General features: G+C 68.6%; 48 protein-coding genes (2 of these 48 cut by a window edge). 28 read left to right on the top strand and 20 right to left on the bottom strand.

What is annotated here, in order from left to right; genetic code table 11:
- Nucleotides 1-204, bottom strand: partial view of a hypothetical protein gene (locus YM304_RS15010; protein WP_015442551.1) — the beginning only. 456 nt of this gene lie to the left of the window's left edge; 204 of the gene's 660 nt are visible here — the first part of the coding sequence; it begins with the start codon at nucleotides 202-204; its stop codon lies off the left edge, out of view.
- A 54-nt stretch (nucleotides 205-258) separates the two neighbouring features.
- Between YM304_RS15010 and YM304_RS15005 the strand changes: the two genes are divergently transcribed.
- Both YM304_RS15005 and YM304_RS15000 read left to right on the top strand, forming a co-directional pair.
- Nucleotides 259-1,734: a hypothetical protein gene (locus YM304_RS15005; RefSeq protein WP_015442550.1), complete on the top strand. Its 1,476-nt coding sequence runs from the start codon at nucleotides 259-261 to the stop codon at nucleotides 1,732-1,734.
- Nucleotides 1,734-3,308 carry a class I SAM-dependent methyltransferase gene (locus YM304_RS15000; RefSeq protein ID WP_015442549.1) on the top strand — a complete coding sequence of 525 codons (1,575 nt, stop codon included), beginning with the start codon at nucleotides 1,734-1,736 and terminating at the stop codon, nucleotides 3,306-3,308. Before YM304_RS15005 ends, YM304_RS15000 begins: the two co-directional genes overlap by 1 nt.
- 45 nt (nucleotides 3,309-3,353) lie before the next feature.
- On the opposite strand, the gene YM304_RS14995 is transcribed toward YM304_RS15000, so the two are convergent.
- Nucleotides 3,354-3,944 (bottom strand): HhH-GPD-type base excision DNA repair protein, encoded by a 591-nt coding sequence (locus YM304_RS14995; RefSeq protein ID WP_015442548.1) that lies wholly within the window; start codon nucleotides 3,942-3,944, stop codon nucleotides 3,354-3,356.
- A 118-nt stretch (nucleotides 3,945-4,062) separates the two neighbouring features.
- Entirely contained in the window at nucleotides 4,063-5,607 is a 1,545-nt protein-coding gene (locus tag YM304_RS14990; RefSeq protein WP_051071595.1) for an SDR family NAD(P)-dependent oxidoreductase, read from the bottom strand.
- Nucleotides 5,608-5,781: 174 nt separating this feature from the next.
- Here YM304_RS14990 and YM304_RS14985 point away from each other — a divergent pair, with 174 nt between their 5' ends.
- Nucleotides 5,782-6,666: a transposase gene (locus YM304_RS14985; protein ID WP_015442546.1), complete on the top strand. Its 885-nt coding sequence runs from the start codon at nucleotides 5,782-5,784 to the stop codon at nucleotides 6,664-6,666.
- A gap of 82 nt (nucleotides 6,667-6,748) precedes the next feature.
- Here YM304_RS14985 and aceE read toward each other — a convergent pair whose 3' ends face one another.
- The 5 genes from aceE to YM304_RS14960 form a co-directional block, all read right to left on the bottom strand.
- Nucleotides 6,749-9,478 carry a pyruvate dehydrogenase (acetyl-transferring), homodimeric type gene (gene aceE / locus YM304_RS14980; protein WP_015442545.1) on the bottom strand — a complete coding sequence of 910 codons (2,730 nt, stop codon included), beginning with the start codon at nucleotides 9,476-9,478 and terminating at the stop codon, nucleotides 6,749-6,751.
- An 86-nt stretch (nucleotides 9,479-9,564) separates the two neighbouring features.
- Nucleotides 9,565-11,373: an SGNH/GDSL hydrolase family protein gene (locus YM304_RS14975; protein ID WP_015442544.1), complete on the bottom strand. Its 1,809-nt coding sequence runs from the start codon at nucleotides 11,371-11,373 to the stop codon at nucleotides 9,565-9,567.
- A gap of 3 nt (nucleotides 11,374-11,376) precedes the next feature.
- Nucleotides 11,377-13,071, bottom strand: a complete 1,695-nt coding sequence (locus tag YM304_RS14970; RefSeq protein WP_041298343.1) for an SGNH/GDSL hydrolase family protein — start codon at nucleotides 13,069-13,071, stop codon at nucleotides 11,377-11,379.
- Entirely contained in the window at nucleotides 13,059-14,912 is a 1,854-nt protein-coding gene (locus YM304_RS14965) for an SGNH/GDSL hydrolase family protein (RefSeq protein ID WP_015442542.1), read from the bottom strand. The genes YM304_RS14970 and YM304_RS14965 overlap by 13 nt, the downstream gene beginning before the upstream one ends.
- 40 nt (nucleotides 14,913-14,952) lie before the next feature.
- Nucleotides 14,953-16,824, bottom strand: coding sequence for an SGNH/GDSL hydrolase family protein (locus tag YM304_RS14960; protein WP_041298342.1), 1,872 nt, complete (start codon nucleotides 16,822-16,824; stop codon nucleotides 14,953-14,955).
- 65 nt (nucleotides 16,825-16,889) lie between these two features.
- Here YM304_RS14960 and YM304_RS22740 point away from each other — a divergent pair, with 65 nt between their 5' ends.
- Complete coding sequence (locus tag YM304_RS22740; protein ID WP_015442540.1) at nucleotides 16,890-19,037, top strand: acyltransferase family protein; 2,148 nt, start codon at nucleotides 16,890-16,892, stop codon at nucleotides 19,035-19,037.
- 51 nt (nucleotides 19,038-19,088) lie between these two features.
- Here the strand turns inward: YM304_RS22740 and YM304_RS14950 are convergent, their stop codons facing one another.
- A complete protein-coding gene (locus tag YM304_RS14950) occupies nucleotides 19,089-19,634 on the bottom strand; it encodes a DUF1697 domain-containing protein (RefSeq protein ID WP_015442539.1) in 546 nt (181 codons plus the stop codon).
- A gap of 55 nt (nucleotides 19,635-19,689) precedes the next feature.
- Between YM304_RS14950 and YM304_RS14945 the strand changes: the two genes are divergently transcribed.
- The 4 genes from YM304_RS14945 to YM304_RS14930 all read left to right on the top strand — a co-directional run bounded on the left by YM304_RS14945 (nucleotide 19,690) and on the right by YM304_RS14930 (nucleotide 25,383).
- Nucleotides 19,690-20,124 (top strand): ribonuclease H family protein, encoded by a 435-nt coding sequence (locus YM304_RS14945; protein WP_015442538.1) that lies wholly within the window; start codon nucleotides 19,690-19,692, stop codon nucleotides 20,122-20,124.
- 147 nt (nucleotides 20,125-20,271) lie between these two features.
- Nucleotides 20,272-23,688, top strand: a complete 3,417-nt coding sequence (locus YM304_RS22735; protein WP_051071450.1) for a SpoIID/LytB domain-containing protein — start codon at nucleotides 20,272-20,274, stop codon at nucleotides 23,686-23,688.
- A 130-nt stretch (nucleotides 23,689-23,818) separates the two neighbouring features.
- Nucleotides 23,819-24,595 carry an SDR family NAD(P)-dependent oxidoreductase gene (locus YM304_RS14935; RefSeq protein WP_015442536.1) on the top strand — a complete coding sequence of 259 codons (777 nt, stop codon included), beginning with the start codon at nucleotides 23,819-23,821 and terminating at the stop codon, nucleotides 24,593-24,595.
- Between the two features lie 245 nt (nucleotides 24,596-24,840).
- Nucleotides 24,841-25,383, top strand: coding sequence for a hypothetical protein (locus YM304_RS14930; RefSeq protein ID WP_015442535.1), 543 nt, complete (start codon nucleotides 24,841-24,843; stop codon nucleotides 25,381-25,383).
- Nucleotides 25,384-25,567: 184 nt separating this feature from the next.
- Here YM304_RS14930 and argJ read toward each other — a convergent pair whose 3' ends face one another.
- The 7 genes from argJ to YM304_RS14895 all read right to left on the bottom strand — a co-directional run bounded on the left by argJ (nucleotide 25,568) and on the right by YM304_RS14895 (nucleotide 30,731).
- On the bottom strand, nucleotides 25,568-26,725 hold the full coding sequence (gene argJ, locus YM304_RS14925; protein WP_015442534.1) for a bifunctional glutamate N-acetyltransferase/amino-acid acetyltransferase ArgJ: 1,158 nt from the start codon (nucleotides 26,723-26,725) through the stop codon (nucleotides 25,568-25,570).
- Nucleotides 26,722-27,198 (bottom strand): MarR family winged helix-turn-helix transcriptional regulator, encoded by a 477-nt coding sequence (locus tag YM304_RS14920; protein ID WP_051071449.1) that lies wholly within the window; start codon nucleotides 27,196-27,198, stop codon nucleotides 26,722-26,724. The genes argJ and YM304_RS14920 overlap by 4 nt, the downstream gene beginning before the upstream one ends.
- 168 nt (nucleotides 27,199-27,366) lie before the next feature.
- Nucleotides 27,367-27,546: an SRPBCC family protein gene (locus YM304_RS25425; protein WP_051071448.1), complete on the bottom strand. Its 180-nt coding sequence runs from the start codon at nucleotides 27,544-27,546 to the stop codon at nucleotides 27,367-27,369.
- A 244-nt stretch (nucleotides 27,547-27,790) separates the two neighbouring features.
- Entirely contained in the window at nucleotides 27,791-29,050 is a 1,260-nt protein-coding gene (locus YM304_RS14910) for an NAD(P)/FAD-dependent oxidoreductase (RefSeq protein ID WP_015442531.1), read from the bottom strand.
- Nucleotides 29,047-29,940 carry a TIGR01777 family oxidoreductase gene (locus YM304_RS14905; RefSeq protein WP_015442530.1) on the bottom strand — a complete coding sequence of 298 codons (894 nt, stop codon included), beginning with the start codon at nucleotides 29,938-29,940 and terminating at the stop codon, nucleotides 29,047-29,049. The genes YM304_RS14910 and YM304_RS14905 overlap by 4 nt, the downstream gene beginning before the upstream one ends.
- A 128-nt stretch (nucleotides 29,941-30,068) precedes the next feature.
- The gene (locus tag YM304_RS24070) at nucleotides 30,069-30,359 is read right to left on the bottom strand and encodes a TlpA family protein disulfide reductase (RefSeq protein ID WP_083908394.1); all 291 of its coding nucleotides are present in this window, start codon (nucleotides 30,357-30,359) and stop codon (nucleotides 30,069-30,071) included.
- A 3-nt stretch (nucleotides 30,360-30,362) separates the two neighbouring features.
- Entirely contained in the window at nucleotides 30,363-30,731 is a 369-nt protein-coding gene (locus tag YM304_RS14895; RefSeq protein WP_015442529.1) for a hypothetical protein, read from the bottom strand.
- Nucleotides 30,732-30,942: 211 nt separating this feature from the next.
- Between YM304_RS14895 and YM304_RS14890 the strand changes: the two genes are divergently transcribed.
- From YM304_RS14890 to YM304_RS14865, 5 genes are all read left to right on the top strand, one after another.
- Nucleotides 30,943-31,368 carry a hypothetical protein gene (locus tag YM304_RS14890; protein ID WP_015442528.1) on the top strand — a complete coding sequence of 142 codons (426 nt, stop codon included), beginning with the start codon at nucleotides 30,943-30,945 and terminating at the stop codon, nucleotides 31,366-31,368.
- Nucleotides 31,369-31,854: 486 nt separating this feature from the next.
- The gene (gene lpdA / locus YM304_RS14880) at nucleotides 31,855-33,258 is read left to right on the top strand and encodes a dihydrolipoyl dehydrogenase (protein ID WP_015442527.1); all 1,404 of its coding nucleotides are present in this window, start codon (nucleotides 31,855-31,857) and stop codon (nucleotides 33,256-33,258) included.
- Nucleotides 33,259-33,308: 50 nt separating this feature from the next.
- Nucleotides 33,309-34,685, top strand: coding sequence for a 2-oxoglutarate dehydrogenase, E2 component, dihydrolipoamide succinyltransferase (gene sucB, locus YM304_RS14875; protein ID WP_015442526.1), 1,377 nt, complete (start codon nucleotides 33,309-33,311; stop codon nucleotides 34,683-34,685).
- 21 nt (nucleotides 34,686-34,706) lie between these two features.
- Nucleotides 34,707-36,377: a lipoyl synthase gene (gene lipA / locus YM304_RS22720; protein WP_015442525.1), complete on the top strand. Its 1,671-nt coding sequence runs from the start codon at nucleotides 34,707-34,709 to the stop codon at nucleotides 36,375-36,377.
- Between the two features lie 263 nt (nucleotides 36,378-36,640).
- Nucleotides 36,641-37,564, top strand: coding sequence for a mechanosensitive ion channel family protein (locus YM304_RS14865; protein ID WP_015442523.1), 924 nt, complete (start codon nucleotides 36,641-36,643; stop codon nucleotides 37,562-37,564).
- A 275-nt stretch (nucleotides 37,565-37,839) separates the two neighbouring features.
- On the opposite strand, the gene YM304_RS14860 is transcribed toward YM304_RS14865, so the two are convergent.
- Together YM304_RS14860 and YM304_RS14855 are read right to left on the bottom strand one after the other, a co-directional pair.
- Nucleotides 37,840-38,676, bottom strand: a complete 837-nt coding sequence (locus YM304_RS14860) for a class I SAM-dependent methyltransferase (RefSeq protein ID WP_015442522.1) — start codon at nucleotides 38,674-38,676, stop codon at nucleotides 37,840-37,842.
- 241 nt (nucleotides 38,677-38,917) lie between these two features.
- Complete coding sequence (locus tag YM304_RS14855; RefSeq protein WP_015442521.1) at nucleotides 38,918-39,481, bottom strand: helix-turn-helix domain-containing protein; 564 nt, start codon at nucleotides 39,479-39,481, stop codon at nucleotides 38,918-38,920.
- A gap of 77 nt (nucleotides 39,482-39,558) precedes the next feature.
- Here YM304_RS14855 and YM304_RS14850 point away from each other — a divergent pair, with 77 nt between their 5' ends.
- From YM304_RS14850 to YM304_RS14835, 4 genes are all read left to right on the top strand, one after another.
- Nucleotides 39,559-41,145 carry a bifunctional NAD(P)/FAD-dependent oxidoreductase/class I SAM-dependent methyltransferase gene (locus tag YM304_RS14850; RefSeq protein WP_015442520.1) on the top strand — a complete coding sequence of 529 codons (1,587 nt, stop codon included), beginning with the start codon at nucleotides 39,559-39,561 and terminating at the stop codon, nucleotides 41,143-41,145.
- A gap of 141 nt (nucleotides 41,146-41,286) precedes the next feature.
- A complete protein-coding gene (locus YM304_RS14845) occupies nucleotides 41,287-41,862 on the top strand; it encodes an RNA polymerase sigma factor (protein ID WP_041300088.1) in 576 nt (191 codons plus the stop codon).
- Nucleotides 41,852-42,535, top strand: a complete 684-nt coding sequence (locus tag YM304_RS14840; protein WP_015442518.1) for a hypothetical protein — start codon at nucleotides 41,852-41,854, stop codon at nucleotides 42,533-42,535. Before YM304_RS14845 ends, YM304_RS14840 begins: the two co-directional genes overlap by 11 nt.
- A gap of 20 nt (nucleotides 42,536-42,555) precedes the next feature.
- Nucleotides 42,556-43,929, top strand: a complete 1,374-nt coding sequence (locus YM304_RS14835) for a hypothetical protein (protein WP_015442517.1) — start codon at nucleotides 42,556-42,558, stop codon at nucleotides 43,927-43,929.
- Between the two features lie 96 nt (nucleotides 43,930-44,025).
- Here the strand turns inward: YM304_RS14835 and YM304_RS14830 are convergent, their stop codons facing one another.
- Nucleotides 44,026-44,826 (bottom strand): endonuclease/exonuclease/phosphatase family protein, encoded by an 801-nt coding sequence (locus YM304_RS14830; RefSeq protein WP_015442516.1) that lies wholly within the window; start codon nucleotides 44,824-44,826, stop codon nucleotides 44,026-44,028.
- Nucleotides 44,827-44,993: 167 nt separating this feature from the next.
- On the opposite strand from YM304_RS14830, the gene YM304_RS14825 reads away from it, so the two are divergent.
- From YM304_RS14825 to YM304_RS14770, 11 genes are all read left to right on the top strand, one after another.
- Complete coding sequence (locus YM304_RS14825; protein WP_015442515.1) at nucleotides 44,994-45,176, top strand: hypothetical protein; 183 nt, start codon at nucleotides 44,994-44,996, stop codon at nucleotides 45,174-45,176.
- A 79-nt stretch (nucleotides 45,177-45,255) separates the two neighbouring features.
- Nucleotides 45,256-46,701: an SWIM zinc finger family protein gene (locus tag YM304_RS14820; protein WP_162142080.1), complete on the top strand. Its 1,446-nt coding sequence runs from the start codon at nucleotides 45,256-45,258 to the stop codon at nucleotides 46,699-46,701.
- Nucleotides 46,701-47,531 carry a DUF5691 domain-containing protein gene (locus YM304_RS14815; RefSeq protein ID WP_015442513.1) on the top strand — a complete coding sequence of 277 codons (831 nt, stop codon included), beginning with the start codon at nucleotides 46,701-46,703 and terminating at the stop codon, nucleotides 47,529-47,531. The genes YM304_RS14820 and YM304_RS14815 overlap by 1 nt, the downstream gene beginning before the upstream one ends.
- Nucleotides 47,532-47,589: 58 nt before the next feature.
- Nucleotides 47,590-48,684 carry an ATP-binding protein gene (locus tag YM304_RS14810; RefSeq protein WP_015442512.1) on the top strand — a complete coding sequence of 365 codons (1,095 nt, stop codon included), beginning with the start codon at nucleotides 47,590-47,592 and terminating at the stop codon, nucleotides 48,682-48,684.
- The gene (locus YM304_RS14805) at nucleotides 48,677-51,010 is read left to right on the top strand and encodes a DUF5682 family protein (RefSeq protein ID WP_015442511.1); all 2,334 of its coding nucleotides are present in this window, start codon (nucleotides 48,677-48,679) and stop codon (nucleotides 51,008-51,010) included. Before YM304_RS14810 ends, YM304_RS14805 begins: the two co-directional genes overlap by 8 nt.
- On the top strand, nucleotides 51,007-52,317 hold the full coding sequence (locus YM304_RS14800; RefSeq protein WP_015442510.1) for a VWA domain-containing protein: 1,311 nt from the start codon (nucleotides 51,007-51,009) through the stop codon (nucleotides 52,315-52,317). The genes YM304_RS14805 and YM304_RS14800 overlap by 4 nt, the downstream gene beginning before the upstream one ends.
- Before the next feature lie 54 nt (nucleotides 52,318-52,371).
- Complete coding sequence (locus YM304_RS14795; RefSeq protein ID WP_162142079.1) at nucleotides 52,372-53,142, top strand: hypothetical protein; 771 nt, start codon at nucleotides 52,372-52,374, stop codon at nucleotides 53,140-53,142.
- Between the two features lie 33 nt (nucleotides 53,143-53,175).
- Nucleotides 53,176-53,631: a hypothetical protein gene (locus tag YM304_RS14790; protein ID WP_015442508.1), complete on the top strand. Its 456-nt coding sequence runs from the start codon at nucleotides 53,176-53,178 to the stop codon at nucleotides 53,629-53,631.
- 71 nt (nucleotides 53,632-53,702) lie between these two features.
- Nucleotides 53,703-54,527, top strand: a complete 825-nt coding sequence (locus tag YM304_RS14785; protein ID WP_015442507.1) for a cobalamin-dependent protein — start codon at nucleotides 53,703-53,705, stop codon at nucleotides 54,525-54,527.
- Nucleotides 54,528-54,665: 138 nt separating this feature from the next.
- The gene (locus tag YM304_RS14775) at nucleotides 54,666-55,553 is read left to right on the top strand and encodes a hypothetical protein (protein ID WP_015442506.1); all 888 of its coding nucleotides are present in this window, start codon (nucleotides 54,666-54,668) and stop codon (nucleotides 55,551-55,553) included.
- Nucleotides 55,550-57,280, top strand: coding sequence for a Y-family DNA polymerase (locus YM304_RS14770; RefSeq protein ID WP_015442505.1), 1,731 nt, complete (start codon nucleotides 55,550-55,552; stop codon nucleotides 57,278-57,280). Before YM304_RS14775 ends, YM304_RS14770 begins: the two co-directional genes overlap by 4 nt.
- Nucleotides 57,281-57,362: 82 nt before the next feature.
- Here YM304_RS14770 and YM304_RS14765 read toward each other — a convergent pair whose 3' ends face one another.
- On the bottom strand, nucleotides 57,363-57,671 hold the 3' end of the coding sequence (locus YM304_RS14765; protein ID WP_015442504.1) for a response regulator transcription factor. It continues 456 nt past the right edge of the window; the window shows 309 of its 765 coding nt (coding positions 457-765); its start codon lies beyond the right edge, outside the window; the stop codon is at nucleotides 57,363-57,365.

Genomic DNA, 57,671 nt, shown 5'->3' with positions numbered 1-57,671 from the left:
GGCGTCGTCGACGATGTCGTGCGACACCAGGTCGTTCAGGCTCGAATGCTTGAAGTCGACCGCGATCTGATCGCCGTCCCAGATGTGGTCGGCGGGGACCCATCGGCCACCCAACTGCTCGAGCAACGCATCGGACACCGACGTGCTCCCGGTCTTCTCGGTGCACAGGTACAGCAGGTTCAGGTCGTCGCAATGAATGGCCACTCGGACGGCGACGCTACCAGCGGCCTCGACGGCCCAGCCGCTACCCTCTGACCGATGCGAGCAGGCACCATCGTCGCCTCGAACTACCTCGAAATGGCGCGGCTCCTCGCCGAGTCGTTCCTCGATCAGCACCCCGGGCACACGTTTGCGATTCTCGTCGTCGACGACCTTCCGGTCGGTGATCTGGGAGGCGCAGGCGACACATCCGAGGGCGCATCGGCCGACGCCGACACCGGCACCGCCGAGGGCGACGGCGGGCGCGAGTTCGACATCGTTCGGCTCGGCGACCTCGACCTCACCGAGGCCGAACTCGACCGGATGAAGACGATCTACGACGTCATGGAGCTCAGCACGGCGGTCAAGCCGTCGTTCCTGAAGCTGCTGCTCGCCGACGATCCGATCGCCGCGTACCTCGACCCCGACATCTTCGTCTACGCGCCGTTCGCCGAACTGCTCGCACCGGTCGAGACGGCCGGCATCGTCCTCACGCCGCACGTGCTCGACCCGATCCCGCGTGACGGCACCCATCCGAACGAGCGCATGATCATGGGGTCGGGCATCTTCAATCTCGGCTTCATCGGTGTCGGCCGGTCGGCGATCGGTTTCCTCGACTGGTGGCAGGAACGCCTCCTCGTCGACGCGGTGAGCGACATCGAGGCCAACCTGTTCACCGATCAGCGGTGGATCGACTGGGTCCCGGCCATCTTCGGCTGCGTGGTGCTGCGCGATCCCGGCATGAACGTCGCTTGGTGGAACATCCACGAACGTGATCTGCGCGTCGCCGAACCGCGTGCCGAGCGGCCGTCACGGCACGGCGACATGACCGGTGGCGCCGTCCAGGCCAACGGCAGCGCGCTGCGGTTCGTCCACTTCAGCGGTTACGACCCTGCCACTCCCGAGTTGCTCTCGAAGCACCAGCAGAACCCGCGCACTGCGCATGCCGAGGGGTCGGTCATCCGCCGTCTCGCCGATCGCTACGGTGCCGCCCTCGAAGCCAACGGCCACCACGAGCGTCGCCGCACCCCGTATCAGTGGAACACGACGCCGTCGGGCCGTGACCTTCCCGGCTTCGTCCGGGCGCTGTGTCGCCGCGAACTCCTCAACGGCGAGCGGACCGGGACCGAGGCTGGAGCGTTGAACACCTCGACGCCGATGGCGTTCGGGCCCGACGAAGACCGATTCGAGGACTGGCTCAGCGAGCCGATCGCCGGTTCGGGTCCGATCCGCTTCACCCGCCTCGAAGTCGCACTGTACGACAGTCGCCCCGATCTCCAGGCGGCGTTTCCCCAGCGTGACGGCAACGACGCGGTGAAGTTCCGGGACTGGCTCGATCACGACCCCAGCGTTCCGGAGACGCTCGGCGACCGGTGGGTGGCGCCCGATCCCGACCAACCGGCGGACGACGACACGTCGCCGGCACCAGCGGGCTTGGCTGCTCCGGCGCGATCGTTCGCCCGGCGAGCGGCGGGCAAGGCGCGGCGCGAACTGACCCCCTACGTCGAGCGGGCCCGGGCCAAGGTCGGACGCTGATGGCCGACCTGCCGGCGCCCGACGACGTCCCCGCACGGCCGGTCTACAACGTCCCGTTCGCCTGGGACTCCTCGCACGGCCACATGGTCGAGTTGCTCGTCGAGCACGTCGAGCCAGGTCTCGTCGTCGACATCGGCTGCGGATACGCCCCGCACGCCGAGCGCCTGCAGCAACGCGGCTTCGACTACGTCGGTGTCGATGCCGACCCCGACTCCGTCGCCAATCTCCGCGAGCGCGACTTCGGCGCCGAACTCGCCGACGCCAACGACTCGTCCGCGCTCGTCGCCGCGCTCGACGCGGTGTCAGGCGACCGTGAGGTGGCCGCCGTCCTCGCGCTCGACGTCCTCGAACACCTGGTGTCACCGCACCTCACGCTCGACGCAGTGACCGACTGGATGCGCTCGAAGGGCGTGGCCACGTTCGGGGTGAGCCTGCCCAACGTCACCCACGACGGCGTCGTGCTCAAGCTGATGACCGGACGGTTCGACATGACCCCGTCGGGTCTCCTCGATCACACGCACTTGCGCTTCTTCACCGACGCGTCGGTCACCGCCATGATGACCTCGGTCGGTCTCGTCGAGTCGCAACGCCACGACGTCATCTCACCGAAGACCGATCAGGACTGGCCCGAGGTGCACCCCGCACTGTCCGACGGTGCCCTGCTCGGCACGTTCCTGCGTCGTGCGCGAGCGATGTCCGATCAGCACGGCGAGACCTTCCAGTTCGTCCGGCTGTACCAACTCGACGCACAAGGTGCGAGCGAGCCGACGCTGCTGTCGGCGCGGCCTCCGGCTCCACGACACGCCATCACCGTGCTCGCGGCGCCTGGCTGCTCCGACGGAGAGTTCGAAGCGCTCGATGCAGCCATGGCAGCGCAGCAGTCCGACGCCGTCGAGGTCGTTCGTCTGACGGCCGACGACGACGGCCGACGGATCATCGACGACATCGCCACCTCGTATGTCGTCATCGCGCAGGGCGGCGAAGCGTTCGGCGAGCACTGGGCGGCTCAGCTGTTGTCGGTCGCCGATCGCTATCCGGCGGCGGTGCTCCGCACCGGCCCGTTGGCACCCGACCTGGTCGATGTCGCCGCTCACGACGTCGAGTGGAGCCATGCGTTCGCGCTCTTCGAGCACTACCTCGCCGAGGGCACGCCGGGCGCCGCGCTCGCATTCCCCACGGCGTTCCTGCGCGAACTCAGCTCGGTGTGGACGAACGACGTCGCGACGATCGACACGCATGCGCTGCTGATCGAGGCGTCCGGCGTGTGTGGTGTGGTCGACACGGGCACCGGGGGAGTGGCCCCGGCGCTCGGATGGCGTCGGCCGCCCGAGGTGGTCGAGACGGCGCTCGCCCGACTCGCCGCTGCCCCGGTACTGATGCCGTTCGGCGCTGCGGCGGAGGTGGCGACGACGCTCGACCGGCTTCGAGCCGCCGAACAACGCCTCGCCGAACTCGACGCCGAGAACGACGCGTTGCGCTCGGACGTGGCGTGGCTCAACGGCGAACTCGCCCGCGGTCCGGTTCGGGCGACCCGCAAGGCACTCTCACTCGCCGACCGCGTTCGCAAACGCTGAGCACGACGAACCGGACTGCGGCGCCACGCAGCAGCGCGACGACAGTTACTTCGTCGGGCGGTCTTGCTTGTCTTTCTTCGCGGCCTTCTGGGCCTTCTTCCACTCGCGGACCTTGCCGAGTGAGAGTTCGTCGTGCACGTCGGCGACCGAACGCGGCACATCGTCGCCGAACTTGCCGGCGGCGTCACGCCATCCGTCGGGCTCGATGCCCTGTGTCTTGCCGAGGATCGCAACGAAGATCTTCGACTTCTCGTCGCCGTAGCCCGGCAGCGCCTTGAGGCGCTTGTAGAGCTCCTTGCCGTCGTCGACGTCTTTCCAGATGTTGGCGGCGTTGCCCTTGTAGTCGTCGACGAGGGCCGTACACACCTGGTGCACGCGCTTGCCCATCGACCCCGGGAAGCGGTGGATGGCCGGCTTCTCACAGCAGATCGAGACGAACTCGTCGACGTCCATCGCGGCGATCTTCTTCGGGTCGAGGTGACCGAGTCGTTGCTTGAGCGTTTGCGGCCCGGTGAACGCCCACTCCATCGGCACCTGTTGGTCGAGGAGCATGCCGAGCAACAGCGCGTTGGCGTTGGTGTTGAGCAGCTTGTCGGCTGCCTTGTCGCCCGTGATGTACAGAGTTCCTGCGGCCATACCTCAAACCTACCGTTCCCACTTTTCGTTGTTTCCCCCGGTCCCGGTCCGAGGGAAACAAGCGCTTGTTTCTTTTCGTCCCGGTCCGAGGGAAACAAGCGGGCGCACGGACAGCTGCCTACCAGTCGGTGGGCCGGTAGTCCTTCAGGAACAGGCCGGCGACGTGTTCGCCGGTGTTGAGGCCATCGATGATCGGGTCGACGATGCGGGCCGCGCCGTCGACGATGTCGAGCGGCGGATGGAAGCGATGCTCGGCGGTCTTGCGTTCGGCGATCTCGACCGGATCCTCGTCGCTGACCCAGCCGGTGTCGACGCTGTTCATGTTGATGCCCGACGCCAGATAGTCGGTCGCCGAGGTGCGCGTCATCATGTTGAGCGCCGCCTTGGCCATGTTGGTGTGCGGGTGTTTCGTGGTCTTGAGCGGTCGGTAGAACTGCCCTTCGACCGCGGAGACGTTGACGATGTGTTTGTGACTGCCCGGAGTGGCTTCCATCAACGGCTTGAGCCGAGCGTTGATGACGAACGGGGCAACAGCGTTGACCAGTTGGGTCTCGAGCAGCTCGACCGACGACACCTCGTGCAGCAGCAGGCGCCACGAGTTGCGGTCACGGAGGTCGACCTGTTGCAGATCCTTGTCGAGGCGGCCGCTCGGGAACAGGTCGCCCTGCCCGCCGATCTCGTCCGGCAGCAACGGCGTCTGCGACAGCTCAGCGGCGTGCGTCAGACCCGGCACCTCGGTGTCGGGATCGGTGCCGACGGCCGGAAGCGAGGCACCGGCGACCGGTTCGCCACCCAACATGTGGTAGCCGCGCAGCCCCTCGTAGTCGCCGACCAGATCGCGCACGTGGGTGGGGAGCGCATCGACCGCTGCCGACTCGGCGTCCATCATGTGGGCGTAGAAGTCGGGTGGGCGGCGGACGGTCTGACACGCGTTGTTGACGATCAGGTCGAGGCGATCGCGGGTCCGCAGCAGGTGCTGGCAGAACGCTTCGACGCTCGGCGTGTGGCGCAGGTCGAGGCCGAAGATCTCGAGCCGGTCGCTCCACTCGTCGAAATCGGGTTCGGCGGCGTATCGCTGCGCGGCGTCGCGGGCGAAGCGCGTCGCCACGATCAGGTCCGCACCGCATCGCAGCAGCTTGATACCGGCCTGGTAGCCGATCTTCACGCGGCCACCGGTGAGCAGCGCGACCATCCCGGTCATGTCGGCGAGCTCTCCACGCTTGGCGAAGTTCAGGTCACCGCACTCCACACATAGTTGGTCGTAGAAGTGGTGCACCCGGTGGTACTTGCGCTTGCAGACGTAGCAGTGCTGGGGCTCGACGGTCTCGCGGAACGCATCGTCGGCCGTTTCGCCGAAGGTGACGTCGCGCTGCTCGAAGTCGGCGGGGGCGAACACGTCGGGAGTCGTGAACACCGGCTTGGCGCGGAGCGTGCGGATACCTGTCTCGTCGAGGATCTTCTCGTCGGCCTTGGTGCGGTTCGCCTCACGTTGCTTGCGCAGGAGCTTGGTGCGTCGACGGCGTATCTCGGGATCGGGGCAGAACACGTCGCCCGCCGCGTTGAAGAAGGCCGCCTTTTCCTCGGGGTCCAGCGTGTTGACCAGTTCTGGCTCGGCAACGATCCGCTGGAGAAACGCCGTGGCTTCGAGCAGCCGCTCCCGCATCTCCGGATCTTCCACCCGCCGGACCCTACCCAGCCCCGGTTCGGCCTCCCTGTTGCGCTGCCCGCTTGTTTCCTTCCGTCCCGGTCCGAGGGAAGCAAGCGCTTGCTTCTTTTCGTCCCGGTCCGAGGGAAACAAGCGGGATCTTTGGGGCACCCTTCTGCGCAGGATCGGACGATGGGGCAGAAGCATCGATCACATCAGCAACACGGTTGGTTCCACATCATGAATCGAGGGGTCGACCGTCAAGACATCTTCGTGAGCGACCTCGACCGCCGAGTCTTCATCGACGAGATGGTGACTGCAGCGGAGGAGTTCGGCATCGAGATCCACGTCTACTGCTTGATGGCCACGCACTTCCACATCATCGTCAACTGCCCGAGCGGGCACCTCTCGGAGTTCGTCAGAGAGTTCGCGAGGGCGTATGCCGAAGGGTTCAACCGGCGCACCAAACGGGAGGGGCCGGTGTTCACCGGGCGGTTCGTCTCGGTGCCGCTCGGGCTCGATGACGACGATCCCGATCGCTCGTTCATGGTCGCTGCCCGATACGTACACCGCAATCCGCTCGACTTTCTCCCGGCCGACACGCTCGGGGCCTATGCGTACTCGAGCTATCCGGCCTACCTCGGGACCGCGCCGGCACCGGCGTGGTTGACCACCGATGTCCTGCAGTCGTTGTGCGGCTCGGACCCGGTTCGACTTCGTCGGTTCACGCTCACACCGCAACCGTCCGACAAGACGCCGGCATACGGCCGTGTGATCGCTGCAGCAGCTCCGACCGAGGTCATCGACGCGGTCGCTGCGTCAGCAGGCGTCACGATCGACGCGCTGCACCGCCGCAGAAGCGAGCGGAACGACGCTCGACTCGTTGCCGCCCACCTGTGTCGTTCGTTGCGAACAGCGTCGACGGCTGAACTGTCGCAGCTGTTCGCGGTCGCGACACAGCAAGGGTTTCGTCAACTCGCCGCTCGCGGCAAGAAGCTCGTCGCGGTCGACCCGTCGTGTGCGCGCCTGGCCGCGCGTGCGCTCGATCGACTCTGTGGAGTCGATCGAGCAGGGTGATCCCGGTTGTTTCCTTTGGACCGGGACGAAAGGAAACATCCGCTTGTTTCCTTTGGACCGGGACGAAAAGAAACAACCGGGGTCAGACGATGTAGGGGTTCACCGCGTCGGGGTCGATGTCGTAGCGCTGGATCGCGTCGGCGACGACCGACGGGTCGACGACACCGTCGATGGCGAGGCCGTGCAGCACGGCGACGACGACGTTGCCCGTGTCGATCTCGAAGTGGCGACGCAGCGCCTCACGCGTGTCGGAGCGGCCCATGCCGTCGGTACCCAACGTGGTGAACGTACGACCACCAAGGAACTGACGGATCTGGTCGGGAACGGCCGCCATGAAGTCGGACACCGCGGTGATCGGCCCCTGCGACCCGTCGAGGATCTGCGCCACCCGGGGGACCCGACGCTCGGTGCTCGGGTGCAGCCGGTTGTGACGCTCGGCCTCGAGCCCTTCCTCACGGAGCGCCTTGTACGACGTGGCCGACCACAGCTCGGCCGCGACGCCGTAGTGCTCGGCGAGCTCGCTCGCCGCTTCACGCGCCGCGAGGTTGGCCGATCCCGAGAACAGAATCGTCGCGGGCTTGGCGTCGGCGACCTCGGGGGCGTCGGCGAACTTGTAGAGCCCTTCGACGATCTGCTCCTTGATCCCCTCGACCTCGGGCAGCGGCGGCATGGCCTGGTTCTCGTTGTAGAGGGTGATGTAGTAGAAGACGTCGGTCCAGTTCGGGTCGTCGCTGCCGCCGTACATCCGCTCGATACCGGCTTCGACGATCGCTCCGACCTCGTAGGCGAAGGCGGGGTCGTAGGCCTGCACGCACGGCACGGTGGAGGCCAGCACGAGGCTGTGGCCGTCTTGGTGCTGCAATCCCTCGCCCATGAGCGTGGTGCGTCCGGCCGTGGCGGCCATCATGAAGCCGCGAGCGCGGATGTCGGCGGCCTGCCAGATGAGGTCGCCCACACGCTGGAAGCCGAACATCGAATAGAACGTGTAGAACGGCACCATCGGCACGCCACGGGTGGCGTACGACGAGCCTGCGGCGATGAAGCTCGACATCGAACCGGCCTCGGTGATGCCTTCTTCGAGGATCTGCCCCTTCGTCGACTCCGAGTACGACAGCAGCAGGTCGTGGTCGACCGGCTCGTACTTCTGGCCCTGCGCGGCGTAGATCTCGATCTCCTTGAACAGGCCGTCCATGCCGAACGTGCGCGCCTCGTCGGGGATGATCGGGACGATGCGCTGGCCGATCTTCTCGTCACGCGTGAGGTTGCGCAGCAGACGGGTGAAGCCCATCGTGGTCGACACCTCCTGCGTGCCCGAACCGCCCCACATCTCGTCGTAGGTCGCCGCCTCGGGCATCGAGAGCGCCTTGCGAACTCGCGTCGAACGCACCGGGACCGAACCGTCGAGCGCCTTGCGACGCTCCATCATGTACTGGTACTCGATCGAGTCTTCGGCGGGCTTGAAGTACGGCGGGTTCGACTCGTCGATCGAGTCCTCGGGGATCTCGTCGTGCAGGTAGAGACGGTCGCGCAAGTCGATGATCTGCTGCTTGGTCATCTTCTTGATCTGGTGCGTGGAGTTGCGGCCCTCGAAGCCGGGGCCGAGCGTCCAGCCCTTCACCGTCTTGCACAGGATGACGGTGGGGCGACCCGAACCGAGGTTCTCGGTCGCCGCCTTGTACGCCGCATAGAGCTTGCGGTAGTCGTGGCCGCCACGGGGGAGGTTGCGCAGCTCGTCGTCGGAGAGGTGCGACACCATCTGACGGAGCCGGTCGTCGGGACCGAAGAAGTGGTCACGGGCATAGCCGCCGTCTTCGACGGCGTAACGCTGGAACTCACCGTCGACCGTGTTGTTCATCTTGTTGAGCAGCACGCCGTCTTTGTCCTGGGCGAGCAGTTCGTCCCACTTCGAACCCCAGATGACCTTGATGACGTTCCAGCCGGCGCCGCGGAACACGGCTTCGAGTTCTTGGATGACCTTGCCGTTGCCGCGGACCGGGCCGTCGAGGCGCTGCAGGTTGCAGTTGACGACGAACACGAGGTTGTCGAGCTGTTCACGCGCAGCGAGCGAGATGGCGCCGAGCGTCTCGGGCTCGTCGCACTCACCGTCGCCGAGGAACGCCCACACCCGGCTCTGCGAGGTGTCGTCGATCTGTCGGTTGTGGAGGTAGCGGTTGAACCGTGCGTGGTACAGCGACGTGATCGGGCCGAGCCCCATCGACACGGTCGGGAACTCCCAGAAGTCGGGCATCAGGCGCGGGTGCGGGTACGACGACAAGCCGCGCCCGTCGCGCCCGATCTCGCGACGGAAGTGATCGAGATCGTCCTCGGTCAGCCGCCCCTCGAGGTACGCACGGGCGTACACACCGGGTGCCGCGTGGCCCTGGAAGTAGACGTGGTCGCCGGGCGTGCCGTCTTCCTTGCCACGGAAGAAGTGGTTGAAGCCGATCTCGTACAGCGCAGCCGACGATGCGAACGTCGACAGGTGACCGCCGATGCCGTCGGCGGCCTTGTTGGCCTTGACCACCATCATCGCGGCGTTCCAGCGGATGAAGGCACGGATGCGGCGCTCGATGTGCTCGTCGCCGGGGAACCACGGCTCCTGCTCGAGCGGGATCGTGTTGACGTACGGCGTGGAGACGGTTGCCGGGAACGAGACCTGCGACTCGTTCGCTCGGTTCATCAGGCGCGAGAGTAGGTAGCGAGCCCGGGTCTTCCCGTGGGTGTCGACGACGGCATCGAGGCTGTCGAGCCACTCTTGAGTTTCGGTCGGGTCGATGTCGGGAAGCTGATGCGCGTATCCGTCGAAAATCATATGGCCCATACTGCCACTGATATCGACCCTACGGGTCGGTAACTTGCCGCGTCTTGGAAACGCTTTCGCACGAGCCGGAGCCGGGTTCAGTCGCCGTCGACCCACCATCCGTTGACGTCGAACACCGTGTGCATCGCCGACGAGGCGTACAGGCACAATCGTCCGTCGAACACGGCCGACGTGAGCGAGTTCGCCGCAATGGCGCCACTGCCGGCGTTGACCGACGCGGTCGGCGGGTCGCCGGCGCAGCCGTAGCCCGTCGCGTAGGCGTTGGTCGCCGGTTTCACGACCGTGAGCGTGCCCGACACGGCGGCCGCTCCCGACGGCGCGACACCGATGTCGATGGTCTGGTCGGCGCCGTGGATCGGTGACCAACCACCGGTCGCATCTCGCGTGTCGAGCATGCGCGACGGGGCCACCGGCACGTAGGCGAGGTCGCCGCTCGTCGACAGCACCCCGGTCAGGTCGACGACGATGTCGACCGCGCGACTCGTCGTGATGCAGAACCGTCCGTCGACGACGGGCACGAACGCCGCCGACGACGTCGGCGGCCCGGCGGCGAAGTTGACGTTCGCCGTTGCCGCGTCGTCGTCGCCGGTGTCGGCCGTGTCAGGTTCGGCACACGCCGACGCGGTGAGGTAGCCCCTGCCGGCAGCGTTGACCACCGCGAGGTTGACGGCCACGGCGTCGATGTCGCCATCGACCTCCATCACGTCGTCGAGATCGATGACGACGTCGTCGACGGGCCCGGTCGAGCGAGTGTCGATCAGTCGCAGTGGGGTGGTCGACGGCGTGAGACGCAGGCCGCCGGGTCCGCTGGCGAACACACCCTGCAGGTCGACGATCACGTCGACGTCACGGTTGCTGAAGATGCACACGTCATCGTCGTCGCCCGTCGCGGTGACGGTCGGTGAGCCTGCCGCGCCCGCCGCGCCGAAGTTGACGGTGGCGCCACCGACCGGCGACCCGCACGGACCGGCCGACAGGTAGCCGGGCTCCGTGGCCCCGACGGCAGCCACGTACAGCGCGACTGCCGTGGGATCGGACGGGAGCGCGTCGGCGAAGTCGACCCGCAACGACGAGCCGGCGGTGACGTCGTCGCCGGTACGCGTGTCGACGATCCGCTGCGGGGCCAGCGCGGTGAAGGTGCCCGCGTCGGCGACCGGGTCGGGCAACGGCGCATCGTCGCCGATGCGTTCGCCCACTGCCGGTGCCGGTGGTGGGGCCAGGAGCGCGGTGAACTCCTCGGCCATCCGCACCGACCGCTTCCGATAGCTCTCCGGATCGAGATGGATCTGGTCGCCCGATCGGTAGCCCCCGGCGCTGAATTCGGCGAACCAGTCCCACACGTGGAAGTCGTCGCGCTCGGCCTCGATCTGGCGGAGCGCCGCGTTGAAGACGTCGCGCGACCCGGCGGCCGGTTTGGTGATCGTCGGCCACCAGATCTGGTGTCCGGGCCCGATGGCGTCGACCATGTGCATGATCGACTCGCGAGCGCACGTGAGGCTGGTGCCGCAGAACCCCGAGTCGTTGACGCCGAGGTTGACGATGACGTGTGTGGGGTCCCAGCCCTGGCTCTGCCACAGGTCGATCCAGAACGACGATCGATACTCGTTGGCCACGGGGAACTTGCCGGAGGTGGCCGATCCGGCGGCCCGGAACCGGATCGGACCCCAGCCGCGCTCGGCGAGTCGGTCGGGGAGTGTGGGGCTGAACACGCCGGCGCCGTTGAGCACCGAGTCGCCGATCACGGTGACCGGCCCGTGGACCCCGGGCGCTGAGATGTCGAACGAGGTGGCCGCGTCGACCACGTCGTCCGACCGCCTCGACTCGACCGCGGCGACCAGCAGCGCAGCCGTGGCGAGGACTGCGACGAGGTGGCGGCGCCGGCCCATCGGTCAGTTCCTCGTGTCGATCTTGCGTACCGGGGTGAACCCGTCGAAGCCCGACGCCGCTGCGCCGAGCACGTCGATCACGACATGGGCGGCGGCACTGGTCCAAACGCACACCTCGCCGGACTCGTCGGGCGCCACCGTGACGAAGTTCGACACGGTCACGCCGGCACGGAAGTTGACGTTGGCGGTGTCGGGCCGAGGGTCGCTGCACGGCCAGGCCGTCGAGAACCCGTTCGCCTGCGGGGCCACCACGGCGAGGTTCATGAAGACCGCCGACACGTCGTCGGCGTCGAGGCTCGCTGTCTCGTCGGTGACGATCGGTGTGTCGGCGACGTCGAATCGGTGGACCTGCCCGGCGCTCGGCTCGCCGTTGGGCCGAGAGTCGAGGAGGCGGGTCGGGGTGACGGGGATGATCGACGCCTCGTTCGTGAACGTCGCGAACCGGTCGACGGTGAGGTGCGACGTGGTGTCGCTCGTGGTGACGCAGACGTTGCCGTCGTCGTCGGGGCGCACCATGACCAGGTTCGAGCTGATCACCCCGGCGGCGAGGTTGACCGTTGCCGTCGTCGGTTCGTCGTCGCATCCGTGCACGGTGATGTAGCCGAACGATGTCGGTCGGATGCCGGTGACGTTGAGTGCGACGGCGGTGGCTCCCGCCGAGGCCACCTTCAGTTCGAGGGTGTCGCCCGCCGACTGTGGCGAACCGGACCGGGAGTCGGCCACGCGATTCGGCGCGACTGCGGTGAGCCCCGTCGACTCGTCGAAGGTGCCGAACACGTCGACGATGACGTTGCTGGCGGCATCGACGTAGACGCAGACGTTGCCGTCGTCGTCGACCGGGACGATCGCTGCCGCGGAGGAGATGTCGCCGCGCTCGTAGTTGAGGTTGGCCACATCGGGTGGCGTGTCGCCGCACGCGAACGCGGTGAAGTAGCCGGTCGTGCGGGTGTTGGTCGACGCCAGGTTGAGCGCCACGGCGCTGACGCCGGGCGTGTCGGTGACGTCGATCTTCGTGACCGAGCCGTCGACCGGTCGCGTCGCGTTGGTGCGCACGGCATCGGCGACGGTGGCGCTGTACAACTCGGCACCGGTGCCGTTGAGGTGGATGGCGTCGTACGTGATGCCCGGTCGATCGGCGACCGCGGCCCAGTCGACCAGCGTGAGGTTCGGGTGGCGTCCGAGCGCCGACTCGAGATGGTCGTTCACCGTCGGGAAGTACCAGTAGTACGGCTGCACCTGACGCCACGCGCTCGCCGAGATGTACTCGGGCTTCACCTCGCGCAGCGTCACCCAGTACACGTGCTTCACCCCGGCGTTGGTGAGCGTGTCGATCATCGAGTCGATCGATCGATCGAACCTCGCGGGATCCCAGTACGGGTAGTTGTAACCGGCGGCGATGACGACGTGGTCGCCGATGAGGTGTCGAGCCCCGGCGAGCGTCGGGCGGACGTGCTTCGATTCGAGTTGTTCGACGAAGAGGGCCGGCGTGCCGAACACGTTGGCCTCGTAGCTCGCCGGAAACGCGCGGTCGAAGTAGCCGCGGGTGCCCAGCCCGACCGAATCGGAGAAGAGCGTGACCCGTTCCGATTCGGGCGCCGCTTCGACGACCGGAACGTCGCTGTCGCCTGCTCCGACGGCGACCGTCGCGGCGAGCACGACTGCGCCGGTGAGGAGCAGGCGCCGGATCACGACACCCACCACCCGGTCGTGTCGAACACGGTCGTGGTCGCCCCCGCCGCCAGGAAGCAGAGTTCACCGTCGGCGGTCACGCCCGACGTGAGCGAGTTGGCGGCGACCGCACCGGCACCGACGTTGACCGACGCATTGGGTGGGTCACCGACGCAGCCATAGCTCGCGACGTAGGTGGTGCCGACCGGCCGGACGACGGTGAGTGTGCCGGTGACCGCCTCGGCCGACGGCGGAGCGACGCGCACGTCGAGGACCTGCTCGGCTCCGTGGATCGGCGACCATCCACCGATGGCGTGGCGGGTGTCGAGTGTGCGTGTCGGCGCAACCGGCACGAACGACAGTGCGCCGTCGGCGGCGAACGATCCGGTGATGTCGACGGCCACATCGGTCGGCGTGCTCGACGACACGCAGACGGTGCCGTCGTCGGCGACGTCGACGATCGCGCTGCCCGACACCGGTGGGCCGGGCCGATAGTTGACGTTCGCGACGCCGGCCGGGTCGCCGCACGGGTACGCCTCGAGGTAGCCGATCCCCGACGCCTTGATCGCGGCCAGGTTGACCGCGACCGCTTCGGCCCCCTCGGGAGCGTCGATCACCAGCTCGGTGGCTCGACCGGTGTCGCGGGTGTCGACGAGGCGTTCGGGTGTGTCGAGCGGATCGAGCTTCAGGCCGTCGGCGGAGCTGACGAACGCGCCCTGCAGATCGACGATCACATCGGTCTCGCCCGAGGTCTCGATGCAGACGGTCCCGTCGTCGCCCACCGCGGTGATGGACGGAGCGCCGCGGGCCGCTCCCGCAGCGAAGTTGACCGTGGCACCGGAGTTGGGCTCGCCACACGGGCCGGCGGCGAGATAGCCGTTGCCGCCCGACAGCGCCGCCGCGACGTACAGGGAGACGGCGGTGGTGTCGTCGGGGATCAGATCGCCGAAGTCGAGGGTGAGGACGTCGCCGGTCGTCTGGCGGCCGGGCTCGTCGGTGCGGGTGTCGATGATCCGTTCGGCGGGCAACGACACGAACGTGCTCGGAGGTGCCGACGGCGACGGCAGCTCGGCTTCGGTTCCGTCGTCGGTGGCTCGGGCCAGCGTGAGCGTGAACACCTCTGCCATGCGCGCCGATCGGGCGCGGTAGCCGGGCGCGTCGAGGTGCGTGCCGTCGGGCGAGTTGTAGAGCGGGAGCTCGGCCGGCCAGTCCCAGGTGAAGAAGTCGTCACGCTCCGCAGCGATCTGGGTCAGCGCGAGGTTCCAGTTGTTCTGCTGTGGGTGTGCGGTGTAGAGCCGCGTGATCTGTGGCCACCAGATCCGGTGGCCCGGCCCGATGTTGTTCACGACGTGCATCACCGCGTCGCGAGCACACGCGAGGTCGGTGTCGCAGAAGCCCGAGTCGTTGGCGCCGATGTTGACGATGACGTTCGGCGCGTCCCAGCCCTGCGATCGCCACAGGTCGAGCCAGTACGTCGCTCGGAAGTCTTGGCGCACGCCGAACTTGCCGGACGTGTAGCCCTCGCCGGCGCGCATCTTGATCGGGCCCCACCCACGCTCGAGGAGCCGATCGGCCAGCGTGGGGGACACGACGGCCGATCCGAGCAGCACGGAGTCGCCGATCACGGTCACGGCGCCGTAGGGGCCGACCTGGCTCTTGTCGATCTGTACCGGTACGGCGTGCACGGTGCCCGACGGTTCGGCGACGGTGGAGACGACGGCGACGACGGGCAGCAGCAGGGCGAACACGAGACCGACCAGTCGGCTCGCGCGTCGAAGGGATCGGCGGCCGGCGCGTCGGGTGGCGTGTTGCGGTGTGGTCGCAGTACGCGCACCGCTGGAGATGCCGCCCGCCCCGTTCATCTCGTTCATTGCGGCGAGTGTAGAACGACCGGTTGTCGGCAGGCGGCGTTCAAGCGTTCGCTGCCACGTCGGCCCACCACCCGGTCGCGTCGAACACCGTGTTCGAGATCGACGACGACAGCACGCAGAGCACGCCGGCGTCGGCGACCCCGGTGGTGAGCGCGTTGGACACCGTTGCGCCGGCTGCGGCGTTGGCCGACGCGACCGGGTCGGCGTCGGCGCAGTTGGTCGCCGAGACGTAGGCGGTCGTGCGCGGTCGGATCATCGTGAGCGTGCCGGTCACCGCTGCTGCCCACGGCGGCGACGCGGTGATGGCGAGTTGCTGTCCGGCTCCGTGGAGCGGTGCCCACCCTCCCGTGCCGTCACGTGTGTCGAGCATCCGCAGCGGTTCGATCGCCACGAACGCCAGCCCACCATCGGCAGCGCCGCCGTCGGGAGCCGGGCGGAAGGTGGCGGTGAGATCGGCCACGAGATCGACCGCTGTGCTGGCCGTGATGCAGACCGTGCCGTCGTCGCCGACCTCGACGAACGCCGCCGCCGATGCTGGAGGTCCCGCTCGGAAGTTGAGGTTGGCGGTGGGAGCCTCGACGCCGCACGGCGCCGCGGTGACGTAGCCGGGAGCGGTCGCTCCGGCGACGGCGATGTTGACCGCCAGCGACGAGGCGCCGGTCGGCGCGTCGAGTGTCAGTTCGGTCGTGGCCCCGTCGGGTCGTGTGTCGGCCACGCGGGTCGGGGCCTCGAGCGGGTGGAGTCGCATCCCGTCGTCGCCGGTCACGAATGCGCCCTGCAGGTCGACCACGACATCGGTGGTCGTGCCGGTCGGCCCGCCGGTGCTGACGCACACGGCGAGGGCGTCGTCGGCGTCGTCGGAGTCGTCGACGGCCACGACGGTCGGCGCACCTCGCGGCCCCGATGCGTCGAAGGTGACCGTCGCGCTCTCGCCCGCCGGGCCGCACGGGCCGGCGGTCAGAAACCCCGCGCCGGTCGGTCGTGCCGCGGCGACGTAGAGCGCCACGGCGGTCGTGCCGGTGGGCACCTCGTCGGTCAGGTCGAGGCGCAACACGTCGCCGACCGACTGCGCGCCCGGCGCGTCGGTACGCGTGTCGACGAGTCGGGTCGGCGCGATCGGGACCCAGGTGCTCGGCTCGGATCTGGCCACACTCAGGTCGACCGATCCGCCGACGGGTCGAGCACGGGCGACGGCGTTGGTGAACTCCTCGGCCATGCGTTGCGACCGTTTGGGGTAACTGCTCGGCAGGAGGTGCGTGTTGTCGTTCGACCCGTAGCCACCTGTCGCCAGCTCGGTCGGCCAGTCCCACGTGAAGAAGTCGGAACGCTCGGCGGCGACACGGTCGAGTGCAGCGTTCCAAGCGTTGGCCTGATCGGTGTGGGTGTAGAACTTCGTGACCTTCGGCCACCAGACGTACGGGCCCGGGCCGATGTCGTCGACGACGTGCATGATCGCTCGATACGCGCAGTCGACGTCGGTCTCGCAGAACTCGGTGTCGTTCGCGCCGAGGTTGACGATGACGTTGTCGGCGTTCCACCCCTCGTCGCGCCAGGCCGCGAGCCAGTACGTCGACGTGAGCTCGGGTGAGCGTCCGAAATAGCCGGTCGAGTAGCCCGCCCCGGCGCGGAAGCGGATCGGCCCCCACCCCTGCTCGGCCAGACGATCGACCAGCGTCGGCGAGTAGCGGCCCGCTCCGTGGAGCACCGAGTCACCGATCACCGACACCGAGCCGAGCGGACCCACTGTCGCTCGGTCGATCTGGATCGGCGGGGGAGAGCGGATGATGCTGTCGTGACCGATCGAGTCGCTGTCGGCGCCGACGGTGGCCGGTGGAGCGGTGGAGCCGATGCCGGTCGCTGCGAGGAGGGCAAGACCGGCCAGCACCCGTTGCAACCGCTTCGCCCGCCCCATCACCGCTGGACAGTAGTTGCCCATACGGCTCGTCGCCGGGCCCGTGCTCGTATGATCTCCCAGCGATGGGGCGGGCCGAATCGGAGGAGACGACGGCGACCGACCACGAGGTCCCCGTCGAACGGCGCACGATCGCCTACCAACCCGCGCTCGACGGCGTCCGGGCGTTGGCGGTGTTGGCGGTGCTGCTCTTCCACGCCGAAGTCGCCGGGTTCGACGGTGGCTACCTCGGCGTGTCGGTCTTCTTCACCCTCTCGGGTTTTCTGATCACGAGCCTGCTCGCCGCCGAGACCGAGTCGGCCGGCAGCGTCGCGCTCGGATCGTTCTACGCCCGACGCGCTCGACGACTCCTGCCGGCGAGCGTGCTGCTCGTGGTGCTGGTCGTGATCGCAGCGGCGGTCACCGACTGGTTCGACGCCGTGTCCGACCTCCGAGCACACGTCGTGGGCAGTCTGCTCCAGATCGCCAACTGGGTGTTCTTGGCGCAAGACGGTTCGTACCAGGAACTGCTCCAGCAGGCGGCCGGCGCGGCGTCGCCGCTCGAGCACTACTGGTCGCTGGCGATCGAGGAGCAGTTCTACTGGCTGTGGCCGATCGCGTTCGTCGGGCTCTGGAAACTCGGCCGGTCGCACCGCGGGCGGCTGTGGGCGCTGGGCGTGGTCACCGTCGCGTTCGTCGCGGCAGCGCCGATCATCGCCGCCGTGTGGGGGAGTGACGCTGCGTACTGGGCATCGCCGGCGCGCGCCGCCGAGATCCTCGTCGGAGCGTTCGTGGCCGTTGCGATCATCGGCCGCCGACTCGACCCTCGGCTCTGGCTCCTCGCCCCGGCCGCTCTCGCCGCCCTCGCCGTCTGCATCGTGACGTTCCCGACCGCCGGCGGCCCGGCGTACGCCGGTTGGCTCCCGGCGATCGGCGCGGTGAGCGCGCTGCTCTTGCTCGGCCTGCAGGTCGAGTCGCCCGTTCGGCGTGCGTGCTCGATCGCGCCACTCGTCTGGCTCGGCAAGATCAGCTACGGCGTCTACCTCTTCCACTGGCCGATCTTCGTGGTGATGAACGAGGAGCGCATGGGCTTCGACGGCGTGGCGCTGCTGGCGGTGCGTCTCGGCGTGACCCTCGCCGTGGCGCAGGTGTCGTTCCTCGTCTACGAGCAGCCGATCCGCAAGGCGAGCCGCCTCACGGTGCGCCCGACCATGGCGTTCGCCGGCGTCGCCACCGCTGCAGTGATCGGGTTCGCCTACATCGCCGTGCCCGGCCCGGCGAGCGACTACTGGTCGACCGACAACGAGGCGACCGCTGCCGCCGCACTCGGCACCGACGACGCGCCACTCGTCGCACTCACGACCGTGCCGGACGAGACATCGTCGACCGGACCCGAAACGACCCTCGCCTCCGGCGAGGGCGAACCTGACGTCACCGTCACCTCGGGCGAGACCCAAGGCGACACGGCCGAGCCGGGTGACGCCGGCGAGCCGGCTGAGGCTGGTGGACCGCCCGTGACCACGAGCACGCTGCCACCGATTCCGGAGTTGAGCCGTCCGGTGCGGGTCATCGTCGCCGGTGACTCCACGGCCGAGGCGATCGGCGCGGGCATCGTCAACTGGGCGGCGTTCGCCCCCGATGTCGCTCAGGCCGAACTCAACATCCAGAAGGGCTGTGGCTTCATCCGCGGTGGCTCCTACCGGGTGGAAGACGAGTGGTTCGAGGTGCGCAGCGCCTGTACGAACTGGCTCGCACGAGACCTGCCCGAGCGCATCGCCGAGGCCTCGCCCGACGTGGTGATGATGATGACCACGTCGTTCGACGTGCTCGACCACCGCTACGACGACGACGGCGAGGGCGCCGACCCGGCGACTCTGCGTGACACGATCAAGGCCGACTTCGCACAGGTGACGGACGAAGCACTGTTCAACGGAGCGGGCTCGGTCGTGTGGATCAAGGCGCCGCTGCCCGACCCGCTGTGGTTCTCACGCGGCACCGATCAGGAGCAACCCGATCGGCACGCGGTACTGCACTCGGTGATGGAGGAGATCGCCGCCGAACGGCCTGGCGACGTGTACGTCGTCGACCTCATCGCCTACTTCGACGACGCCGGTCTCACCGACGACGTCGATGCTCGCCCCGACGGCGTGCACCTCACGCCCGACGCAGCCACCGACATCGTCGCCGATCACCTCGGCGAGCAACTCGTGCGCGCCGCTCTCGACCTGCTCTGACGTCGCGCTGCCCGCCCGCTCGGCCCGGCCGGCTCGGCTGTCGGCGCCGCCTCAGGCCGCGAACTTGGCGAGGAGTCGTTCGAGCGTGCCGACCGTGCGAATCGTCATGGGGCCGAGCAGCCGTTCGATCGACGCCACGGGGAGCTTCGATCCGCTGATTCCCGCGGCCGGGAGCCAGTACAACGTGTCGGCCAGCACCGCGACTCGGTCGTCGGCGGGAACCAGGTCGGCGAGCACGTCGAGCGTCTCGTCGCTCGGAGCGTCGCGGAGGAACGCGACCTGGATGCGGCCCTCGGTGGCGTCGAGTTCGCCGGGGCTGAACGGCTGGGAATCGACGATCGACGACAGCTGCGCGTGCGAGCGTACGAACGACGGAGCGTCGAACCCGTAGGCGTCGGCGATCACCGGATCGAGCTGCGTGTGATGGAGCGCATCGAGCGAGGTCGTGCGCAGCGCGATGTTGCCGGCGGCCTGATACGCCGTCACCTCGTCGAATCCGAGCGCCGAGAACGGAGCGAGCAGCTCGTCGTTGGTCACCCGTCGGCCACTCGTGTTGATCGCCCGGAGGAAGACGAAGCAACGTTCGGAGGCGGCCATCGTTCCAGCCTCGCGCAACGGACCGGACCGGCCCGTCTCCTCCTAGGGTGATGCGATGAGTCGTATCGAGGTGTTCACCGACGGAGCCTGCAGCGGAAATCCCGGCCCCGGCGGATGGGGATGGGCGGTGGCGCCCGATGGCACGCCGACCGGGTCGGGCGGCGAGCGCGACACGACCAACCAGCGCATGGAGGTCTACGCCGTGCTCGACGCCATCCGCACGCTCGGTGCCGACGGCACACCGCTCGAGATCGTCAGCGACTCGACCTACGTCGTCAAGTGCTTCAACGACTCGTGGTGGGTCAAGTGGGAGCGCAACGGTTGGAAGAACTCGAAGAAGCAGCCGGTCGCCAACGTCGATCTCTGGAAGCCGCTGATCGAGCTGGTGCGATCGAGCGACGTCACGTTCCGCTGGGTCAAGGGGCACTCCGGCCACCCCATGAACGAGCTCGCCGACCAGCTCGCCGTCGCCGCCATCCCCGCCGGCTGAAACGAGCTGCGCCGGCGCGCCGTGCGAGTTGGCTGACGGCGAGCGACTCTGGCGAGCACCGACGCAGTCAAGGCGTCGCCGACCCGCGCCGATAAAAGTCTCATGTTGTTGTCGAGACTGCCGGCATCTAGGTTACGATCTCGTTACATGGGTCGCCTGTCGTTCTGGTCCCGCGCTCGCGGGACCGTCCTCACCGCCGCGCTGAGCGTCGGCGCCGTCACCGTCGGCCCGATGTCGGGGGCCTCCGATGCGGAGGCCGCACCCGGCACCGTCGTGGCACTCGTGCTCGAAGGCACCGGCAACGGCCACGGCCGCGGCATGAGTCAGTGGGGCGCCTACGGCTACGCCGTCGATCACGGCTGGGAGTGGACCGAGATCCTCGATCACTACTACGGCGGCACGAGCAACGGCTCGACGCCGGCCGGGCAGCGCATCCAGGTGCGCCTCACCCCCTTCGACGGCCTCGGTACCGTCGGCGTGGTGTCGCACGGCCCGGGCGTGCAGTGGAACGGCACGACCGCCACGTCGATGTACGCCGACGAGACCAGCCCCGGCGTGTTCGACATCTTCAGCAGCTCGGCCAAGGCCTGCCCCTCGTCGACGAGCCTCACCGTGCCCGACGGCCCCGTCGTGAAGAACGCCAGCACCTACAACGCCGATGCCGCCAAGGTCCAGGCGTTCCTCCGCAACTTCCACGACGGCTCGATCGTCGTCGACGGCTACTTCGGCAATCAGACCGACGGCGTGCTCGCATCGTGGCAGTCATCGGTCGGCCTGCCCGTCGACGGCACCCGCTGGGACGCCGACGACGCCACCAAGGCGCGGGAGATCATCGACGCCGCCGGCGGCTCGGTCACCTGGACGAAGATCGGCACGCACACGCAGACGGCCGGCAACCCGGTCCGATTCACGTCGGCGAACATGGACGACGGGTCGGCGAACCGCGCCGAGGTGCTCGGCGTCTGCAAGTCGAGTGGGGCGGTCACGCACTACCGCGGCGCGATCGACGTGCTCAGCACGAGCTCGGGCAATCGCGTGTCGAACGACGTGCTCGCCGAGCAGTACGTCCGCGGCGTGGTGCCCAAGGAGATCTCGGCGAGCTGGGCGTTCGCCGGCGAAGGTGCCGGTGTGCACGCCGTGCGCGCCCAGGCGGTGGCCGCGCGGTCGTACGGCCTGCACCAGAACCGCAACTACTTCTACGACGGCACGTCGACCAGGTACGCCACCACCTGCGACACCACCGCCTGTCAGGTCTACGCCGGGGCCGCGACGCGTGGATCGGCCAACGGCGCCGTCACCCGGGTCGAGCAAGACGCCACCGACGATGCGATCGTCGCCACGGCCAACGTCGTACGCAAGTGGCCCGACGGCTCGCTCGTATCGACCGAGTTCTCCGCATCGAACGGCCCGCGAACCGCAGGCGGGCAGTTCCCGCCCGTCGACGACATCGGCGACGACACCGCGCCCAACCCGCTCCACAAGTGGACGCGCATCATCGACGCCGACGACTTCGCCGCGCAGCACGGCCTCGGCACGATCACCGGCGCCTACATGGACGACACCCAGAACAGCCAGTACCAGGGCTTCGACGGGATCTGGTTCGACGACATCGTCGTCACCGGCACAGCCGGCACGTTCCGGCAACAGGCGTGGGACTTCCGCAACGCGAACGGCTTGACGTCGCCGGGCTTCACCGTGCGAGTCGTCACCGAAGACACCACCAACATCCGCTTCGGCATGATCGGCGACTCCGTCGGCAACAGCATCGCCCACGACGGCGCGTCGGAGTTCCGTCGCATCACCGACGGCACGTTCGTGTCGACGAACATCGACGTCGTCGACGGTCGCTGCACGACCAAGACGGTGTGCCCGGGCACGACCGGTGTCGAGGCGGCCGACGATCTCCCACGTGACCTCGACCTCGTGGTGGTCGAACTCGGGTACAACGACACGCCGGCGAACTTCGCCTCCGACATCGATGCGATGATGACCGCGCTGACCGCCCACGGTGCCAAGCAGGTCGTGTGGGTCAACATGGCCAACATCCGCACGTCGAACGGCGAACCGTTCTACCCGCAGGCCAACGCGGCGCTCGCCGCGGCACCGTCGAAGTGGAGCAATCTCACCGTGCTCGACTGGGACACCTACAGCGACACGCCCGAACGTGACCGCTGGTTCAGCGACGGCGTCCACCTCACCACCACCGGGCAGGCCGAGTTCGCACTCTGGCTGCGGTCGAACATCGTCACCCTCGCACCGTCGCACTACCTCGTGCCGCCCAAGCGCATCGATCTCCCCGTCGTCGGCGAGACCCTCGTCGCCCCCGACGGCACCGAACTCGTCGTGCCCGACGAGGCGACCGGCGTGGCGCTCAACGTCGCGGTCGTCCGACCGTCGGCGACCGGCTACGGCACGGTGTGGCCGTGTCAGGACGAACGGCCGCTCGTCGCCAGCGTCAACTTCTCGAGCGGAGCCGTGCTCAGCAACAGCGTCATCGCCCCCGTGAGCGACGACGGCACGGTGTGTCTGTACTCGTCGGTCGGCACCGACATCGTGGTCGACATCGCCGGTTGGTTCACCGGCGCGATCGAGGCGGCTGCCGCACCGAGCGACGACGACACCGGCGAACCTGCCGAGACCGGCGAACCCGATGCGCTGACCGATCCGGCCGACCCGTTCGTGGGGCTCCTGCCCGACCGTCGAGTCGACACCCGCAACGGCGTCGGCGGCTTCGCGTCGAAGGTCACCCCGTCGACACCGATCTCCATCCCGATCGCCGGCACGGCAGCGACCCTGCCCGACGGTTCGGTCACCAGCGTTCCGGTCGACGTCGCCGCGGTCGCCCTCAACGTGGCCGTGGTACGTGGATCGTCGCGTGGCTTCATCACGCTGTGGCCGTGCGGTACCGAGATGCCGCTCGCCGCCAACGTCAACTACGAACAGGGTGCCGTGGTGAGCAACGGCGTCGTCGCCCCGGTGGGTGCCGACGGCAGCGTGTGTCTCCATTCGAGCGCCACCGCCGACGTGGTCGTCGACCTCAACGGCTTCTTCGACGGTGCAACGGCGGGCGACGACACCGCGCTCACCGCTCCGGCGTTCCGGGCGGCCACCCCCACCCGACTCGCCGACACCCGCACCGGCGTTGGCGGTGCCACGTCGCTCGTCGGGCCGAGCAACCCGCTCACGCTCACCGTGCACGGCGCCGAACTCGGCGATCCCGACGATCCCGGCACACCGCTCGTCATCCCCGAATCGGCCTCGGCGGTTGCGCTCAACCTCGCAGTGGTCAAGCCGGGCAGCGGTGGCTTCGGCACGGTGTGGCCCTGCAACGAGCCCATGCCGACGACCGCCAACATCAACTACCGACCGGGCGAGAACATCTCCAACGGCGTGGTCGCCCCGATCGGCGACAACGGCGACATCTGCGTGTTCCTGAGTTCGCCTGCCGATGTGGTGGTCGACGTCGCCGGCTGGTTCCGAGGCGGTGACGCGGCGAGCTTCGTCGGCGCCGTGCCGAAGCGACTCGTCGACACCCGCATCGCCCTCGGTCCACTCCCGGAGTGACCACACGCTGCTCCGACAAACCTGGTTATTTCCATCCCGGATGGAAATAACCAGGTCGGTCGGTGACGGCCGCCGACGCTGACGCCCGATGGATTGAGCACGACGGGGGTCGGCGATCTAGCGTGAGCGCATGGACATCAATGGTGCAAGTGCAATCGTCACGGGTGGAGCGTCCGGCATCGGCGCCGCTTCGGCCCGCATGCTCGCCGCTCGCGGCGCAAAGGTCGTCATCGCCGACCTCCAGGAAGAGGCCGGCAACGCGCTGGCCGACGAGATCGGTGGAGCGTTCGCCAAGGTCGACGTCACCAACACCGACGACCTCATCAGCGCCGTCGAGATGGCCAAGTCGATGGGCCCCGTGCGTGTGCTCGTCAACTCCGCCGGCATCGGCTGGGCACAGCGCACCATCGGTCGTGACGGCACGCTCGAATCGGCGGCCAACCTCGACGCCTTCAAGAAGGTCATCGCGATCAACCTGATCGGCTCGTTCGACGCGATCCGCATCGCCGCCACCGCCATGAGCACCGCCGACCCGCTCGAGCACGGTGAGCGTGGCGCCATCGTCAACATCGCCTCGGTCGCAGCGTTCGACGGTCAGATCGGTCAGGCCAGCTACTCCGCCTCCAAGGGCGGCGTCGTCGGCATGACCCTCCCCATCGCCCGTGACCTCTCGGCCGCCGGCATCCGCGTCAACACCGTCGCCCCGGGCCTCATCGACACGCCGATCTACGGCGAAGGCGAAGGCAGCGAAGCCTTCAAGGAGAACCTCCAGAAGGGCGTCCTCTTCCCGAAGCGCCTCGGCGACCCGGAGCAGCTCGCCTCGATGGTGCTCGAATGCGTCACCAACAGCTACATGAACGCCGAAACCATCCGCGTCGATGGCGGCATCCGCATGCCCCCGAAGTGACGAGCGGCGCCAGCTTCGCCGTTCGCTGCGTTGCGTGAACTCGTCGCTGACGCAGGTCATTCTCCTCGTCACGCGCCTTGCGAACGACAAACCATGATCACCGCTCGTCAAACTCGAGACGCCGAATACTTGAAGACGTTGAGCGAGGTTGCGCGCGACTCTTTGTTCTGCCCCGCCAAACCGTCAGATCTGACGGTTTGGCGGGGCAGAACCGTTTTCGGGCGGTGGTTTTCTAGGCTTGCGGGATGACATCTTCGCTCCGGTCCTCGCTCGTCGTCCTCGCCGCCGCAACGCTCGCGGTCTCCGCATGCGGTGGAAGCGACGACGGCTCGTCGAGCAGCGAGCTCAGCGAAGCAGACCTCGCGCTTGCCGCCGCGGTCACCGCCGACCTCGACGCCGACGACGCCGAGGGATTCGGACAGGTCTTCGACACCGAGTGCATGGGGCGAGAACTCGTCAGTGCGCTCGGTGGTGCCGAGGCGGCCGACGAGAAGTACGGCTTCAACATCGACACGGCATCCGAGATGGACGACGTGCCGATGGAGCAGGCCGACGCCGAACGCGTCGTGGCCGGCTACAAGAACTGTGGCGACTTCGATGAACTCCTGAAGCAGTCGTTCGTGGCATTCGGTGCCTCCGAAGAAGATGCCGACTGCGTCCTCGGCGAACTCCCCGACGGTCTGGTCGCCGAGTCGGTCGTCGTGCAGCTCACCGACCCGACGGGCTCCGGCGAGAACCCGATCGACGCGCCGCTCGATGCGGCAGCCATCACCTGCGGCGTCGCCTGACGCTCACCCGAAGCCGGTCTCGGACCGGCTCTTCGACGGCGCCCGCCTCTTTTGCCCCGCAGATCCGTCACGCATGACGTGCTCACGGGGGAGAACCGGCGGGTGAGCGTTCTCCCCCCCCCCCCCCCCGGGAAACGGTCATCGGTGACCGATCGGAGGGGCAAAACGGTGGGGTGGCGGTGCGTCAGGTGGTGTAGTCGGCGTTGAAGCGGACGTACGTGTCGGAGAGATCGCAGCCGTAGACGGTCGCGTCGGCACCACCGGTCGACAGCGTCACGTGGATGACGACGTGATCGCTCTTCATGTACGACGACAGATCGGCGAGCGCCCGATCGTCGAGCAGCCGCGGGTACACCTCGGTGGTGCCGAAACGGATCACCACGCGTTCCTGATCGATGTCGGTGTCGTCGGAGCACTTGCCGATCGCCATCGCCACGCGTCCCCAGTTGGGGTCCCCACCGTGGACGGCGGTCTTGACGAGCGGCGAGTTGACGATCGCCTTCGCCACGCGCTTGGCCTGCGCGGTGTCGAGCGCTTCGTCGACACGCACTTCGATGAGCGAGTTGGCGCCCTCGCCGTCACGGGCGATCTGCTTGGTGAGGTCGAGGCACACGTCGTACAGCGCTGATTCGAACGCGTCGAGGTCCACGGCACCGGCGGCGCCCGACGCCATGACGATCGACGAGTCGCTCGTGGACGTGTCGGTGTCGATGCTCACGCAGTTGAACGTGCGGTCGACGACCCGCCGGAACACGGCGTCGAGGACGCTCGACGACACGTCGGCGTCGGTGAACAGCAACGAGATGTGCGTCGCCATGTCGGGCTCGATCATGCCGACACCCTTGGCCATGCCGACCACGCGAGCGGCGCTTCCGTCGACCGTCGCCTCGCTGAGCTTGACCACGGTGTCGGTCGTCATCATTCCGCGCGCCGCTCTGGTGGCGTCGGTCTGCGTCAACGGATTCGGCACCGCAGCGATGCCTGCTCGCACACGCTCCATCGGATAGCGGCGTCCGATGACACCGGTGGAGGTGACGAGCACGCTCGCGGCATCGTCGTCGAGACGCTCCGCGACCGATGCGGCGACCTCGGCGGCGTCGTCGATGCCCTGCTGGCCGGTGGCGACGTTGGAGTTCTTCGAGATGACGACCACGGCACGACTGGTCCCGTCGGCGACGTGTGCTCGGCTCAAGGTGACGCTGGCACCGGCGAACCGACTCTTGGTGAACACCGCCGCGGTCGGCACCGGGCGGTCGGCGGCGACGACGACGAAATCGTCGGTGTCGTCCTTGATCCCGATGTTGGCGACGTGGCTGTGGAATCCGCTCGGGAGCGAGATCATGACGCCGCGGCGCTCGGGATGCTGTCGGCAGCGAGTCCGGCGGCGATCGACGTGAAGATGCTCGCCATGGCCTTCGTTTGCTCGGCGTCGAGATGATCGAAGATGTGACGGCGAACGCTCGCGACGTGATGCGGTGCGGTGTCGGCGAGGAGCGCGAGGCCGTCGTCGGTGAGGACGGCCATCATGACGCGTCCGTCGCGGTTCGACGGCCGACGCACGACGTGGTTGCTCTTGACCAGCCCGTCGAGGCGTCGCGTGAGCCCGCTGGGGGAGAGCTGCAAGATGTCGGCGAGATCGCACATGCGCATCGAACGTCCGTCGGCCTCCGACAGGTAGACGAGAACCTGGTAGTCGCCCATCGTCAATCCGCGGTCTGCCAGATCGCGTTCGAGCGCGTTCTGGAGGTCACCGGTCGTTTCGATGAACGCCCGCCATGCCGACATCTCGATGTCGTTCAGCCACTCTGTTGCCACCACAATGAGGGTAGTGGCACGACCACCGAGCGTCGGGAGCTGTAGGTGTCGGCATCGGTCACATCGAACCGTGCGACACGACCACGCCGCCACTCGCACGCGCGACGCCCCGCTCGGGGTCCGAGACCGCGTTGACCTGGATGTTCGCGTGGCGGTGTGCGGAGCGAATCAGCTGACGACGTCGCGGAGACGCTTCAGCGTCTTCTCGATCGAGGCGGCGTTCTGCTTCGGTGTCTTCATCAGCTTCAGGAGGAACGGCGCACGCGACGGGCGCCAGTCGAACTCCTCGGTCACCTTCGTGCCGCCGTCGACGGGTTCGAGGGTGTACCGCCAGATGTGCCCACCCATGTGCCGCCAGGCGATCCGAGAGCCGATCGGGCGTCTCGTCGGTGCACTCACGCACCGTTCCGGATCCGTCGAACGTGTGGTGCTTCGCCGGGTCGGCGAGCAGGTCGAAGATCGCGCTCGGCGGTGCAGCGATGACGAGGCTTCGCCGCTCGACTCGGTCGGGGGCTTCTTCGACGATCACATCGGTCATGGCACTGCCTTTCGAAGGCGGAGGGTGATGGGTGGCTGATGGCCAATCTAGGGGTCAGCCGAGGCGTGCCGCGACGGCGGCGGCGCATCGGCGGCCGGAGTACATGGCGCCCTGGATCGAACCGGTGTCTCGATGATCGCCGCAGACGAATCGGCCGTCGGTGAGGCGGATTGATTGCTTCGGCGCGAACGGCGGGGTCTGCCCGGGCTGACCGTGAGGGATGCGATACGTGGCGACGTGTCGCCACGCGTCGACCTCCGGGCCCCACCAGTCGCGGAGTTGGTGTCGTGCGAGATCGGCGAGGTCGCCGTCGCACACGCCGGGCAGCGCGGCGGCGATCAGGTGCTGACCGGGCGGTGCGTACGACGGGGCGACGTTGCTCATCACGGCGACGTTGAGCACCGGTCCGGCACCGGTGCCGTCGAGCACGACCATCTTCGAATCGGTCGGTCGTTCGTCGGCGGCGAAGTAGACGCAGCCGGCGGCCTTCGATGCAACGCTCGGGAGTCCCAGGAGCCGGGACGCAGCCGGACCTTCGGTGGCGACGACGACAGCGCTGCCCGCGATCACGTCGCCCGTCGACGTCGTCACAGCGGTGGCTGTCGCCGCAGTGACCTCACAGTCGAATCGGATCGACGACTCGGGGAGACGGGCCGCCAACTGGTCGGGAATCGCCTGCATGCCGGCGGCGGGCACGACGGAGTCGCCATCGGCGAGCATCCGGAAGATCACGTCGAACATCCGGCGGCTGTCGCGGAGGTCGGGGTCGAGTTGGATGCCGCCGACGAGCGGCGTGAAGAACCGTTCGATGATCGTGTCGGAGAACCCCGCGGCGCGGAGCGCATCGGCGGTGGCGATGTCGTCCCGGCCACCGTCGCCGCCACCATCGCTGCCGCCGCCGACGAGGCGGGCGGGATGGATGTTGCGAAGGTCGGCGCGCAGCTTGGCGATGCGCAACTTGTCGAACGGTGAACCGATCGGAGCGAGCGCGGTCGACAACGTCGTTCGGGGCATGCGGAACGGGTCGGAGACGACCGACCCCTTGCCGTTGCGCCAGACCAGTGCACCCGGATCGAAGGCCTGGAGGTCGAGCGCCTCCATGTCGAGTTGGCGGTGCATTTCGGGGTAGGCGGTGAGCGCCACCTGGAACCCTCGGTCGAGGGTGAATCCGTCGACCCGATCGGAGCGCACTCGGCCGCCGACTCCGTCGCTCGCTTCGAGCACGGTGACCGGGATGCCGGCCTCGTGCAGCGAGGTGGCGCACGTCAGCCCGGCCAGCCCGGCGCCGACGACGATGACCGAGTCGTCGCTCACGTGCTCAGTTGGGCGCGCAACGCGGAGGCGAGGTCGGGGTGAACGAACTCGTAGCCGTCGTTCTGCAGCACGGTCGGCATCACCTTCTGGCCGCTGAACAGGAGGTTGTCGGCGAGTTCGCTGCCGAGCAGCAGCTTGGGTCCGAACTTCGGAATCGGCAGGAACGTGGGGCGCTTCAGCACCGCGCCGAGGGTGTCGGTGAACTCGGCGTTGGTCACCGGGTTCGGCGCGGTGAGGTTGACGGGGCCGACCACGTCGCTGGTCAACAGGTGGACGATGGCCCCGACCTCGTCGTCGATCGAGATCCAGCTCTGCCACTGTTCGCCGTTGCCCATCTTGCCGCCGAGCCCGAACTTGAAGAGGGGGAGTTGCTTCTTGAGGGCGCCGCCGTCGGCCGACAGGACGATGCCGGTACGCAGGTACACGACCCGGGTGCCGTCGATCTGAGCGGGAGCGGCGGCCGCCTCCCACGCTCCGCACAGGTCGGCGAGGAAGCCGCTTCCGCTCGCGCTGGTCTCGTCGAACGTGGCGCTCGGGTCGGAGCCGTAGTAGCCGATCGCCGAACCCGACAGGAGCACCGACGGTGGGTTGGCGGCGCTGTTGATCGCTTCGGCCACCAGTGCGGTGCCGATCGTCCGACTCTCGAGCAGCGTGCGCTTGTAGTCGTCGGTCCATCGCTTGTCGCCGATGCCCGCCCCGGCGAGGTGGACCACGGCATCGATGCCGTCGAACGCCCCGTCGTCGATGCGGTTCTCCTCGACCGACCAGCCGATCTCGTTGTCGGAAGGCTGGCGGCGGACCACGGGCACCACGTCGTGACCGTCGTCGGTCAACCGCTTGCCGAGCGCCGTTCCGACGAGGCCAGATGAACCGGTGATGGCGATGCGCATGAACTCAGAGTACGTGCGTTCGCGGAGGGGTGGGAGACCGTGCTCGAAGTGTGTCGCACACCACGTCCCGGCCGGCTCGCCACCGGGTGGTCAGGCGATCGCTCGGTCGACTCGCCGAGCGAGCTCGCTCAGATCGATTCGGAGATGATCTGGTCGAGCAGGGTCTCGTCGACCGCTCCGGCGACCGTCTCGATGCTGCCGTCGGCCTTGACGATCACCAGCGCCGGTTGGAAGGCGACGTCGAAGTGGGCGAACACCTCGGCGTCGTCGTCTTGGATCTGCGGGAAGGTCAGTCCGTGTTCGTCGATGAACGCCTGGTACGAGCTGTCGGTGCCGGTCCAGGTGACGCCGACGAAGTCGACGGTTCCGGCGAACTTGTTTGCTGCTTCCTCGACCGAGGGAGCTTCACGGTTGCAGATGCTTCAAGTGGGTGCCCAGAACCAGAACGCCGTGGGCGTACCGGCCAGGGTCGTTGCGTCGATCTCGCCGCCACCGACCAGCGGAGCACTGAACTGGAGCGCCGCCGGAACGGCGGCAGGGGCGGTTGCCGTGTCGTCGACCGGGGCGGCGTCTGCGGTGGCGGCGTCTGCGGCGGTGTCGTCCGGAGCATCGGTGGCGGGATCCGCCGTATCGGCCGGGGCGCCGGCTGGCGCATCGGTGCTCGGCGCGGTGGCGGTCGATGTGGCGTCGGTGGTGGCCGGGTCGGCGGAGTCGCCGCCGCCGCACGACGCGGCGACGAGCGCGAGCCCGGCGACGGCAGCTGCGACGCGAGTCGTCGGACGAGCGATCATGGCGGCGACGCTACCTCTGGTCGATCGGGCGGTCGCTCGGGACGCTCCACGTTTCGACGTTGTTCACGGCGCTGCGCGGCGACCGGTTCGGGGCTCGGATCCCGGCTCGGTTCCCGGCAGACCGAGCGTGCTGCGTCGGGAATCGATGGCCGGACCGTGTGCGGTCGCGGCGGGTCGGCCCTCGTCGAACCGGCTCTAGGCTCGTCGGCGCATGAAGACGCGAACGCTGTTGTTGCTCTCGGTCGGAACCGCGCTGGCGATCCTGCTCGCCGGCGGTGTGCTGCTGTTCCAGCTGTCCGGCCAGCAGGACGCGGTCGAGCCGTCGCAGGTCGGCGACGAGGTCGTGGTCGGTGACCTGTCGATCACCGTGCTGTCCGCATCGGAGAGCTCCGACTTCTTCAGTGTCGAGGTCACGCTTGCCGGCGTCGACGACCCGTCGACCGACAGCATCCGGCTGGTGACCGGTGACGGGCGGCTCGAGGCCACGTCGCTGCCGGCCGAGGGGCGCTGCACGACCATCACGGTCGAGGCCCAGACGTGCACGCTCGACTTCGGGCTCGAAGGTGTGGCCTCGACCAACCGCACGCTCATCGTGCGTCGCGGCGACGAACAGGCCAACTGGAACCTCGCGTCCTGAACCGGAGCTGCGAGCCGCGACTGCTCCTGGTGGCGATGCCTGCTCGCTTGCCCGGAGGGGAGCGTGGGCTTGGACTTGGTGGAGTTGACAACCTGGGTTGTCGGGGCCGCAACCCAGGTTGTCAAGCGGGCGAGCGGCGGTCGGCAGCGGTCGGCGATGTGCCTCGGGACCGGGGCCGCTGTCGTGATTCGCCGCCCGCGGACGCACCAGGAGGCGTTGCTTCCCGGTGGCCTTGCGAACGCAGTGCTCACAGCGTCGTGAGGCTGACGAACGTGTGGTGGGTGCGGGAACGGCGGGGGCCGACTGGCTGTGGTGGTGTGCGCTCTGGGCGTCGAGCGGGTCGGCAGGCGGCAGGGCGGTCGGACGAATGGCGAGTCGGGCGATCGGGCTGGGTGATGCAACCAGGTGGTGGCGGTACCGGTTACCGACCGGTCACTTGCGTCGGGCGGGGCGTGACCATGCTGTCGGCCGCTACCGTGATCGATTGTGAGTGATCATTTTGACGTCGTCGTTATCGGTGGTGGCCCGGGTGGATACTCGGCCGCTCTCTACGGAGCTTCGGCAGGGCTCAACGTGGCCCTCGTCGAGAAGGATGCACTGGGTGGCACCTGTCTGAACCGTGGATGCATCCCCGCCAAGGCCTTCCTCGAGACCGCAGCGGTGAAGCGCCACGTCGATCACGCTGCCGATTTCGGCATCGAGAGCGGTGGCGAGGCCTCGGTCAACTTCGCACGCACCCAGGAGCGCAAGCAGGGCATCGTCGCCACGCTGGTCGGCGGTATCGCCTCCATGTGCAAGGGCCGCAAGGTCGAAGTGTTCAACGGCGTCGGCGCCCTCGGTGCCGGACGCACCGTCAACGTCGCCATGAACGACGGTGGCAGCGCCACCATCACCGGTGACGCCGTCATCCTGGCCGCCGGCTCCGTGCCGCGACTGATCCCCAACTTCGAGCGCGGTGGCCCGATCATGACCTCCGACGAGGTGCTCGACCTCAGCGAGGTGCCTTCACGAGTCGCCGTCATCGGCGGCGGCGCCATCGGCTGCGAGTTCGCTTCGACGTTCGCCGACCTCGGTGCTGAAGTGACCATCTTGGAGGGTCTCCCCAAGATCCTGCCGGGCCTCGACAAAGACGTCGCCAAGGTCGTCGAGCGCTCGTTCAAGAAGAAGAAGATCAACATCAAGACCGGCGTGATGGTCAACGGCCACACCCCCAACGACTCGGGCGGCACCACGGTGTCGTTCGGCGACGGTGAGTCGGTCGAGGTCGACGCCGTGGTCGTGTCGGTCGGCCGTCGCCCCTTCTCCGACCAGCTCGGGCTCGAGGGGACGCAGGTCGTGGTCAGCGATCGCGGGTTCGTCGAGGTCGACGAGTACTGCCAGACCGGGGAGCCGGGCGTCTACGCCGTCGGCGACCTCATCAACACCCCGCAGCTCGCGCACGTCGGTTACGCCGAGGCGATCCTGGTCATCAAGCACATCCTCGGCGAGAGCCCGATGCCGGTCATGTACGACCGGGTGCCGTGGGCGATCTACTGCCACCCCGAAGTCGCCTGGGCCGGCCCCGACGAGCAGCAGGCCAAAGACGCCGGTCACGACGTCGTGGTGGCCAAGCACCCGTTCAAGTTCAACAGCCGCGCCATGATCGTCGGTGAGACCGAAGGCCTCGTCAAGATCATCGCCAAGAAGAACGCCGATGGTTCGGCCGGCCAGATCCTCGGCGTGCACATGGTCGGCCCGTGGGTCACCGAGCAGCTCTCCGGCGGCTACCTGGCCGTCAACTGGGAAGCATCCGTCGACGAGGTCGCGGAATTTATCCAACCCCACCCGAGTTTGAGTGAGTTGTTCGGTGAAACCGTGCTCTCCCTCACCGGTCGTAACTTCAACGGCTGAGCCGCTCGCCCAATCGCATCACTCTCGAAGAATCCAAGAAGGAACCAGTCATGGCAGACGTCACCCTCCCGCAGCTCGGCGAAACCGTCACCGAAGGAACCATCACGCAGTGGTTCAAGGCCGTCGGCGACACCGTCGCCGAAGACGAGCCCTTGTTCGAAGTGTCGACCGACAAGGTCGACACCGAAGTGCCCTCGCCCGTCTCGGGCACGGTCACCGAGATCCGCGCCGAAGAGGGTGACACCGTCGAAGTCGGCACCGTGATCGCCGTCGTCGGCGACGCCGATGCCGCTCCCGCGGCGGCGCCCGCCGCCGAGCCGGCCCCGGCTCCTGCTCCCGAGCCGGCTCCCGCTCCCGAGCCCGCACCGGCTCCTGCCGCCGCCCCTGCTCCCGCTCCCGCCCCGGAGCCCGCTCCCGCTCCTGCTCCCGCACCGGCCGCTGAGCCGGCGGCAGCCTCCGGCGACAGCCGTCTGCTCTCACCGGTCGTCCGCCGCCTCGTGAACGAGCACAACCTCGACACCGACGCCATCACCGGCACCGGCCCGGGTGGCCGCATCACGCGTGACGACGTGCTCGACCACATCGACGCGACCGGCGCCAAGGCCGCACCCGCCGCTCCCGCAGCGGCCGCTCCGGCGCCTGCACCCGCTCCGGCCCCGGCTCCCGCCGCGGCTGCACCGGCTCCCGCTCCGGCCCCGTCGGTTGCCCCTGGTGAGCGCGACAGCGCCGTCAAGCTCTCGAAGATCCGCCAGCTCACCGGTGATCACATGATCATGAGCAAGGCGACGAGCCCGCACGCCTTCAGCGTCGTCGAAGTCGACTACGCCAACGTCGACGTGGTCCGCAACGCGAAGAAGGGCGAATGGAAGGCAGCCAACGGCTTCAGCCTCACGTACCTGCCGTTCATCTCCCGGGCGATCATCGATGCGCTCGGTGAGTTCCCGCACCTCAACGCCAGCGTGTCGGGCGACCAGCTCGTCATCCACGACTACATCGATCTCGGCATCGCCGTCGACCTCGACTACGAGGGTCTCCTCGCTCCCGTCATCCGTGACGCCGAGACCAAGCGCCTCGGTGCCATCGCCAGCGAGATCTACGACCTGGCCGATCGCGCTCGCAACCGCAAGCTCGCCCCCGACGAGATCTCGGGTGGCACGTTCACCATCTCGAACAACGGCTCGGCCGGTTCGGTGCTCACGATGCCGATCATCAACCAGCCGCAGGTCGGCATCATCTCGACCGACGCCATCGTGCGCAAGCCGGTGGTCGTCCAGGGCGCCGACGGCGGCGAAGCGATCGCCATCCACCCGGTCGGCAACCTGGCGATGAGCTGGGATCACCGTGCCTTCGACGGCGCCTACGCCGCCGGCTTCCTGAAGCGGGTCAAGGAGCTGCTCGAGACGAAGGACTGGAGCTCCGAACTCTGAGTTCGTTGCTCATGGTCGCTCATGTCTGATCCGTTGCGCGTCCGCTGGCTCGGCACGGTTCCGTATCGCGAGGCGCTGGCGGTTCAAGAATCGTTGTTCGCCCACGGCACGGGGCAGCACTTGCTGCTGCTCGAGCATCCGCATGTGTTCACGTATGGGCGCACGGCCGACCTCGCAACCAACCTGAAGTGTGAGCCTGCCGCGGTCGGCGCCGAGCTGGTGCCGGTCAAGCGCGGTGGCGACATCACGTATCACGGTCCCGGTCAGTTGGTCGGTTACCCGATCCTCAACGTCGAGAACTCGATGGGCGCGTCCGACCACGTGTGCGGCGTCGAAGGGCTCATCATCGATGCGCTCGCCGAGCTCGGGCTGCCCCACGCCGGGCGACTGGCGGGCTATGCAGGCGTGTGGCTCGATGCGGGCACTCCGGCCGAGCGCAAGATCTGTGCGATCGGAGTTCGGCTCCGTCGCGGTCGCACCATGCACGGGTTCGGTCTCAACGTCACGACCGACCTCAACTACATGCGTGAGCACATCGTGCCGTGCGGCATCGGCGACAAGCCGGTCACCTCGCTCGCCGAAGAAGGCATCGCCGTGTCGGTTCGCGACGTCGCCGACGTGATCTCACGTCTCGCTGCCGAGCGCTGGGGTGGGGGAGCGGTCGAGCGTCAAGACGTCGCGTGGGCCCACGCTGCCGACGGGCGCGACCTGTCGGCGTTCTCCCGCGGCGAAGGCCCGGGCGAACAGGTCAAGCTGGTGTCGTCTCGGGCCACGGCACGCATGGAAGCCGCAGGCGTGACCGACGGATTGTCGATCGAGACGCGCAAGCCCGACTGGCTGCGACCCAAGGTCGAACTCGGCCCGGAGGTCATGGACCTCAAGAAGACGATCCGCTCGCTCGACCTCGTCACGGTGTGCGAAGACGCCGGCTGCCCGAACCTGTCCGACTGCTGGTCGGATGGCACGGCGACGTTCATGGTGCTCGGCGAGCGCTGCACGCGGGCGTGCGGGTTCTGTCTCGTCGACACGAGCAAGCCGTTGGCGCCCGCTGCCGACGAACCGCAGCGAGTCGCCGAGGCGATCGACCGGATGGCCCTCGACCACGCGGTGCTCACCATGGTGGCCCGCGACGATCTCGCCGATGGCGGCATGGCGCACGTCGCTGCGTGTGTCGAAGCGATCCGTCTGCGTCGACCGCAAGCGCGCATCGAGACGCTGATCTCCGATGCCAAGGGCGACGACTCCTCGCTCGACCTGCTGTTCGCATCACGTCCCGACGTGATGAACCACAACGTCGAGACCGTTGCGCGCCTGCAGCGTGCGGTTCGCCCGTCGGCAGGCTACGCCCGCTCCCTCGGCGTGCTGGCACGGGCCAAGGCCGCCGGCCTCACGACCAAGACCGGCTTCATGGCCGGGCTGGGTGAGACCGACGACGAGATCGTCGGGCTGCTCGCCGATCTCGCCGACCTCGGTGTCGACATCGTCACGATCGGTCAGTACCTTCGGCCCACGTCGCATCACCTGCCGATCGCTCGCTACGCCGAACCGGCAGAGTTCGAACGCTGGAAGCAGATCGGCGAAGCGTTCGGCATCGGTCACGTCGAGGCCAGCCCGCTCACACGGTCGAGCTACCACGCGAAGTCGTCGGCCGACGCCGTCGTCGAACCCGTCCCGGTCTCGCTCTCCCGCTAGCCCGCTTGTTTCCCTCGGACCGGGACGAAAGGAAACAAGCGCTTGTTTCCTTCGGACCGGGACGAAAAGAAACAAGGGCGAGGTCAGGTGGGCGGTGGCTCGTGGATCGTCCTACTGTCGCTGGTGGGCACGACGCTGCCTGACGTGCCGATCGGTGACGTCACGCCAACACCGAATGAGGAGAACCGAATGGATTCGTTGCTCGGGTGGCCACGGCCGCACTGCCTCTGCATCGGTGACGGAGCCTGCCGATGCTGCTCGTGATGACCTCCCTCGCTCCGCTCGGCGCGCCCCGAGGTGCTGATCCGGTCGACGAGTTGGCCGAGTCGGCGAACTCGATCGTCGACACGGTGGCCGATGCACTGCCGCGCATCGGCGTGGCGATCGTCGTGGTCATCGTCGGTTACGGCCTGTCGAGATTGCTGCGAGCCGTTCTCCGGCGTGTGTTCGCGAGCCGCCAGACCGAGAGCTTCGCCCGGGTGATGAGCAAGGTCGGCGGCTACCTGTTCCTCTTCCTCTGCGTGCTCGCTGCGCTCGTGGTGGCCTTCCCGTCGGTCAAACCGGTCGACCTGCTCGCTGGCCTCGGGTTCTTCTCGGTGGCGGTCGGCTTCGCGTTCCAAGACATCCTCGAGAACACGCTGTCGGGGGTGCTGCTCCTGTTCCGTCAACCGTTCGAGGCGGGCGATCAGATCGAAGTACTCGACGAGACGGGGACCGTCGAAGCGATCACGATTCGCGAGACACGTATCACGTCGTTTGCGGGTGAGCTGATCGTGATCCCGAATCGCGACGTCTACAAGAACGTCATCAGAGTGCAGACGCACTTCGACGACCGGCGGGTCGACTTCACGGTCGGTGTCGCCTACGAGAACGACGCCCGAGAGGCGTCCGACGTGATCGTCACTGCGCTCGAATCCGTCGAGGGAGTGTCATCGACTCGCAGCCCCGAAGCGCTCGTGACCGAGCTCGGTGTGTCGACCGTGAACATCTCCGCTCGCTTCTGGTGCGGGCCCCGTCAGCACGACGTGATGATCGTGCGTGACGAAGCGATCAAGACGGTGAAGGAGGCGCTCGACGTCGCGGGCATCGAGATGCCAGCCGACATCGTCGCCCTCCAAGCGACGCCGAGTCTCAGAGCAGCGCTCCAAGGCGACGGCGACGTCACCCCCGGCGGCGGGCTCAAGTAGCGCGCCGCCGCTTGTTTCCTCTGGACCCGGTCCGAGGGAAACAACGGGCGTCGTCAGGTGCGCGGAAGCAGCGGCGGGGGTTTGCGGATGGTCTCGCCGTCGTCGAGTGGGCAGCGGCGGCACGTTCCCGACGCCGTCGGGGTTGAGCCCGGCATTGAAGACGTCGTGGTGATGGAAGGTGAAGTTCGGGTCGTGCGCCGTGAGGATCGACTGACAGTACCCAAGGCAGCAGCGTGCTCGCTGTTCGGCGGGCTGTGCCGACCCGAGGTCGTCTGTCAGTCGAGCGGTTTGCGGCAGATGATCTCGACGGGGGCGATGGTTCCAGCGGTGATCGCCTCGACCATGTTCGCGATCTTCAGCGGCGCGTCCGGGCCGAGAATGAGGTGCAGACCGAGCGGCGGCGGGCCGCCGCTTTCCGCGGTCTTCTTCCGCATCGACGCGAAGAAGTCGATCGCGAACTCACCGCGATCGAGGACGTGCTCCACCTCGAAGCCGGCGGCTTCGAGCGCGCCCCGATAGGTGGGCAACTCGTCGACGAAGCTCATCGACTCGTCGGTCGCCCACGGGACGGGGAAGGTCAGCGGGCCGTTGGACGTTCGCATGATGTCGTACAACCCGAAGCGACCACCGGGACGGAGGATGCGGAAGACCTCGTCACACAACCGCTGCTTGTCCTCGATGTTCATGCCGACGTGGAGCTGAACGGCGCCGTCGAAGCTGTCGGCGTCGAATGGCATCTCGAGCGCGCTTCCGACCTCGAACCGGACGCGGTTGCTCAGTCCAGTCCACTCGGTGAGCTCGCGAGCGACTGCGACATAGTTCGGGGCGAGATCGACGCCGGTGACGCTGCAGCCGAATGTCGATGCGAGGAAGCGTGCGGTTCCTCCGATGCCGCTGCCGATGTCGACGAGTGTCATGTCGGCGTCGACGCCGAGCCGGTTGCACAGATCGGTCGTCGCAGCTCGGCCACCGACGTGGAACTCGTCGACGGGCCCGAGGACCTCGACGCCGGCGGTGGTCGGAGTGAGCCCCATTGCCTCGAGCCCCGCTTCGATCGACGCGAGGAGTTCGCCGCCGCCGTAGTGCTCCACCAGATCTGCGTCGACTGACATGTTGCCTCCACACCATTCATGCGATTCATACGACCCGGCCGGGCCACTGACCGATCGCTCCGAACTCGACGAAGCAGCAACATCGATTCGTGGGGGACGGGACCGGCCGATTCGTGTCAAACCTAGGTGGTCGTCGACGAGCGCCGTGAACGATGGTCTTCGGTGACGACGGCAACTCGCCGGTCGCTGACCGAATGCTCGCGGTGCCACTCACATGTGGAGAGTGGAAGGTGGCTTCGGTTCAGTCGTGGTGGACGTGGGCGCGCTGGCCGTCACGGTCGAAGACCATGACGAGTTCGGCCGGCTCGTCGATGGCGGCAACGGCGTGCGGCGTCATCGTGGCGAACTCGGCTGCTTCGCCGGTCTCGACGATCAGATCCCGGTCGCCGAGCAGCAGGCGGACGCGCCCCTCGGTGACGACGAACCAGTCGTGGCCAGGGTGAACCTGCTGTTCGGGCGCCTGCTTCGTCGGCTCCAGGCGCATCTTCATCGCGATCGTATTGCCGGTCGGGCGGCTCAGCATCCAGGTGGTTCGGCCGTCGCACGGTTCGCTCGCGACCGGTCGGATCACGACGTCGTCGTCGTTCTTCACGTCGAGGAGAGAGTCGAGGTCGACTTGCAATGCTCGGGCGAGCGGGACCAGGACATCGAGGCTGATCGTTCGTTTGCCGGTCTCGACGCGGCTGATCGTCGACGCGCTCAAGTTGGTCTGGTCGGCGAGCTCGTCGAGCGAGAGCCCGAGCGTGTTGCGCAGGCTGCGCAGTCGGGTTCTGACCACCGTGTCGATGTCGTTCGTGTCGGTCACCGTGCGCTCCGATCGTCGGTCTTGCGAATACTGCAAGACGCTATGCAGTATGGGGAATCGACTCTAGCGTCGTCGTCATGAGTGAACATGTTCCACGCACCGTCGAGCGGCACTGCGACGTCGCCGTCATCGGAGGGTCGGCAGCCGGGCTCGCCGCCGCGCTGCAGCTCGGACGCCAGCGGCGATCGGTCATCGTGATCGATGCCGGCGAGCCGCGCAACGCGCCCGCAGCCCACATGCACGGCTACCTCGGCCACGAAGGCATCGACCCATCCGGCTACACCACGATCGGACGAGAGGAGGTGCGCAGCTACGGCGGCGAAGTGCTCGACGGTCGAGCCGTCGACATCACCCGACTCGACGACGGTCGGTTCCGCGTCGAACTCGTCGGCGGTCATGCCGTGATCGCCCGACGAGTGCTCGCGGCAACCGGGTTGACCGACGTCCTCCCCGACATCGATGGACTCGCCGAGCACTGGGGTGACAGCGTGATCCATTGCCCGTTCTGCCACGGCTACGAGGTCCGTGACCAGCGCATCGTCCAGATCGTCACGCATCCCATGGGTCTTCACACGGCCCCGCTGTTCCGGCAACTCACCGATCAGCTGACGCTCGTGCTCCACGAGGGAGTCGACGCGAGCGTCCCCGAACTCGACACACTGCGAAATGCCGGGGTGGACATCGTCGACGGATCGGTGCGCCGAGTCGTCGCCGGCGCTGACGGGCGGGTCGCCGCGGTCGAGTTCGATGCTGGTGAGCGACTCGTCGCCGATGCGGTCGCGGTCGGGGGCCGGTTCCGCCCGAACATCGGCGCCTTTGAATCACTCGGTCTCGCGTCGGTCGAGCACGTGTCGGGCCTCGGTTCGGCCGTCGAGGTCGGACCGACCGGCGAGACCGATGTGCCGGGGCTGTACGCCGCCGGAAACGTCACCGACCCGAGCCAGCAGGTGCTGCATGCGGCGGCCGAGGGAAGCAGGGTCGGGTCGATGATCAGCTTCAGTCTCGCGAGCGACGACGTCGACGCAGCATTGCGGCCGTCGGCCAACGAGACCGACTGGGATCACCGCTACAGCGGTGACTCGATGTGGAGCGGCAACCCGAACGGCACGCTGGTGCGTGAGATGACCGACATTGCACGGGGCCGTGCGCTCGACGTCGGGGCGGGGGAGGGCGGCGATGCCGTTTGGCTCGCCGAGCAGGGTTGGACGGTGACCGCCAGCGACGTGTCACAACGCGGGCTCGACCAGATCGCGGGAGTCGCCGCCGAGCGCAACCTGCCGATCGACTGCCTCCACGCCGATGCGAACGCCCGCACGCCGTACGACGTCGCCGGCTACGACCTGGTGACCGCGCACTACGCGTCGATTCCACGGACCCGAGACGGGCGCGGCATCGAGAACATGCTCGCCGCAGTCGCTCCCGGTGGGACGCTGCTCGTCGTCGGCCACGACCTCGAACCGATGCGGCACCCGATCGACACCACGCAACGCAGTCGAGGGTTCGACCCCGATGCCTACGTGCGCGTCGACGACGTCGCCGCCGTGGTCGTCGAGTCGTCCGGCTGGGACGTGGAGGTGCACGAGCAGCGCCCCCGTCCGCCGGGACACGCAGCCGCATCCCACCACGTCGACGACATCGTCCTGCGAGCCCGCCGCACCACCTGACCGCGCCGCTTGTTTCTTTTCGACCGGGACCGAGGGAAACAAGCGCTTGTTTCCTTCGGACCGGGACCGGGGGAAACAAGCGGGGGTTCTAGGTTGCGGGAGGGAACCGACGGGGGCGCGGCGGTGTCGGAGTGAGTGAACTTGAACGAATCGACTGACCTGCGAGTGTGCGACGACGAGACGCTCGTCGCGCGCGCCCGAGCGGGCGACACCGAGTCGTTCGGGGAACTGGTTCGCCGCCACGAACGGGCGGCGGTTCGGGTCGCGGCCGTGGTGAGCGGGTCGACGACCGATGCGCTCGACATCGCTCAGGAGGGCTTCGTGAAGGCATACAGAAACGTCGCGAGCCATCGAGCGTCGGGCTCGGTGCGGTCGTGGATGTTGCGGATCGTGGCCAACGAGGCGAAGAACCACGTACGCGGGCGGCTGCGGCGACGCACCCGCGACGACCGCCACGCCAGGGCCGATGGGTTGCGCGTCGCCCCCGGCGCCGACCTGGCCGTCGACGAACGAGCGGAGCACGAAGAACTCGCTGCCGCGCTCGGACGACTCCGAGCGACGGATCGAGAGGTGCTCGGCTGTCGATTCGTTGCCGAACTGTCGGAAGCCGAGACGGCGACCGTGCTGGGCATCGCGCCCGGCACCGTCAAGTCGCGAACGTCGCGGGCGCTCGGTCGTCTGCGCACCCAACTGGAAGAAGCTGGCCATGACTCGTGACGACACCGCGCCGTACGACGGCTCGATGACGCTTCAAGATCGACTCGTCGCCCTGGGCGCTCATCTCGACGTCGAGAGCGGAGCGCACCTCTCGGAGCGAGTGCTCGACCGACTGGACGGCGACGTCGGCGAGACCGACACGGGTGGTCGGACTGCGCCGTGGCTTCGATACGCAGCGGCCACGCTGCCCGTCGTCGCCATCGCAGCGATGGCGGTGCCGTCGTCGCGCGACGTGATCGCCGGGTGGTTCGGGCTCGACGGGGTTCGTATCGAGCGCAGCGTCGTCCCGGTCCCGACCGCGAGCGAACCCGCCGAGGCGCCGTCGGACGCGGTCGAACTGCCGGGTCCGGGCGAGAGCAGCGAGGTGATGGTCGACGGCCAGATCGTGCTGGTGTCGGTGATCGAGGGAGCCCTCGCCGACGACGTGCTGGTGAAGACGCTCGGCCCCGACACCGAGATCATCGAGGTCGACGTCGACGGTGCGCCCGGACTCTGGATCAGCGGTGCACCGCACGAACTCGCCTACCGGTCGCCCGACGGCATCATCGAGTTCGTACGGGTCGCCGGAAACACGCTGGTCTGGCAAGACGGGCAACGGATCGATCGGCTCGAAGGCTTCGACTCGCTGGACGAGGCACTCGCGTACGCAGTCATGTTGGGAACCGACGACTGACCGGCGGTGTCGGACGGGGTGTGAGACGCACTCCATCCATCTTCACGCTGATCGCTCTGGTGGCTGCCGCCGGGTGCACGGCCAACGCCACCGACGACCCGGCTACCGGGGAGGCGGCCCGTCAGGTGCTGGCGACCGGCGACACGCTGCCGCCGATCGAGCAACCGTCATCGGCAGGGCCGGTGGACACCGAGACCAAGACCGCCGTCGGCGACGATGCGGTGCGGGACGGTGCAGCGATGGCGCTGGTCGACACCGACGGCCAACTCGCCGTGGTCGACAGCGGCGGGACGGTGTCGAACGCGTGGATCAAGTGGTCGGCGCTCGTGGCGCCCGACGAGACGACGGCGGTGCTGACCTTGCCGCCCGACACCGTTCGGACGCTGTCGCACACCAAGGTCGCGTGGGCGTCACTCCCGGACGGCGAGCCGATCGGGGATCTCACCATCGACGGGGTCATCACCGAAGCCACGGCGACCTCGCTCGACGGCGAACTCGTCGCACTCAACTCCCTCGCCGACGATCCGGTCGACGGAGCGATCGCCGGCGCCCGAGACGGCACCAATCTGCTCATCGCTTCCCGCACGTCGGGCCTGATGTACAAGACCAGCCTCGACGGAAACTTCATGGCAGAAGCGTTCAGTCAGCGGCTCACGCCGGAGGGGATTCCGGCGCAGGTGTTCCTGCTCGAGTATCTCCCGGCCGACCAGCCCACCTACTACCAAGTACGGGTGCTCTCGACCGAGACCGGCGACATCTCGCCGCCGCTCAACCTGCGCGACAAGTCGGTGACGCTCGACCAGCAGATGCCCGGCTACTCCCGCTCGCACGTCGTTGCCGACGACCACGGGTTGCTGTTCACGCTCTACATCGGCTCGGGTGCTCCCGACGCACCACACCCGTTCGCGTTCGTGCACACCCTCGATTTCGCCGACGGAGTGTGGTGCCTCGATGTCGATGAACAACTCGATCTCACGAACGAGGCGGGCTCCCTCGCCGTCGGTGGCGATCGGCTCTACGTCGCCAGCGCGAACGGCTGGGTCGGGTCGTTCTCGATCCCGTCGATCACCGATCCGACCCGATCACCGGCGATGGACTGGACCGTGCAGGTGGCGTCGGCCGGGTCGAGCGCTCCCGCCATCACCGCCGACGAACGCGGCGCGTTCATCGCCTTCGACGACGGGTCGGACGAACTGATCCACGTTCGCCAAGACGGCACCACCGGCGAACCCATCGATCTGGCCGGAACAGGTACGCAGGCACTGACGATCACCGACACCGGCGATGTTGCGGCGGTCGGGGGCGACTGGACCTCGCTGACCGGTGCCATGTACCGCCCCGACTGGCTCGACGCCATCACCCGCGTGATCGTCGCCACCGACTCGCTGCCGTGACAGGCTTGCCCGGTTTGGCTTGTTTCTTTTCGACCTGGTCCGAGGGAAACAAGCGGATGTTTCTTTTCGACCGGGACCGAGGGAAACAAGCGGAATTCAGGGGGTGACGAGGTCGGCGACGACGGCGAGGTGGTCGCTCGGCCAGAGCGGGTCGTCGGCCGATCGGGAGCCGACGGTCCAGCACCGGATCGGGTTGCCGGTCGGCTTGGGTCGCGGCCACGACACGAGGAGGTAGTCGAGGCGCCGGTTCGGCCACGCCGAGTCGCGGCTGTAGGGGTTGTCGCGGAGCCAGGTGGCCCCGGTCGAGCCGTCGCCGGCCTGCTCCCAGGCGTCGCCGAACGCGATGCCGTCGACACCGGGGCGCAGCCCGGTCGCCATCCGGATCTCGTCGCTGTCGGGGACGGCGTTCATGTCGGCACCGATCACCACGGGGAAGTCGTCGAGCGGCTCACCTCGCCACGTCGCCGCCTGCTCCATGACGAATCGCATCTGCACTTGGCGGGTGGCCGATGCATCGGCCGGGTAGTCGAGGTGGGTCGCGGCGAACGGCCACGGGCCGAACGGGGTGTCGACGCGAGCGGCGACCACGCGGCGATGCCCCGGCTCGCCGTCGACGTTCGGCAGCGGATCGTCGGCGATGCGCGTGAGCGGCCAGCGAGACAGGATCGCATTGCCGAACGACTGACCGTTCCAGAACACCGGGTCGCTGCGCACCATGTGCATGCCCAGCGCTTCGGCCAGTCGAGCGGCATCGTCGGTGGTTTCGTCCGACCACACCTCTTGCAGACACAACACGTCGGGGTCGACCGAGCGGATCTCGTCGACGATCAGCGGCCGGCGCTGCTCCCATGGGCCGAAGTGCCACCACAGATTCCACGTCATCACCCGAAGCGACATCGCTCCATCATGGACGGTCGCGACGGTGGGTGCCGGATTGTGATCGGTTGGCCAGCGGTAGCGATGCGGCTGCGGGATCGGGACGACGTCGGCGCTGGCGCTGGCGTGCGTGGGCGCCGTGGGCGCCGTCGGCCGCGAGACGCCGAGCCGCTACCGTCGAGCGCACCATGAAACTGAAACTGTTCTCGTCGAAAGCCGGCAACCGCAAGCCCAACCTGGAGGGCCTCGAGAACGAGGTGAACGCCTGGCTCGACGCGCATCCCAACGTCACGATCGAGAACACCCACGAGGTGTCGCACCCGAACATGTCGTGGTCGCACCTCACGTTGGCCGTCTGGTACTCCGAGTAGCGCCTGCTCGGAACGCCGCGCCGTTGATGGTCGGTGACGTGTCGGAACGTTGTGACAGGGCATCGGTATGGTCGGCGGCGTGAGCGCGCGTTGGTCGGTCGAACAGGTGGAGTCGGTCGCTCCCAACCCGGCCGCCATCACCAACGCGCAGCCGCTGTCCACGCCCAACCGATGGGCTGGGCTCGGCGCCGACGATCGTGTCGTGTGGGGCTCGTGCAAGGGGAGTGGGGCCGAGCCGTACGACACCGCCGTCGATCACGTGTCGGTCGGTTTCCGGTGCACCTGCCCGAGCCGCAAGACGCCGTGCAAGCACGCGCTCGCGCTGTTGCTGATGTGGGCGCACGGGCAGGTTCCCGATGGTGTGCCCACCGCCAAGGTCGAGGCCTGGATCGGCCGTCGGCTCGCGAAGCAGCAGGCGGCCGATGCCCCCGCCGACGCGCGTGCTCCCGATGGCGAGGCGGCCGGCTCCGAGCCCGATGTCGATTCGACGTCGGGTGCCGACGGAGGTTCGATCGACGACGACGCGCCGCTGCCCGAACCGCCTCCATCCGACGAGGAACGTGACGCCGCTCGCGACGAGCGCATCGCACGCATGATGGCCGGGCTCACCGAACTCGACCGCTGGCTCGACGACCGCATCCGCACCGGCCTCGCCGACCCGGCGCTCGCTCGCTACGCCACCTGGGATCACCTGGCCGCTCGCCTCGTCGACGCACAGGCCGGGAGCCTCGCCAACCGCATCCGCCGGCTCGCCGGGCTGGTCGGAGCGTCGGCCGACTGGCACGACGACGTGCTGGCCGAACTCGGCATCCTGCACCTCCTGTCGCAAGCCGGCCGTCGCATCGGGCAACTCCCGAACTCACTGGCCGACGCCGTGGCCACCACCGTCGGCTGGCAGGTTCGCCAAGCCGACGTGCTCGGCGGCGTTCCCGACACCGACGACTGGGTCGTCGCCGGTCGCAGCGACGTGCGCGAAGACCGCATCGAAGTGCGCCGCCACTGGCTGCGCGGCACCACGAGCGGCCGGTGGGCGTTGCTGCTCTCGTTCGCCGCCTACCAGCAGAGCCTCGACACCTCGCTCGAGGTCGGCACCTCCCTCCGCGCCGACCTGCACCGCTATCCCGGTCCGGCGCTGCGTGCGCTCGTCGGCCTCCGGCACGGCGAACCCGTGGTGGCTCGTCCGCCCACGCAGAGCGTCGCTCAGGCGTGCGACGAGATCGGACGGATGATCGTTGCCGAACCGTGGCTCGAACGGGTGCCCACCACGGTCACGGCGGCGTTGGCCCGATCGGGTGACCGCTGGTTGCTGACCGACCACGAAGCGAGCGTGCCGCTGCTCGATTCGCCCCGTCGCGTGCAGGCCGGTTCCGGGCTGGCCACGCTGCTCGCCGTCACCGGTGGCCGCCCCGCCGAGCTCACGATCGAATGGACGCCCCACGGCGTCACGCCGCTCTCGCTGCACCTGCCCGACCGCACCATCGACATCGGGCCGCGTGCCGACTCGTCGTTCGTGGGAGCCGCCTGATGAACACTCCGGTCGACGACGTGAGCCGAGCCGACGGTGCGATGCCGATGGCCGAGCAGTGGCGCAACCTGGTGACGGCCGCACTGCTGGGCACCGATCGCCGCGACCCGCCCGACGCCGACGGGCCGCTGGCCCAACTGGTGGCCGACACCGCACGCGCCGCACCCTCCGAACGGATGCTGGCCCAGGTCGCGGCGTGTACGGCAGTGCGGCGAGCGGCGATCCTGCCCGGTCCGCCGGTCGCGCTCACCAGCGCTCCCGACACCGACGAGCGACGCGAGTGCGTGCCTGCGGCCACCGAGCGTTGGCATCACATCACGACGTCGTGGGGAGTGCTCGAAGACGAGTGGATGCTGACGCTCATCGCCAACGGCTGGCGGCTCTCGGCCGAACTCGTGCCGGTGGCGTTGCAGCGGCACCGATCCGACCCGGTGCGCCACGCTCGCGTCATGGTCGCGGCCGGGCCTGCCGCCGAGTGGCTGATCGAACAGCTCCCCGATCTCGCCTGCACGAAGCAGGGGTCGGTCGACCCGGAGGCCATCGGCGAGCTCGTCGATCTGCCCATTCCACCCGAGCTGCTCGGCCTGCTCCACGCGCCGGGCGAGCAGGTCGGTGCCACGGTCGGGGCGGGCATCGAACAGGGCGAGTTCTCACACGCCCATCGGGCCGTGTTGGTCAACCTGATCGCGCGTATGAGTCCGGCTGGGTTGCCCGGTCTGATCGACGCGCTCGACAACGTCGACCCACACTCGTCGGGGGCGGGCCTCGCATCGGTGCTCGCCGATCTGGCCCTCACCCGGCACCGCATGCTCGACGAACTGTCGGTCTGACACATCACCTGCTCGCGCCGCCGAACTCTGTGACAGGTGATCGGTAGTGTCGGCCAGCATGAGTGAGACCTCGCCCGATGTGCTGCGCCCGCACGCGGAGCTGCACTACGCCGACGAGCTGGCGGCACTCGACCGACTCGACGACCGCGACCGTCCCCCTGGTTGGAAGCTGTCGCCCTGGGCCGTCGTGCGCTACCTCATCGGCGGCGAGCTCAGCGACGGCACCGTCATCTCGCCCAAGTACGTCGGCAAACAGCGACTCATCGAGATCGCCGTCGCCACGCTGGCCACCGACCGAGCGCTGCTGCTGCTCGGCGTGCCCGGCACGGCGAAGACGTGGGTGAGCGAACACCTGGCGGCGGCGATCAGCGGCGATTCCACACTCCTTGTGCAGGGCACCGCCGGCACCACCGAAGAAACGCTGCGGTATGGCTGGAACTACGCGCGTCTGCTCGCCGAAGGCCCGAGCGAGGCGGCGCTGGTGCCGAGCCCGATCCATCGTGGCATGTCGCGCGGCACCATCGTCCGCGTCGAAGAACTCACCCGTATGCCGCCCGAAGTGCAAGACGCGCTCGTCACGGTCCTGTCCGAGAAGGTGCTCCCGATCCCCGAACTCGACAGCGAACTGTCGGCGGTGCGCGGGTTCAACCTCATCGCCACCGCCAACGACCGTGATCGAGGTGTCAACGACATCTCGAGCGCGCTGCGGCGCCGCTTCAACACCGTGGTCCTGCCGCTCCCGGCCACGGTCGAAGAGGAGATCGCGATCGTGTCGCGCCGGGTCAGCGAACTGGGAGCCACGCTCGCACTGCCCGACGTGCCCGCTGCGGCCGACGAGATCCGGCGCGTCGTCACGATCTTCCGAGAGCTGCGCAACGGGGTGACCGCCGACGAGCGGACGAGCCTCAAGGTGCCCACCGGCACGCTCTCCACGGCCGAGGCGATCTCGGTCGTCACCAACGGGCTGGCGTTGGCCGCGCACTTCGGCGACGGTGAGTTGGCGCCCACCGATGTCGCATCGGGCATCGTCGGAGCCGTGGTCAGCGACCCGATCCACGACACCGTCGCCTGGCGCGAATACCTCGAAGGCGTGGTGAGCGAGCGCCCCGACTGGGCCGACTTCTACGACGCCTGCCGCGAGTTGGATGCCTGAGTCCGAGGCTGCGCCCGAGGCTGCGCCCGAGGCCGTCGCCGCATCCGAGGCGCGGCCGGTGCAGGTCCATCTTCTGGGCATCCGCCATCACGGGCCGGGTTCGGCCCGCTCGGTCGTGGCCGCGCTCGACGCGCTCGATCCCGACATCGTGCTCGTCGAAGCACCGGCCGACGTGCAGCCGGCGCTGCCCTGGATCGGGCAACCCGGGCTCGAACCTCCGGTGGCGCTCCTCGGATACGTCGTCGCCGAGCCGGCGCGCGCGATCTTCGCCCCGTTCGCTCGGTTCAGCCCCGAGTGGCAGGCGGTGGCGTGGGCCAACGAGCGTGAGGTCGAGGTGCGCGCGATCGACCTGCCGCTCGCCATCACGTTCGCCAACCGAGACGACGACGCCGACGAACTCGTCGCCGACGGCGCCCCACCCGATCCGCTGCGCCAACTGGCCGACGCGGCAGGCGACCCCGACCCCGAACGATGGTGGGAAGACGTCATCGAACACCGCGGCGACGGAACGCCCGCGTTCGACGCGGTGGCCGAAGCGATGGCGGCAGCTCGTGACGGCACGGTGCCGTCACGATCGGAGGAGCGTCGCGAGGCGCACATGCGGCGAGCGATGCGCGCGGCCATCAAAGACGGTCACCGCACGATCGCTGTGGTGTGCGGAGCGTGGCACGTGCCGGCGCTCGACCTCGATGCGCATGCAGTCGGCGTCGACGCAGCAACCCTGCGCGGGCTGAAGAAGGTCAAGGTCGCGGCGGCCTGGGTGCCCTGGACGCACCGACGGCTCACGACGTCGTCGGGGTATGGCGCCGGGGTCGACAGCCCTGGTTGGTACCGGCACGTGTTCGATCATCCGGGTCGTGACGGCGTCGCACGGTTCTTCGTCGATGCGGCGCACGCACTCCGTGAACGCGGCCTGAGTGCGTCGCCCGACCACCTCATCGCCGGCACCCGACTCGCCGACACGTTGGCGTCGATGCGCAATCGTCCACGTCCGGGGCTACGCGAAGTGCTCGACGCTGCCGACGCGGTGATGGGCGGCCTCGACGTGATCGACGCCGAGTTGGTGGTGGGTGACGCGCTCGGTGCGGTGCCCGACGGTGCGCCGCAGGTGCCTCTCGCCCGTGATCTCGCCAAGTCGCAGAAGTCGGCGCGTCTCAAACCCGAAGCCGGGACGAAGGTCGTCGAGGTCGATCTGCGCACCCCGGCGGGACTACGCAAGTCGCACCTGCTGCATCGGTTGCTCGCACTCGGGGTGCCGTGGGGCGTTCCCGAAGAGGGGCGCGGTTCGTCGGGCACCTTCCGTGAGACGTGGAGACTCTCGTGGGAACCCGAGCTGTCGGTCCGGCTCGTCGAGCGATCGGGGTACGGCACCACCGTGGAGTCGGCGGCGCAGGCCCGCCTGATCGAGCGGGCCGAAGCGGCGCAGAGCCTCCCCGAGCTGGTCGGCGTGCTCGAACTCGGCCTGTTCGCCGACCTGCCCGACGCCGTCGAGCCGTGCGTGCGGCGGCTCGCCGACCAGGCCGCCACCGACCCCGACGTGGGGCACCTCATGGACGTGCTCGCTCCGCTCTCGTCGGCCATGCGGTACGGCGACGTCCGAGCGACCGATGCGTCCTCGCTGCGCCACGTGTTCGACGGCCTCGTCGTGCGAGTGCTCGCCGCGCTGGTGCCAGCATGCTCGTCGCTCGACGACGACGCGGCAGCACAGATGGTCGAGCGGCTCACCACCGTGCAGACCGCACTCTCGATGCTCGATCATCCCGCCCGCCGGCAGGCGTTCCCGCGCGTACTGGCACAGCTCGCCGAGCGTTCGGGGGAGCGGTCGGAATCTTCGGGGCGAGGGCTGATCGCCGGCCGCGCCACCCGGTTGCTGCACGACGGCGATGTCTGGGATGCCGGACAGGTCGAGCGACGACTCGGCCGGGCGCTGTCGCCGGGCACGCCTCCGCTCGTCGGCGCAGCGTTCGTCGAGGGGTTCCTGGCCGGATCCGGCACGGTGCTCGTCCACGACACCGAACTGCTCGGCGTGGTCGACCGCTGGCTGTCGTCGCTGCGCCCCGAAGCGTTCGAAGCCGTCATGGCACTGCTGCGGCGCACGTTCGGCGGGTTCGAAGCAGCCGAACGTCGCCAGCTGATGGCGCTGCTCATGGGGCGCCCGGTCGAACGGGCCACCGGCTTCGGCGACGACGTCGACCCCGACCGTGCGGCCGCCGTGTTGATCACCGTCCGCCACCTCCTCGGCGTCGCGCAACACGACGATGAGCAATCGACACCGCACCGTGCGAGTGCTGCGTCGGGCGTGGCCGTGGAACGGGTGCCGACATGACCGGCCGGACGCCGCCGACGTTCGCCCCCGTCGAGCGCCACGACCTGCCGCTGCCTCGCGTGTCGGATGCCGAGCGGCGTCGCCGATGGCTGCTCGTGCTCGGCAGCCAGTCCGATCCTGCCGACAGCGAGACCGGCGACGCTCAAGCGGCGGACGACGGTGCCGACGGGAGCGCCGAAGGCCCGGGTGACGGGAGCGCCGATGGTGGCTCGTCGGCGTCGGCACCCGATCGATCCGGGGCACCGGGAGGGCTGACTGGCGACGACCGCCGGATCGACGCCGCCCTCGGTGCGCTCTACGACCGCCAAGACCGCGAGAGCAGCGGCGGCCGCAAGGCGTCGGGGCAGCGCAGCGGTGGTCTCGGCCGATCGAAGCCCGGCGTCGTGCGATGGCTCGGCGACATCCGCCGCTACTTCCCGACCGACGTCGTCAAGGTGCTGCAACGCGACGCCGTCGAACGACTCGACCTCAAGCAGTTGATGCTCGAACCCGAGCTGCTGCAGGCGATCGAACCCGACATCGGCCTCGTGACGCTGCTGGTCGAACTCAACAAGATGCTGCCCGACGAGACCCGGGCCACCGCCCGGCAGGTCATCGCCAAGGTGCTGGCCGACGTCGAGGCCCGTCTGACCGACCAGACCCGCCGCGCGGTGACCGGAGCGCTGGCCCGGTCGGCCAAGACCCGGCGGCCGCGGCCCGGTGACATCGACTGGCCGCACACCATCGCTGCCAACCTCAAGCACTGGCTGCCCGAGCAGCGCACGATCGTGCCCGAGCAGTTGATCGGCCACGGGCGCCGCCAGCAGAGCCTGGCGCGAGACGTCGTCATCGCCGTCGACCAGTCGGGGTCGATGGCCGAGTCGGTGGTCTACGCCTCGCTCTTCGCCGCGGTGCTGGCACAGCTCCCCACCCTGCGCACCCGGTTCATCGCCTTCGACACGGCGATCACCGACCTCACGCCGTTCCTCCACGACCCGGTCGAGGTGCTGTTCGGCGTGCAGTTGGGCGGCGGCACCGACATCGCGTCGGCGGTCACGTACTGCCAACGCCAGATCGAGCGCCCGCGCAAGAGCGTGTTCGTGCTCATCTCCGACCTGTACGAAGGTGGCAACGGCGACCTGATGCGGCAGCGTGTGGGCGAGATGGTGGCCTCCGGTGTCAACGTCATCGTGCTGCTCGCGCTCAGCGACGAAGGCACCCCGGCGCACGATCACGCGCACGCCGAAGCCCTCGTCGCGCTCGGTGCCACGGTCATGGCCACGACCCCCGACGAGTTCCCCGACGTGCTGGCCGCCGCGCTCTATTGAGCCCCGGGTGGGCAGTGCCCCGTGCGGCGGGTTCGGGGGCGGTACCGTTCGATCGTGATGCTGAAATCGATCGTGCTCGCGTCCGTGGCGGCGCTGTCGATGGCTGCGTGCAGCGGCGACGACGAGTCGTCGTCGGAGTCCGCACCGGTCACGGTGACGGAATCGACGCCGTCCACCGACGCCGACGACGAGCCCTTCACCCAGACCACCGGTGAGATGCGCCCGGTCCCGACCGTCCCGCCGTCGACCATCGAAGGGCAGACCGGCGACTCCGGAGACGGCGTGATCGAAGTGGCCCCGACCCTCGTTCCGCCGCCGCCTCCCGAGGTCGACCCCGACGAGCCGGCGACCACGCCGGTGCCGCCCACGACCGAACTGGTCGGCGACCCGCAGCCGTCGCCCGACACGACCCAGCCCCCGCCGCCACCGACGGTGGAGCCGGCCCCCGCTGCCTGCGAGCGACTCGACCCGTTCGGCATCGATCAGATCGTCGCCGACGAAGGCGGATCCGCAGCGACGAGCACCGACGTCGACGAGTCGACCTGTCTCATCGAGTCGGGATCGGTCTCGGCCGAGGTGTTCTTCGTCCCCGTCGACCAGGTGCGCAACGACTGGTACCTGCGCTCGGGCATCGAACCCGTCGGTGAAGTCGGCGAGGAAGCGGTCGGCTTCAGCTCGTACCTCACCCCCGACGGCCGGGTCGACGCGGGGTACACGATCGCCGTCGCCGGGGGCAGAGAGGGTGTGATCGTCGCGGTCACCGGCACCTCCGATGCCCGTCTCGTGGCGATCGACGTGATGATCTTCGCCAACCAGGCTGCGTAGGTCGGAGGCCCGCGCACTAGCCTGGCGTGCGATATGGGTCAGCTGGTCGCCGTTACCGAGAAGCCGAGCGCAACACCTGGTGTGGTGCGCTACGAAGTCAACCGCACGCTGTCGGGCCAAGGGCACGAACGGTTCCGTTCGGTCCTCGACGCGTACGGCGCGTCGCCGTCCGACGAGTTGGCTCGCCAACTGTTCGCCACCGGCCGTGTCGCCGGGGTGCACGTCTACTCGAACATCATCACGGTCGACCTCGAGAAGGGCTACGACTCCGACGGTCTGTCCGACATCGTTCGTGACCTCTACCAGTACTGGAAGCCCGGCGTCACGCCGCCGTCGTTCGAAGACCTCCAGCCCGACGAGCCCGAGGCCGGTGGCGACGACGCCGCCGCAGCCGGTGGCGACGCCGCGCTGACCGAAGCGGCGAAGAAGGTGCCGATGCACCTGCTGGTCCGTGCTCGCGAAGCTCGCGAGCGCTGGAACAACAAGTAAGCCTCGAAGTACCAAATCTGCGCACGGTTGGGCGCGTCGTCGAGAGGCCGATCTAGCCTGCGCCTTTGCTGATGGCAACGACGCTGACTCTTCACGAAGCCGCCGAAGAACTCGGCGTCCACTACATGACCGCGTACCGGTACGTGCGGCTCGGACTCCTCGATGCCGAGAAGGTCGGTGGCACCTGGCAGGTCGGTTCCGATGCGGTCGAGCGCTTTCGAGACGGTGAGCAGAACGGCCCCGTCGAACGTGGTACTCCGGCGCCCTGGGCGGAGCGTTTCGAGGCCCGTCTGGTCGCCGCCGACGGTGCCGGAGCGTGGGGCGTCGTCGAAGCGGCGCTCGCTGCCGGTGCCGATCTCGACGGGCTGTATCTCGACGTCGTCGCACCGGCGATGGTGTCGATCGGCGAACGTTGGGAGACCGGCGAACTCGATGTGGCGGTCGAGCATGCGGCGAGCGGGATCGTCACGCGGATCATGGGTCGCCTGGGGCACCGTTTCTCCCGCCGAGGCCGGTCACGCGGCACGGTGGTGCTCGGTGCGCCGGCCGACGAGACCCATGCCCTTCCTGTCGCGATCCTGGGCGACCTGCTCCGACTGCGGGGGTGGAACGTGCTCGACCTCGGGGCCAACACGCCGTCGGCGTCGTTCGTCTACGCCGCCAAGGCCGCCGATGTCGTGGCCGTCGGCATCTCCGTCACCAACAGCGAGTCGTTGGACTCGGCTGCCGCAGCGTGCGCGGCCATGAAGGAGGCCGATCCGGCCACCAAGATCATCGTCGGCGGTCGCGTCGTGCGAGACGGCGAGCATGCGATGTCGCTGGGGGCCGACGGCTGGGCGGCGAACGGAGCCGATCTGCACGCGCTGCTCATGTCGTGGGCGCGGCTGACGCGCTAGCCGCTCGACCGTCACCGACGCTCATTCGCCGCTCACTCGACGTCGCCGCCGGACGCATCGCGGGCGTCACCGCTGGACACGGCACGATCGTCGCCGGCCCCTTGCGTATCGAACAGGTGTTCGATACGGTTTCGAAGGATGGAACTGGCAGCACGTGATGATATTCCTTCCGACCACGACGCGTTGAGCGACGTGCTCGCGCAGCTCGGAGAACGTGTCGCCCCGGTCACGTTCGCTCGTGAGCGGACGCTGCCGATCGCCGAGCCGCTCAGCGGCCTGTTTCCCGAGCAGGCACTGGTCCGCGGGCGGGTGCTGTCGTGCTGCGGCACGGCGGCATCGTCGATGGCGTTCTCGGTGGCGAGCGAGGCGCTGGCGCAGGGCGCGTGGATGGCAGTGGTCGACGTCGACACGTTCGGAGCCGACGCGGCCGCCGAGCTCGGGGTGCCACTCGAACGCATCGTCCGGATCGAGAGCAACCCGCGGCTGTCCTCCGACGCGTCGGCCGAGGCTGCTTCCGATCGCCTGGCAGCCGAATGGATCGACGTGATGGGTGCTGCCGTCGACGGCTTCGACATCGTCGTCACCCGGGTCCCGGCGTCGTTGCGCACCGATCGCCGCCCGGCGGCGGTCCGCAAGCTCGGTTCCCGTGTGCAGCAACGCGGGGCGGTGGTCCTCGTGTTGGGCGATGCCGGTGCCCTGGGGAGCGACATCACGCTGACCACGCAGCGGACCGTCTGGGAGGGCCTCGGGCAAGGGTTCGGCCACCTCCGCTGCCGTCAGATCGAGATCGAAGCGGCGGGTCGTCGCCAGCCTCGAGCGCAGCGCTGCTCGCTGGAGCTGGTCGGAGCCGCCGGCCGCGTCGCACTACGTGCGGGGGTGGCTTCGGGTGAGTCGGCGCTCGCCGTCGTCGCCGGCGACGACCTGGCCGTCGGCCGTGCCGTCGACGCTGTCGAACTCGACCCGCAGGCCGAAGTCCTGGCCGAGATGCGTGCCGGCCTCCACGACGACCACCTCGCTGCCGGATGAGCGCCGACACCGGCGTCGACGATGCCAGCGCACGAGCGCCACGGCCGTCAGGGCCGTCACGATCGTCGGAGCCATCCGAACGTCCGGAGCGATTCATCACCATCTGGTGCCCCGACTGGCCGATCGTCGCTGCCGGCTGCCGGCCCGAGGTGCCCGCAGCGGTCATGCGATCGCATCGGGTCGTGGCCCGGTCGACCGCTGCCGCGAGTGAGGGCGTGGTCATCGGGCAGCGTCGTCGACAGGCGCAACAACGTTGTCCGCTCATCGAGCTGCTCGACGACGACCCGGCTCGTGATGCTCGAGAGTTCGAGTCGGTGGTCCGGGCGGTGGCCGACGTCGCGCCGCGCGTCGACGTGGTCGAACCCGGCTGGCTCACCGTGGCCGCAGTCGGGCCGTCGCGCTACTTCGGAGGCGACCTGGCCACCGCCGAGCACCTGGCCGACATCGTGCGACGCGCGCTCTCGAACCGGGAGGTGGCGGTCGGAGTGGGGGTGGCCGACGGGCGGTTCTCGGCGAGCGTGGCCGCTCGGTTGGCGGTGCGTCGATCGTCGCCCGTGGTGGTCGAACCGGGGGAGTCGGCGACCTTCTGTTCGCCGTTGCCGGTCGGGTGGTTGCAGACGCTCGGCGAAGTCGACGCCGACCTCGCCGACCTGTTCGTCCGGCTCGGCATGCGTCGCCTCGGTGACCTCGCTGCGTTGTCGGCCGCCGACGTGCTCGGGCGCTTCGGGCACGTCGGCGTGCATGCGCATCGCTTGGCGTCGGGAGCCGATCATCGCCCGGCCAACACCACCGATCCGGCGCCCGAACGGCGTCTGTCTCGAGTGCTCGACGATGCGGCGGGTCAGTCCGACGCCGTGGTCTTCGTCGCCAAGCAGTTGGCCGACGAACTCGCCGGTGCGCTCGGCGCCGACGGGCGAGTGTGCACCCGTCTCGTCGTCCTGCTCGAAACCGAACACGGCGAACGTTCCGAACGGTCGTGGTATCGGTCGGCCGGCATGTCGGCATCGGCGATGGTCGAGCGGGTGCGATGGCAACTCGACGGGTGGATCAACCTGCCGCGCGGCAGCGAGAACGAGATCACCGGTGGCGTTGCGCTCATCCGGTTGACCCCCGACGAGGTGCGCGCCGACGAGGGCGTGCAACTCGGGCTGTGGGGTGGGCAGTCGGAAGCCGACCGGCGAGCGGCCCGGGCGATCGCACGGCTGACCACGCTCACGTCCGAGCAGGCGGTCACGGTGCCGGTCTGGCACGGCGGTCGTCTGCCGGCCGATCGGTACCGGTGGGTGCCGGCGACCACGGTCGATCTCGATCAACGTGAACGAGCGGTGTCGCGTGCCGGTACCGGGGCCGGTCCGCACGGCCCGTGGCCGGGTTCGTTGCCGGCTCCGTCACCGGCAACGGTGTACGGCGACGGGCGTCCGGTCGAAGTGCTCGATGCCGACGGTCTCTCGGTGTCGGTCAACGGTAGAGGCATCGTGTCGGCGCCCCCGGCGGTCATGCGAGTGATGCTGGGCAGCGAAGAGGAGGGGTGGCGCCGCGGCAAAGTGCGACGCATCGAGTCGTGGGCCGGGCCGTGGCCGGTCGACCAGCAGTGGTGGGAGCCGGCGAATCATCGTCGGCTCGCGCGGTTCCAGATGGTCACCGAGGCCGACGAGTCGGGAGAGCGTCACGCGGCGCTGGTGGTCGCCGAGCACCGACGCTGGTGGCTCACCGCCGTGTACGACTGACGCGACAGCGAACGCGCAGCGTCAGATGGGTGAGCGCGTCGCTCGAAGGTGACGTCGAGGGGACGTCTGGGGGTCGGGTCGTTCAGGCGAACGTCGCGGCGCGAACCGGCGACAGTTCGAGTGCGTCGGTGACGTCGTTGGCGAGGCGGAAGCCGACACCGCGAACGGTGTGGATCACCTTGGTGCCGGGAGCGGCTTTGTCGAGCTTGCGACGCAGGTTCGACAGGTGCACGTCGACGACGTGCGTGTCGCCCACCCACTTCGGACCCCACACGGCGTCGAGGAGGTCCTCGCGAGTGCACACTTCGGTCGGGCGGCGGCAGAGCTGTTCGAGCAACGAGAACTCGATACGGGTGGTCTGCACCTCTTCGTCGTCGACTCGCACCTCACG

The sequence above is a fragment of the Ilumatobacter coccineus YM16-304 genome, from assembly GCF_000348785.1.
Classification (GTDB): domain Bacteria; phylum Actinomycetota; class Acidimicrobiia; order Acidimicrobiales; family Ilumatobacteraceae; genus Ilumatobacter_A; species Ilumatobacter_A coccineus.
This window is presented reverse-complemented; position numbering and strand designations above follow the sequence as displayed.

What these genes read in the sequence shown, in the direction of transcription:
- YM304_RS14810 (WP_015442512.1), top strand. Translation starts at nt 47,590, where the DNA reads ATGAGTGAGACCTCGCCCGATGTGCTGCGCCCGCACGCGGAGCTGCAC.
- YM304_RS14805 (WP_015442511.1), top strand. Translation starts at nt 48,677, where the DNA reads ATGCCTGAGTCCGAGGCTGCGCCCGAGGCTGCGCCCGAGGCCGTCGCC.
- YM304_RS14785 (WP_015442507.1), top strand. Translation starts at nt 53,703, where the DNA reads ATGGCAACGACGCTGACTCTTCACGAAGCCGCCGAAGAACTCGGCGTC.
- YM304_RS14935 (WP_015442536.1), top strand. Translation starts at nt 23,819, where the DNA reads ATGGACATCAATGGTGCAAGTGCAATCGTCACGGGTGGAGCGTCCGGC.
- YM304_RS14895 (WP_015442529.1), bottom strand. Translation starts at nt 30,731, where the DNA reads ATGATCGCTCGTCCGACGACTCGCGTCGCAGCTGCCGTCGCCGGGCTC.
- YM304_RS14840 (WP_015442518.1), top strand. Translation starts at nt 41,852, where the DNA reads ATGACTCGTGACGACACCGCGCCGTACGACGGCTCGATGACGCTTCAA.
- YM304_RS14850 (WP_015442520.1), top strand. Translation starts at nt 39,559, where the DNA reads ATGAGTGAACATGTTCCACGCACCGTCGAGCGGCACTGCGACGTCGCC.
- YM304_RS14965 (WP_015442542.1), bottom strand. Translation starts at nt 14,912, where the DNA reads ATGAACGAGATGAACGGGGCGGGCGGCATCTCCAGCGGTGCGCGTACT.
- YM304_RS14775 (WP_015442506.1), top strand. Translation starts at nt 54,666, where the DNA reads ATGGAACTGGCAGCACGTGATGATATTCCTTCCGACCACGACGCGTTG.
- YM304_RS14815 (WP_015442513.1), top strand. Translation starts at nt 46,701, where the DNA reads ATGAACACTCCGGTCGACGACGTGAGCCGAGCCGACGGTGCGATGCCG.
- lipA (WP_015442525.1), top strand. Translation starts at nt 34,707, where the DNA reads ATGTCTGATCCGTTGCGCGTCCGCTGGCTCGGCACGGTTCCGTATCGC.
- YM304_RS14995 (WP_015442548.1), bottom strand. Translation starts at nt 3,944, where the DNA reads ATGGCCGCAGGAACTCTGTACATCACGGGCGACAAGGCAGCCGACAAG.
- YM304_RS14825 (WP_015442515.1), top strand. Translation starts at nt 44,994, where the DNA reads ATGAAACTGAAACTGTTCTCGTCGAAAGCCGGCAACCGCAAGCCCAAC.
- YM304_RS14860 (WP_015442522.1), bottom strand. Translation starts at nt 38,676, where the DNA reads ATGTCAGTCGACGCAGATCTGGTGGAGCACTACGGCGGCGGCGAACTC.
- YM304_RS14905 (WP_015442530.1), bottom strand. Translation starts at nt 29,940, where the DNA reads ATGCGCATCGCCATCACCGGTTCATCTGGCCTCGTCGGAACGGCGCTC.
- sucB (WP_015442526.1), top strand. Translation starts at nt 33,309, where the DNA reads ATGGCAGACGTCACCCTCCCGCAGCTCGGCGAAACCGTCACCGAAGGA.
- YM304_RS14770 (WP_015442505.1), top strand. Translation starts at nt 55,550, where the DNA reads ATGAGCGCCGACACCGGCGTCGACGATGCCAGCGCACGAGCGCCACGG.
- YM304_RS25425 (WP_051071448.1), bottom strand. Translation starts at nt 27,546, where the DNA reads ATGGGTGGGCACATCTGGCGGTACACCCTCGAACCCGTCGACGGCGGC.
- YM304_RS14960 (WP_041298342.1), bottom strand. Translation starts at nt 16,824, where the DNA reads ATGGGGCGGGCGAAGCGGTTGCAACGGGTGCTGGCCGGTCTTGCCCTC.
- YM304_RS14975 (WP_015442544.1), bottom strand. Translation starts at nt 11,373, where the DNA reads ATGGGCCGGCGCCGCCACCTCGTCGCAGTCCTCGCCACGGCTGCGCTG.
- YM304_RS14830 (WP_015442516.1), bottom strand. Translation starts at nt 44,826, where the DNA reads ATGTCGCTTCGGGTGATGACGTGGAATCTGTGGTGGCACTTCGGCCCA.
- YM304_RS14985 (WP_015442546.1), top strand. Translation starts at nt 5,782, where the DNA reads ATGGGGCAGAAGCATCGATCACATCAGCAACACGGTTGGTTCCACATC.
- YM304_RS14990 (WP_051071595.1), bottom strand. Translation starts at nt 5,607, where the DNA reads ATGCGGGAGCGGCTGCTCGAAGCCACGGCGTTTCTCCAGCGGATCGTT.
- YM304_RS22735 (WP_051071450.1), top strand. Translation starts at nt 20,272, where the DNA reads ATGGGTCGCCTGTCGTTCTGGTCCCGCGCTCGCGGGACCGTCCTCACC.
- YM304_RS15000 (WP_015442549.1), top strand. Translation starts at nt 1,734, where the DNA reads ATGGCCGACCTGCCGGCGCCCGACGACGTCCCCGCACGGCCGGTCTAC.
- aceE (WP_015442545.1), bottom strand. Translation starts at nt 9,478, where the DNA reads ATGATTTTCGACGGATACGCGCATCAGCTTCCCGACATCGACCCGACC.
- YM304_RS14890 (WP_015442528.1), top strand. Translation starts at nt 30,943, where the DNA reads ATGAAGACGCGAACGCTGTTGTTGCTCTCGGTCGGAACCGCGCTGGCG.
- YM304_RS15005 (WP_015442550.1), top strand. Translation starts at nt 259, where the DNA reads ATGCGAGCAGGCACCATCGTCGCCTCGAACTACCTCGAAATGGCGCGG.
- YM304_RS14800 (WP_015442510.1), top strand. Translation starts at nt 51,007, where the DNA reads ATGACCGGCCGGACGCCGCCGACGTTCGCCCCCGTCGAGCGCCACGAC.
- YM304_RS14790 (WP_015442508.1), top strand. Translation starts at nt 53,176, where the DNA reads ATGGGTCAGCTGGTCGCCGTTACCGAGAAGCCGAGCGCAACACCTGGT.
- YM304_RS14945 (WP_015442538.1), top strand. Translation starts at nt 19,690, where the DNA reads ATGAGTCGTATCGAGGTGTTCACCGACGGAGCCTGCAGCGGAAATCCC.
- YM304_RS14950 (WP_015442539.1), bottom strand. Translation starts at nt 19,634, where the DNA reads ATGGCCGCCTCCGAACGTTGCTTCGTCTTCCTCCGGGCGATCAACACG.
- YM304_RS14930 (WP_015442535.1), top strand. Translation starts at nt 24,841, where the DNA reads ATGACATCTTCGCTCCGGTCCTCGCTCGTCGTCCTCGCCGCCGCAACG.
- argJ (WP_015442534.1), bottom strand. Translation starts at nt 26,725, where the DNA reads ATGATCTCGCTCCCGAGCGGATTCCACAGCCACGTCGCCAACATCGGG.
- YM304_RS14865 (WP_015442523.1), top strand. Translation starts at nt 36,641, where the DNA reads ATGACCTCCCTCGCTCCGCTCGGCGCGCCCCGAGGTGCTGATCCGGTC.
- YM304_RS22740 (WP_015442540.1), top strand. Translation starts at nt 16,890, where the DNA reads ATGGGGCGGGCCGAATCGGAGGAGACGACGGCGACCGACCACGAGGTC.